Origin of the sequence: Sulfurimonas sp. (assembly GCF_028694605.1) — a bacterium.
Lineage (GTDB): Bacteria > Campylobacterota > Campylobacteria > Campylobacterales > Sulfurimonadaceae > Sulfurimonas.
This window is the reverse complement of record NZ_JAQVKP010000004.1, coordinates 1-56,701: the sequence shown is the minus strand read 5'-3', so window position 1 is coordinate 56,701 and position 56,701 is coordinate 1. Positions and strand designations below refer to the sequence as shown.

General features: G+C 39.3%; 56 protein-coding genes and 6 tRNA genes (1 of these 62 cut by a window edge). 31 read left to right on the top strand and 31 right to left on the bottom strand.

Annotated features, from left to right (window positions below):
• Positions 1–966 carry the 5' portion of a TolC family protein gene (locus tag PHY84_RS03500; protein ID WP_299857784.1) on the bottom strand. 276 nt of this gene lie to the left of the window's left edge, so the window shows 966 of its 1,242 coding nt (coding positions 1–966); its start codon is at positions 964–966; the stop codon falls past the left edge of the window.
• A 279-nt stretch (positions 967–1,245) separates the two neighbouring features.
• Between PHY84_RS03500 and PHY84_RS03495 the strand changes: the two genes are divergently transcribed.
• The 3 genes from PHY84_RS03495 to PHY84_RS03485 are packed head-to-tail and all read left to right on the top strand — an operon-like array spanning position 1,246 to position 5,011.
• The gene (locus tag PHY84_RS03495; RefSeq protein ID WP_299857782.1) at positions 1,246–3,426 is read left to right on the top strand and encodes an EAL domain-containing protein; all 2,181 of its coding nucleotides are present in this window, start codon (positions 1,246–1,248) and stop codon (positions 3,424–3,426) included.
• On the top strand, positions 3,423–3,698 hold the full coding sequence (locus tag PHY84_RS03490) for a hypothetical protein (RefSeq protein WP_299857781.1): 276 nt from the start codon (positions 3,423–3,425) through the stop codon (positions 3,696–3,698). Before PHY84_RS03495 ends, PHY84_RS03490 begins: the two co-directional genes overlap by 4 nt.
• A complete protein-coding gene (locus PHY84_RS03485) occupies positions 3,689–5,011 on the top strand; it encodes an MATE family efflux transporter (RefSeq protein WP_363317883.1) in 1,323 nt (440 codons plus the stop codon). Before PHY84_RS03490 ends, PHY84_RS03485 begins: the two co-directional genes overlap by 10 nt.
• A 2-nt stretch (positions 5,012–5,013) precedes the next feature.
• Here the strand turns inward: PHY84_RS03485 and PHY84_RS03480 are convergent, their stop codons facing one another.
• Positions 5,014–5,457, bottom strand: coding sequence for a GatB/YqeY domain-containing protein (locus PHY84_RS03480; RefSeq protein ID WP_299857779.1), 444 nt, complete (start codon positions 5,455–5,457; stop codon positions 5,014–5,016).
• Between the two features lie 64 nt (positions 5,458–5,521).
• Here PHY84_RS03480 and flgH point away from each other — a divergent pair, with 64 nt between their 5' ends.
• Genes flgH through PHY84_RS03465 form a run of 3 tightly spaced genes read left to right on the top strand, consistent with a single transcriptional unit; the run spans position 5,522 to position 8,882 of the window.
• Positions 5,522–6,244, top strand: a complete 723-nt coding sequence (gene flgH, locus PHY84_RS03475) for a flagellar basal body L-ring protein FlgH (RefSeq protein WP_299857777.1) — start codon at positions 5,522–5,524, stop codon at positions 6,242–6,244.
• Positions 6,245–6,257: 13 nt separating this feature from the next.
• Positions 6,258–7,640 carry a hypothetical protein gene (locus PHY84_RS03470; protein ID WP_299857776.1) on the top strand — a complete coding sequence of 461 codons (1,383 nt, stop codon included), beginning with the start codon at positions 6,258–6,260 and terminating at the stop codon, positions 7,638–7,640.
• Positions 7,641–7,649: 9 nt separating this feature from the next.
• A complete protein-coding gene (locus tag PHY84_RS03465; RefSeq protein ID WP_299857775.1) occupies positions 7,650–8,882 on the top strand; it encodes a GGDEF domain-containing protein in 1,233 nt (410 codons plus the stop codon).
• On the opposite strand, the gene sulP is transcribed toward PHY84_RS03465, so the two are convergent.
• Entirely contained in the window at positions 8,834–10,492 is a 1,659-nt protein-coding gene (gene sulP / locus PHY84_RS03460) for a sulfate permease (RefSeq protein WP_299857774.1), read from the bottom strand. The two genes, PHY84_RS03465 and sulP, sit on opposite strands and share 49 nt — an antisense overlap.
• A gap of 1 nt (position 10,493) precedes the next feature.
• Entirely contained in the window at positions 10,494–13,121 is a 2,628-nt protein-coding gene (locus tag PHY84_RS03455; protein ID WP_299857772.1) for a valine--tRNA ligase, read from the bottom strand.
• A gap of 446 nt (positions 13,122–13,567) precedes the next feature.
• On the opposite strand from PHY84_RS03455, the gene PHY84_RS03450 reads away from it, so the two are divergent.
• The 4 genes from PHY84_RS03450 to PHY84_RS03435 are packed head-to-tail and all read left to right on the top strand — an operon-like array spanning position 13,568 to position 17,064.
• Positions 13,568–13,999 carry a host attachment protein gene (locus tag PHY84_RS03450; protein WP_299857770.1) on the top strand — a complete coding sequence of 144 codons (432 nt, stop codon included), beginning with the start codon at positions 13,568–13,570 and terminating at the stop codon, positions 13,997–13,999.
• 11 nt (positions 14,000–14,010) lie between these two features.
• Positions 14,011–14,508 (top strand): ferritin family protein, encoded by a 498-nt coding sequence (locus PHY84_RS03445; protein WP_299857768.1) that lies wholly within the window; start codon positions 14,011–14,013, stop codon positions 14,506–14,508.
• A gap of 45 nt (positions 14,509–14,553) precedes the next feature.
• Positions 14,554–16,635, top strand: coding sequence for an ATP-dependent helicase (locus PHY84_RS03440; RefSeq protein ID WP_299857766.1), 2,082 nt, complete (start codon positions 14,554–14,556; stop codon positions 16,633–16,635).
• Positions 16,636–16,644: 9 nt separating this feature from the next.
• The gene (locus PHY84_RS03435; protein ID WP_299857764.1) at positions 16,645–17,064 is read left to right on the top strand and encodes a hypothetical protein; all 420 of its coding nucleotides are present in this window, start codon (positions 16,645–16,647) and stop codon (positions 17,062–17,064) included.
• Between the two features lie 5 nt (positions 17,065–17,069).
• Here the strand turns inward: PHY84_RS03435 and PHY84_RS03430 are convergent, their stop codons facing one another.
• The 3 genes from PHY84_RS03430 to PHY84_RS03420 are packed head-to-tail and all read right to left on the bottom strand — an operon-like array spanning position 17,070 to position 19,347.
• Positions 17,070–17,846 carry an EI24 domain-containing protein gene (locus tag PHY84_RS03430; RefSeq protein ID WP_299857762.1) on the bottom strand — a complete coding sequence of 259 codons (777 nt, stop codon included), beginning with the start codon at positions 17,844–17,846 and terminating at the stop codon, positions 17,070–17,072.
• Positions 17,843–18,784 (bottom strand): DUF3137 domain-containing protein, encoded by a 942-nt coding sequence (locus PHY84_RS03425; RefSeq protein WP_299857760.1) that lies wholly within the window; start codon positions 18,782–18,784, stop codon positions 17,843–17,845. Before PHY84_RS03425 ends, PHY84_RS03430 begins: the two co-directional genes overlap by 4 nt.
• Positions 18,785–18,792: 8 nt before the next feature.
• On the bottom strand, positions 18,793–19,347 hold the full coding sequence (locus PHY84_RS03420) for a LemA family protein (RefSeq protein ID WP_299857758.1): 555 nt from the start codon (positions 19,345–19,347) through the stop codon (positions 18,793–18,795).
• Positions 19,348–19,464: 117 nt separating this feature from the next.
• Between PHY84_RS03420 and PHY84_RS03415 the strand changes: the two genes are divergently transcribed.
• Complete coding sequence (locus PHY84_RS03415) at positions 19,465–20,802, top strand: deoxyguanosinetriphosphate triphosphohydrolase (RefSeq protein WP_299857756.1); 1,338 nt, start codon at positions 19,465–19,467, stop codon at positions 20,800–20,802.
• Positions 20,803–20,865: 63 nt separating this feature from the next.
• Positions 20,866–21,213, top strand: coding sequence for an MmcQ/YjbR family DNA-binding protein (locus PHY84_RS03410; protein ID WP_299857753.1), 348 nt, complete (start codon positions 20,866–20,868; stop codon positions 21,211–21,213).
• Positions 21,214–21,380: 167 nt separating this feature from the next.
• On the opposite strand, the gene PHY84_RS03405 is transcribed toward PHY84_RS03410, so the two are convergent.
• The gene (locus PHY84_RS03405) at positions 21,381–22,583 is read right to left on the bottom strand and encodes an NAD(P)/FAD-dependent oxidoreductase (RefSeq protein WP_299857751.1); all 1,203 of its coding nucleotides are present in this window, start codon (positions 22,581–22,583) and stop codon (positions 21,381–21,383) included.
• 26 nt (positions 22,584–22,609) lie between these two features.
• Complete coding sequence (locus PHY84_RS03400) at positions 22,610–22,864, bottom strand: helix-turn-helix transcriptional regulator (RefSeq protein WP_299857749.1); 255 nt, start codon at positions 22,862–22,864, stop codon at positions 22,610–22,612.
• A 98-nt stretch (positions 22,865–22,962) separates the two neighbouring features.
• Here PHY84_RS03400 and PHY84_RS03395 point away from each other — a divergent pair, with 98 nt between their 5' ends.
• Positions 22,963–23,355: a hypothetical protein gene (locus PHY84_RS03395; RefSeq protein ID WP_299857747.1), complete on the top strand. Its 393-nt coding sequence runs from the start codon at positions 22,963–22,965 to the stop codon at positions 23,353–23,355.
• Entirely contained in the window at positions 23,336–23,491 is a 156-nt protein-coding gene (locus PHY84_RS03390) for a hypothetical protein (RefSeq protein ID WP_299857745.1), read from the top strand. The genes PHY84_RS03395 and PHY84_RS03390 overlap by 20 nt, the downstream gene beginning before the upstream one ends.
• A 39-nt stretch (positions 23,492–23,530) precedes the next feature.
• On the opposite strand, the gene PHY84_RS03385 is transcribed toward PHY84_RS03390, so the two are convergent.
• The 7 genes from PHY84_RS03385 to PHY84_RS03355 form a co-directional block, all read right to left on the bottom strand.
• Positions 23,531–25,753: an endonuclease MutS2 gene (locus PHY84_RS03385; RefSeq protein WP_299857743.1), complete on the bottom strand. Its 2,223-nt coding sequence runs from the start codon at positions 25,751–25,753 to the stop codon at positions 23,531–23,533.
• Positions 25,744–26,073: a hypothetical protein gene (locus tag PHY84_RS03380; RefSeq protein WP_299857740.1), complete on the bottom strand. Its 330-nt coding sequence runs from the start codon at positions 26,071–26,073 to the stop codon at positions 25,744–25,746. The genes PHY84_RS03385 and PHY84_RS03380 overlap by 10 nt, the downstream gene beginning before the upstream one ends.
• Positions 26,073–27,386, bottom strand: coding sequence for a UDP-N-acetylmuramate--L-alanine ligase (murC, locus tag PHY84_RS03375; RefSeq protein WP_299857738.1), 1,314 nt, complete (start codon positions 27,384–27,386; stop codon positions 26,073–26,075). Before murC ends, PHY84_RS03380 begins: the two co-directional genes overlap by 1 nt.
• 4 nt (positions 27,387–27,390) lie before the next feature.
• Complete coding sequence (locus PHY84_RS03370) at positions 27,391–27,897, bottom strand: hypothetical protein (RefSeq protein ID WP_299857736.1); 507 nt, start codon at positions 27,895–27,897, stop codon at positions 27,391–27,393.
• On the bottom strand, positions 27,890–29,029 hold the full coding sequence (locus PHY84_RS03365) for a succinyldiaminopimelate transaminase (protein ID WP_299857734.1): 1,140 nt from the start codon (positions 29,027–29,029) through the stop codon (positions 27,890–27,892). Before PHY84_RS03365 ends, PHY84_RS03370 begins: the two co-directional genes overlap by 8 nt.
• Positions 29,030–29,207: 178 nt before the next feature.
• Positions 29,208–30,386, bottom strand: a complete 1,179-nt coding sequence (locus PHY84_RS03360; RefSeq protein WP_299857732.1) for an AAA family ATPase — start codon at positions 30,384–30,386, stop codon at positions 29,208–29,210.
• Positions 30,387–30,468: 82 nt separating this feature from the next.
• Entirely contained in the window at positions 30,469–31,581 is a 1,113-nt protein-coding gene (locus tag PHY84_RS03355) for a methyl-accepting chemotaxis protein (protein ID WP_299857730.1), read from the bottom strand.
• Positions 31,582–31,754: 173 nt separating this feature from the next.
• On the opposite strand from PHY84_RS03355, the gene PHY84_RS03350 reads away from it, so the two are divergent.
• Positions 31,755–32,210: a hypothetical protein gene (locus tag PHY84_RS03350; protein ID WP_299857728.1), complete on the top strand. Its 456-nt coding sequence runs from the start codon at positions 31,755–31,757 to the stop codon at positions 32,208–32,210.
• Positions 32,211–32,308: 98 nt separating this feature from the next.
• Here the strand turns inward: PHY84_RS03350 and PHY84_RS03345 are convergent, their stop codons facing one another.
• The 9 genes from PHY84_RS03345 to guaB form a co-directional block, all read right to left on the bottom strand.
• Complete coding sequence (locus PHY84_RS03345) at positions 32,309–32,833, bottom strand: hypothetical protein (RefSeq protein WP_299857726.1); 525 nt, start codon at positions 32,831–32,833, stop codon at positions 32,309–32,311.
• Positions 32,834–32,844: 11 nt separating this feature from the next.
• Complete coding sequence (locus PHY84_RS03340; RefSeq protein WP_299857724.1) at positions 32,845–33,516, bottom strand: ThiF family adenylyltransferase; 672 nt, start codon at positions 33,514–33,516, stop codon at positions 32,845–32,847.
• A complete protein-coding gene (locus PHY84_RS03335) occupies positions 33,513–34,310 on the bottom strand; it encodes a carbon-nitrogen hydrolase family protein (protein ID WP_299857722.1) in 798 nt (265 codons plus the stop codon). The genes PHY84_RS03340 and PHY84_RS03335 overlap by 4 nt, the downstream gene beginning before the upstream one ends.
• The gene (xseB, locus tag PHY84_RS03330) at positions 34,307–34,501 is read right to left on the bottom strand and encodes an exodeoxyribonuclease VII small subunit (protein WP_299857720.1); all 195 of its coding nucleotides are present in this window, start codon (positions 34,499–34,501) and stop codon (positions 34,307–34,309) included. Before xseB ends, PHY84_RS03335 begins: the two co-directional genes overlap by 4 nt.
• The gene (locus PHY84_RS03325) at positions 34,494–35,600 is read right to left on the bottom strand and encodes a homoserine O-acetyltransferase (protein ID WP_299857717.1); all 1,107 of its coding nucleotides are present in this window, start codon (positions 35,598–35,600) and stop codon (positions 34,494–34,496) included. The genes xseB and PHY84_RS03325 overlap by 8 nt, the downstream gene beginning before the upstream one ends.
• Before the next feature lie 2 nt (positions 35,601–35,602).
• The gene (locus PHY84_RS03320; protein WP_299857715.1) at positions 35,603–36,868 is read right to left on the bottom strand and encodes an O-acetylhomoserine aminocarboxypropyltransferase/cysteine synthase family protein; all 1,266 of its coding nucleotides are present in this window, start codon (positions 36,866–36,868) and stop codon (positions 35,603–35,605) included.
• Between the two features lie 226 nt (positions 36,869–37,094).
• On the bottom strand, positions 37,095–37,481 hold the full coding sequence (locus PHY84_RS03315; protein WP_299857713.1) for a DUF6858 family protein: 387 nt from the start codon (positions 37,479–37,481) through the stop codon (positions 37,095–37,097).
• Positions 37,482–37,515: 34 nt separating this feature from the next.
• Positions 37,516–38,478: an SLAC1 anion channel family protein gene (locus tag PHY84_RS03310; protein ID WP_299857711.1), complete on the bottom strand. Its 963-nt coding sequence runs from the start codon at positions 38,476–38,478 to the stop codon at positions 37,516–37,518.
• A 160-nt stretch (positions 38,479–38,638) separates the two neighbouring features.
• Complete coding sequence (guaB, locus tag PHY84_RS03305) at positions 38,639–40,084, bottom strand: IMP dehydrogenase (RefSeq protein WP_299857709.1); 1,446 nt, start codon at positions 40,082–40,084, stop codon at positions 38,639–38,641.
• Positions 40,085–40,234: 150 nt separating this feature from the next.
• Here guaB and PHY84_RS03300 point away from each other — a divergent pair, with 150 nt between their 5' ends.
• A complete protein-coding gene (locus PHY84_RS03300) occupies positions 40,235–41,035 on the top strand; it encodes an RMD1 family protein (protein ID WP_299857707.1) in 801 nt (266 codons plus the stop codon).
• 3 nt (positions 41,036–41,038) lie between these two features.
• Here the strand turns inward: PHY84_RS03300 and PHY84_RS03295 are convergent, their stop codons facing one another.
• Both PHY84_RS03295 and gatA read right to left on the bottom strand, forming a co-directional pair.
• Positions 41,039–41,323, bottom strand: coding sequence for a heavy-metal-associated domain-containing protein (locus PHY84_RS03295; RefSeq protein WP_299857705.1), 285 nt, complete (start codon positions 41,321–41,323; stop codon positions 41,039–41,041).
• 26 nt (positions 41,324–41,349) lie between these two features.
• On the bottom strand, positions 41,350–42,693 hold the full coding sequence (gene gatA, locus PHY84_RS03290) for an Asp-tRNA(Asn)/Glu-tRNA(Gln) amidotransferase subunit GatA (protein WP_299857703.1): 1,344 nt from the start codon (positions 42,691–42,693) through the stop codon (positions 41,350–41,352).
• 246 nt (positions 42,694–42,939) lie between these two features.
• Between gatA and PHY84_RS03285 the strand changes: the two genes are divergently transcribed.
• On the top strand, positions 42,940–43,416 hold the full coding sequence (locus PHY84_RS03285) for a hypothetical protein (RefSeq protein WP_299857701.1): 477 nt from the start codon (positions 42,940–42,942) through the stop codon (positions 43,414–43,416).
• 332 nt (positions 43,417–43,748) lie between these two features.
• Here PHY84_RS03285 and PHY84_RS03280 read toward each other — a convergent pair whose 3' ends face one another.
• The 3 genes from PHY84_RS03280 to ileS all read right to left on the bottom strand — a co-directional run bounded on the left by PHY84_RS03280 (position 43,749) and on the right by ileS (position 47,074).
• Positions 43,749–43,982 carry an addiction module protein gene (locus PHY84_RS03280; RefSeq protein WP_299857699.1) on the bottom strand — a complete coding sequence of 78 codons (234 nt, stop codon included), beginning with the start codon at positions 43,980–43,982 and terminating at the stop codon, positions 43,749–43,751.
• A 217-nt stretch (positions 43,983–44,199) separates the two neighbouring features.
• Positions 44,200–44,322, bottom strand: coding sequence for a hypothetical protein (locus PHY84_RS03275; RefSeq protein WP_299857697.1), 123 nt, complete (start codon positions 44,320–44,322; stop codon positions 44,200–44,202).
• Positions 44,315–47,074, bottom strand: coding sequence for an isoleucine--tRNA ligase (gene ileS, locus PHY84_RS03270; protein ID WP_299857695.1), 2,760 nt, complete (start codon positions 47,072–47,074; stop codon positions 44,315–44,317). The genes PHY84_RS03275 and ileS overlap by 8 nt, the downstream gene beginning before the upstream one ends.
• A 107-nt stretch (positions 47,075–47,181) precedes the next feature.
• Between ileS and PHY84_RS03265 the strand changes: the two genes are divergently transcribed.
• The 7 genes from PHY84_RS03265 (at position 47,182) to PHY84_RS03235 (ending at position 48,964) form a co-directional block, all read left to right on the top strand.
• Positions 47,182–48,270 carry a CinA family protein gene (locus PHY84_RS03265; RefSeq protein ID WP_299857693.1) on the top strand — a complete coding sequence of 363 codons (1,089 nt, stop codon included), beginning with the start codon at positions 47,182–47,184 and terminating at the stop codon, positions 48,268–48,270.
• A gap of 74 nt (positions 48,271–48,344) precedes the next feature.
• Positions 48,345–48,420: transfer RNA gene (locus tag PHY84_RS03260), tRNA-Lys, on the top strand.
• A 12-nt stretch (positions 48,421–48,432) separates the two neighbouring features.
• Positions 48,433–48,509: transfer RNA gene (locus PHY84_RS03255), tRNA-Asp, on the top strand.
• A gap of 19 nt (positions 48,510–48,528) precedes the next feature.
• Positions 48,529–48,604: transfer RNA gene (locus PHY84_RS03250), tRNA-Val, on the top strand.
• Between the two features lie 26 nt (positions 48,605–48,630).
• A tRNA-Glu gene (locus PHY84_RS03245) sits at positions 48,631–48,706 on the top strand.
• Positions 48,707–48,735: 29 nt separating this feature from the next.
• A tRNA-Val gene (locus PHY84_RS03240) sits at positions 48,736–48,811 on the top strand.
• A 76-nt stretch (positions 48,812–48,887) separates the two neighbouring features.
• Positions 48,888–48,964, top strand: a tRNA-Asp gene (locus PHY84_RS03235).
• 33 nt (positions 48,965–48,997) lie between these two features.
• Here PHY84_RS03235 and PHY84_RS03230 read toward each other — a convergent pair.
• On the bottom strand, positions 48,998–50,110 hold the full coding sequence (locus PHY84_RS03230; protein ID WP_299857691.1) for an FtsW/RodA/SpoVE family cell cycle protein: 1,113 nt from the start codon (positions 50,108–50,110) through the stop codon (positions 48,998–49,000).
• Between the two features lie 47 nt (positions 50,111–50,157).
• On the opposite strand from PHY84_RS03230, the gene PHY84_RS03225 reads away from it, so the two are divergent.
• The 7 genes from PHY84_RS03225 to PHY84_RS03195 all read left to right on the top strand — a co-directional run bounded on the left by PHY84_RS03225 (position 50,158) and on the right by PHY84_RS03195 (position 56,614).
• Positions 50,158–51,129 (top strand): RluA family pseudouridine synthase, encoded by a 972-nt coding sequence (locus PHY84_RS03225; protein WP_299857689.1) that lies wholly within the window; start codon positions 50,158–50,160, stop codon positions 51,127–51,129.
• On the top strand, positions 51,077–52,462 hold the full coding sequence (locus PHY84_RS03220; RefSeq protein ID WP_299857686.1) for a hypothetical protein: 1,386 nt from the start codon (positions 51,077–51,079) through the stop codon (positions 52,460–52,462). The genes PHY84_RS03225 and PHY84_RS03220 overlap by 53 nt, the downstream gene beginning before the upstream one ends.
• Positions 52,463–52,472: 10 nt before the next feature.
• On the top strand, positions 52,473–53,645 hold the full coding sequence (trmB, locus tag PHY84_RS03215; protein ID WP_299857684.1) for a tRNA (guanosine(46)-N7)-methyltransferase TrmB: 1,173 nt from the start codon (positions 52,473–52,475) through the stop codon (positions 53,643–53,645).
• Entirely contained in the window at positions 53,638–54,309 is a 672-nt protein-coding gene (locus PHY84_RS03210) for an ABC transporter ATP-binding protein (RefSeq protein WP_299857682.1), read from the top strand. The genes trmB and PHY84_RS03210 overlap by 8 nt, the downstream gene beginning before the upstream one ends.
• On the top strand, positions 54,296–55,108 hold the full coding sequence (locus PHY84_RS03205) for a cell division protein FtsX (RefSeq protein WP_299857680.1): 813 nt from the start codon (positions 54,296–54,298) through the stop codon (positions 55,106–55,108). The genes PHY84_RS03210 and PHY84_RS03205 overlap by 14 nt, the downstream gene beginning before the upstream one ends.
• Entirely contained in the window at positions 55,105–56,328 is a 1,224-nt protein-coding gene (locus tag PHY84_RS03200; protein ID WP_299857678.1) for a peptidoglycan DD-metalloendopeptidase family protein, read from the top strand. Before PHY84_RS03205 ends, PHY84_RS03200 begins: the two co-directional genes overlap by 4 nt.
• Positions 56,329–56,431: 103 nt before the next feature.
• Positions 56,432–56,614: a hypothetical protein gene (locus tag PHY84_RS03195; protein ID WP_299857676.1), complete on the top strand. Its 183-nt coding sequence runs from the start codon at positions 56,432–56,434 to the stop codon at positions 56,612–56,614.
• Positions 56,615–56,701: the final 87 nt, after the last annotated feature.

Here is a 56,701-nt window from a genome sequence, read left to right as displayed (position 1 = left end):
TTTGTAGGACTCTTTTGTCTTCTCTTTTTCTATGCGTGTGTACTCATTTTGCGCACTTAGCCTGCCGCCGCTGTAGAGCGGGATGTTTATGCCTATGCCGAGCATGGAAGTGTCATACTTGCTAAGTGAATCTTGATAAGTGTAAGAAGCCACCGCATCGACAGAGCCATAGTTTGCGGCTTTTGAAGCGTTGTAGAGAAGCGTGTCTCTTGTGATTTGTTCGCTTAAACCCAAAAGTGAGGGATTTTTTGCAAAAATGGTATCGAGTGCGTTTGCGCTTTGAAGCGTTGTGGGTGCGTTCTCCTCTAGTGTCACGCTCAAATCCGCCTCTTCTCCCATATACAAAAAGAGCGTTGCAACCGCCTTGTCAAGTTCGGCTTTTGTGGTAGCGTAAGCATCTTTTGCGTTGTAGAGCGCACTTAGCATGCTTGAAGCATCCGCCTTTGTTTTTAGTCCCTCACGCACAAGAGCTTCTGCTTGTTTGTAAAGTTCCTCTTTTGTTTCTATGTCTTTTTGTCTTGTCTTGAGTGCTTTTGTCTGGAAAAGCGCTTTGTTGTAGAGATTTTTTACGCTAAAGGCAAGAAGCGATTTTGCCTCTTCAAGCGAGAGCGCAGTGACGTTTTTGTTTTTTTCGTACGCTTCTATGGTTGAGGCGGTTTTTGAAAAGTCATATATCTTTTGCGTCACTTTTGCCTCTGCTATAAAGTTGTCATCCTCTATGGTGTTAAATGTACCGTTTTGCTGTAGCGTAAATGTGTTGTGCGGGTTGTACTGGGCATTTAGGTTGAGCTGAGGCAGATAGTCGGCTTTGGCGATATCGACCAAAGAGCCGCTTTGCAAGCTGCTTAGAGAGAGCCTTTTGATATCCGGATGATTTTGCAGTGCCGCTTCAATACACGAATCGACTGTGAGCGTTTTTGCGTAAAGTGTAAAACAAGAGAGAAAAAGAAGAAGAGTTTTTTTCATAAAGCGTCCACGAAATTAGGGTTTTAAAAAACTTATTATTCCCTATTTTTGTGAAATTTTTGTGGAAATACCAAAACCTAGACCCTGAATCAAGTTCAGGGTGACGGCTAGTTCTTCATTGGTAAACCAAAGACCACGAATGACCAAAGGAAATACCCTTGCGGTACAAGTTTAGGGTGAGTGAAGCAAATAAAACGGTTTGTTTAAAGCTTAAAAAACTTTAAGATAAAGAGGGATACAATTTCATTAACAAAAAAAAATCTATCACAAAAGAGCGTAATGAATCTTCCAAGTAAAATCAAACGCAATACTCTTATTTTGACGCTATCTCTCTTTTTGCTCTCGCTTGTGGGTATCTACATACTCTTGGAGCGTCAGCTTGAAAAATCGGTTGAACAGGAGTTTCAAAGAATAGCTTGGGGTACAAAGAATCTATTTTTAGAAAATATCCAAAAAAGTGAAGCCGATTTGAGTTTTAAACTCTCAAATATCGTTGCGGCGGAGGGGTTGGCAGAGGCGATGGCTCGCAGGGATTATGAGGCACTGAAGCGAATCGTTGAGCCTTACTATAAAAAGCTTAGAGATGTGCAAAAAGATGCAGATATTCTTACTTTTCGTTCCACAGAAAACATCACTCTTTTGCGTGCGCATCAGCCGGACTATTTTGGGGATGAACTAAACAAAAAGCGTACTTTAATAGTTGACACAAATATGTTAAGACGTCCATTTAGCGGCTTTGAAGTGGGCAACCTTGATATAACCTACCGTCTTACAAAACCCATCTTTTACAAAGATGTTTATGTTGGCAATGTAGAGCTTGGTATCAATCCGAGGGCTTTTTTGGAGGAGCTTGGTGCGGTTTTCAAAATTGATGTAGGTGTTGCGCTTGAGAGAGCGCAGCTTGAGATTTTGCTTGACCAAAAAGCAGTAGTGAAAATAGACGATAAGCTTCAACTTGTTCGTGGCAACACAAGTCTAAAAAACTACTTTTTGCAAAAACAGACAGACAAAAAGATGAGTTATAAGGTTGATATGTCCATAGCTTTGCAAAATCATCTTTTACAGACGATGGGTTACCTTGTTGTCGGATTTGATATAAGCGATATCCTTAAAAAAGATACTGAATTTTTACAGCGTTTCTTTTTTCTTATTGCCTCTGCTATGCTTATTTTGGTTATTTTAATGCATCAGAGTTTTACAAAAATCTTAAATTATTACTCAAAACAGATTTATATAGACCATCTGACAGGACTGTTTAACAGATACGCACTAAATGACGCACTTTTTACCCAACACGGCAAAGTGCTTATAGTTAGCAATATCAAAGAGTTTAGCCTTATCAACGAACTTTACAGTGTGGATGTCGGCAATGAAGTTCTTATCCGAGTTGCGGCACTTTTTAGTGATTTTGCAAAAGAGAAGGGCTTTAGTGCTTATAGAATCTCATCGGATGAGTTTGTGCTTTTAAAAGAGGAGGATTTTTTTGATGAGGAGACCTGCTATAAAACTCTCAAAGAGCTGCATCAAAGGGTAAATGCACTTAAAATCGCACTCAAAGAGGCTGAAGAGATTATTAGTGTAGAGATGTACTCAGGAGTGGCATTTGACAATGAACATTCGCTTGAGTATGCGCAAATGGCACTTAAAAAGGCAAGAAAAGAGTCCCTTTCTTTTATGATTTACTCGCAAAAAGTAGATACAAAAGAGCATTCTCAAACTGTTGTCAAAGTAAAAAGAAGCATTAAACATGCCCTTGAACACAAAAACGTAATCCCGTTTTTTCAACCCATCACAGATCATAACGGAAAAGCGGTTAAGTATGAAGCATTGATGCGTATCGTTGCGTATGACGGCGGTAAAAAGAGGATTATGTATCCAAACGAATTTTTGAGTATCGCCATGAACAGCGAGCTTTATATCAAGATGACAAAAGAGATTTTGCGTCTCTCTTTGAAGTTTTTTCAAAACAGAGAGGAACGTATCTCTTTAAATTTTCTGCCAAATGATTTTTTCAACCCATCTGTTATAAAAACATTGATGGATGGGATAGAAAAGCTTGATTCGCCATCAAGAGTAGTTGTGGAGATAACAGAACAAGAGGGTGTCGAAAACTTTGAGAGGCTGCTTCAAGTAGTGAAAAAACTAAGAGCGATGGGTGTTTTGATTGCCATAGATGATTTTGGAAGCGGCTATGCAAACTATGCGCATATCTTGGAGATAAAACCTGACTATCTTAAGATTGACGGCTCTCTTATTTGCAATATCTTAAGTGATGAAGATTCGAAAATTTTGGTTAAGAGTATCATCAGTTTTGCCCGTGAGCTGCACATCACTACTGTTGCGGAGTATGTAGAAAATGAAGAGATTTTTGAACTCCTTAAAGAGTATGGCGTAGATGAGTTTCAAGGGTACTATTTTGGGAAGCCGACCGACCTCATAGGTGAACAAGAGCAAGCATGAAAGAGATGTTTTATCACTCAAAAATCGGCGTGCTTGACTTATCAAAAGTGACACGTCTCTACCCCGCGGCTGTTGTGGACGCACATGGAGAAGTTGCCGAGATGAGCCTTGAATGGGCAGATATGAACACCGACAAAGTCAAGATAGTTTCCTACGTTTTGGTTTTTGACTTTACCCCATCAGGTGAGAAGGTGCGAGAAAAAAAAGAGCTTCTTTTTGAGACAAAAGAGGCGCTTTTTGAAGCTATGCAAGAGGTGGCGCAATTTTTTTAGTCTCTCAAGATACCCGTAAAGTATTTTCCATCGCCATTCCTGCCGCACTCAAACATCTAGTCGATATCTTGCAAATCCTCATTGATATGCTTATGGTAGGGATGGTAAGCGTCTCGGCTCTTGCGGCAGTTGGGATGAGCATGCAGTTTATGATGATTGTCAATGTGCTTATGACGCTCTATGTTGTGGGCGGCAATGCACTTATCTCTCGTTTTATCGGGCAGAGGAGAAAAAGGAGAGCCTCCGCACTTCTCTACGCTCTTGCCATTGTTGCAGCGGTTTTTTCTCTCTTTGTAAGTTTTGGCGGTTACTTTGGAAGTGAGTATATTTACGCCATGATGGGAGCAGAAGCAGAAGTGGTGGAGCAGGGTGCGCTCTACTTTAAGATTATCTCTCTTGGGATGGTTTTTATGTTTATCGATGCGCTTTTTTATAACGCCCTCTCAGCGGCTGGCGATACAAAAAACTCGCTCTATATCAAACTTCTCTCCTCCGCACTCAACGCTTTTTTGAACTATGTTTTTATCTTTGGGCATTTTGGTTTTGAGGCGATGGGGGTAGAGGGGGCGGCGTATGCGACTGTTTTTGCTTATGGTTTCAATGTCGCTGCTTACTTTTTGCTACTAAAAAAACCACACGCACATCTTGGCATACTTCCACTTTTTCGCATCAAAGATATTATCAGGGTGTGGCATGTGGGATGGAGTGCGGCGCTGGAGCGGGGTATATCGAGTATCTCGTTTTTGTTTTTTGTAGCCATTATCGCCGCTTACGGAACGGCGGAGTTGGCGGGCTATCAGGTAGGGCTTCGCATAGAGGGAATCGCTTTTATGCCGGGGTTTGGTTTTGCTATCGCCGCAACTGCGCTTGTGGGGCAGAGTTTGGGTGCGAGAGAGAAAGAGAGAGCCTATGCCATGGGCATTATCAGCGGACGCATAGCGTACATGTTTATGGGAAGTGTTGGGGTGGTGCTCATCCTTTTTCCGGAGTTTTTGGTAGGCTTTTTCACGCAAGACACTCAGACCATAGCCGTGGCATCATACTATCTTATCTTTGTAGGTTTGGCGCAAATACCTCTTGCTATCATGTTTGTTTACTCAGGTGCTCTAAGAGGTGCGGGAGCAACCAAAACAACACTTAAAATCAGCGTTTTTTCGCTCTGGATTTTTCGCGTCATACCCTCTTTTATCGCCTACAAACTAGGCTATCCTATCGAGGCGATTTTTATTATTATGAATGTTGAGACGCTTATCAAGGGAGTCGTCTATATGGCTATCTATAAAAAGAGAGTTTGGCTGGATACTAAAATATAATATTAGCTAAGCAAACTCTTAGCACATTCGTTGATTCTTTTGCCGTCTGCTTTGCCTGATAGCTCTTTGCTTGCAGTTCCCATAACTCTTCCGATATCTTTTATAGTTGTTGCTCCGACTTTTGCTATTATCTCTTTGAGTGCCGAAGTCAGTTCATCGTCACTTAGTTGCGCAGGTAGATACTCTTTGTAGTATGCAATCTCATCAAGTTCATTTTGCATCAACTCTTCTCTGTTTGCATTTTTGTACTGCTGCGCCGAATCGTCTCTTCTTTTGATTTGCTGTTGTATGATTTTGATGACATCATCGTCATTCAACTCTTTGCGTTCATCAACTTCTATCTGTTTAAAAGCACTCATAAGCAGCCTTAGCGCATCTCTTTTTTTTGCGTCTTTAGCTTTCATAGCCTCTTTTACATCTTCATTAATTTTGTTTCTTAAACTCATATTTTGCCTTTTTGTTTGGAACTATTATTGCTATGATTATAGCAGAATAAGAAAGAGAGATGCGATGAGAGAGAAGTTTTTGCCGTTTTTGCTGCCTATTTATGTTATAATGTTTTTTTCTGGTTGTACTGCAAATTTGACAGAGCCTAAGATAGATTTTGAACCGCCTGCGTACGTGGAACAGATGCCCTCGCGTGAGGATAGGAAAGATTTTACATCGACGGGCAGTATCTTTGGGCAGGGGGAAAATCCCCTCTTTTCCGACCATAAAGCGATGCATGTAAATGATATTGTGACGGTGGTTATCTCTGAGACGGCAAAGAGTTCAAACAGCGGTTCAAAGCAGTTGAGTGAGAGTGATTCGCTTGGTCTTGGCGGCGGTGCTTTTACTTCAACGGGTTCAAATTCGGCAGTTAACTCTGCGGTAAACAAACTCAACGGTATAGCAAATCTTGGATTTAACGCCGGTTCTGAGAGTGCATATAAGGGGCAGGGAAGTGCAACCAAGGATGCCTCTTTTACAACGACCGTTTCGGCGAGGATTGTTAAAGTTTTGGAAAATGGGAACTACTTTATCTCCGGCAGCAGAGAGATTCTTATAGACAACCAAAAACAGATTATTCAGATAGGCGGAGTTATACGTCCGTATGACATTGACCAGAGTAACACCATCAACTCTTCACAAATGAGTGATGCAAAGATTCTTTATAAAACACAAGGGGATGTGGAGCGTGCGACAGAGCAGGGGTGGGGATCAAAAATTGTTCAATCTGTGTGGCCGTTTTAGTCTCTGGCTGCTGTTGGCGTTTACACCGCTTTATGCGCAGCAGAGTTTTAAGGATTTTAAAAAAGCTCAAGCCGAATCTTTTAAAAGCTACAAAGATGAAAGGGATAATGCCTTTGAAAAATATCTTAAACAAGAATGGAAGGCGTTTAACGAGCAAAAGCCAACTCCTCTTTATGAAGAGCCAAAACCTTTAAACATTACTCCTATAGCGCCGCAAGTCCAAAATCCAGTCGGTCCAAAAATATATCTTCAAGTTAAAGAGGATGCAAATGAGTCTGTAATCGTTGAGATAAAACCTCAGATTATCAAGCAAAAAGCACTCTCTTTTGATTTTTTTGGAACAAAGATGTCGTTTGAACTCTCTGAAAGCCTTAAAAAAAGCAACTTTTATCCCCAAAATCAGAGTGGGATAACCAACTTTTTTTCAGCTGCGGCTTCCAGTGATTATGAGACGTTGGTAGCGGACATACAAGCAGCGGCTAAGGAGATGGGGCTTAATGACTGGGGGGTTTATCTTTTAGTTACAAAAATCTCGCAAACGGCAGCATCAAATTCAGATAATACAAACCTTTTAAGCTGGTTTTTGCTCAACAAGCTCGGATATGCAGTAAAAATCGGTTTAGCAAACGGACATACGGTTTTGATGCACTATGCACAAAAGAGTATCTATGCTACGCCAAGATACAGCTTTGGCAATAAAAACTATTACGTTGTCGCTAACTATGCAAAAGGTGGGGTAGGAAGAATTTTTTCCTATGATCAGGAGTACCCAAATGCAACAAAAGAGCTTGACCTCTCTTTAGAAATGCTTCCAAGATTTGCACAAAATATTCAGAAAAAATCGCTTAAATTCTCTTTACAAGGAGAGAATTATAATGTTTTATTTAGTTATAATAAAAATCTTATAGATTTTATGGCAACATACCCACAGGCAGATTATGAGACTTTTTTTAATGCACCGCTTGAAAGAGCTACTTTGAGTGATTTAAGTATCGCTTTTAAAGAGTATATCAGCGGAAAAAAAGCGAGTAACGCTATCAATTTTGTACTTCACTTTGTGCAGAGTGCTTTTGTCTATCAGCAAGACAATGAGCAGTTTTCACGAGAAAAAGTGATGTTTGCGCAAGAGACGCTTTACTATGACAAATCGGATTGCGAAGATAGGGCGATTCTCTTTTCTTCTCTTGTTAAAGAGTTTTTTGGCATCAATGTTGTAGGAGTGAAATATAAAGACCACATGGCAACAGCGCTTTATATACCTCTTGAGGGAGATAGCGTGAGTATAAAATCCAAAAGGTTTGTTGTCGCTGATCCAACTTATGTGAATGCAACTCTGGGGATGAGTATGCCAAAATATAAAGACAAAAAACCGGTAGAATATATTATTGTAAAATAGGACTAAAAGATGCAAAATCTACAGTGTGACTCTTTGACCAATGTTTCAAACAGATTTGCTTTGATTGATTATTTGCGACATGTTAAACATGCAAATCTCTTTTTGGTGGATATTGATAATTTTAATAATATCAACAATAGATACGGATTTGAGATAGGAGATAAGGCACTTGTGCGTATAGCAGAGCTTCTTTCTCTGGCAAAACCATACACTTCTATGCTTTTTCGCATCAATTCGGATGAGTTTGCCATTGTTTGCTTAGAGATGATGAGCCTGCAAAGACTTAGTGATGCGGCAAGCTCTATGATCTCTTTTTTTGACCAGAGTGAGATAGAAGTAGCTGAAGATATTAGCGTAAAAGTCTCTATAAGCGTGGGTATAGCAATAGGCGGCGGAAGTGAGATACTCAACCAAGCAAGAACGGCAATCGAAGAGCTTAGGGAGCATAAGCGGGCATCATTTAAGATTTATGATGCAAGCTCTGCTTTTATCAAAAAACAGCAGGAAAATGTCTATTGGGTAAACAAGATAAAAGAGGCATTTGAAGGTGAGCATCTTCTTACCTACTATCAGCCAATCATCAACAATGCGACGGGCAAAGTAGAGAAGTATGAGTGTCTTGTCAGGATTTGTGATAATGGAATTCTTACTCCGCCTATACGATTTATGGAGGCTTCAAAGCTTACAGGAACACTTTCTCTTGTAACAAAGACGGTGATTACGCAGAGTTTTAAGATGTTTAGTGCTAATGAATTTGAGTTTTCTATTAATATCACGAACACGGATTTATATCTTAACTTTTTGGAAGAGTTTCTACTTAAAAATGCAAAAAAATATGGTATCACGCCATCAAGAGTAGTGCTTGAGATATTGGAAGATATAGATACGCTTGATACTCCTGAGATACTGGATCAACTCAATTCGCTAAGACGCCACGGGTTTAAAATAGCTATCGATGATTTTGGAAGTCAGAGTTCAAACTTTTCCAGACTTTTGGAGTTTTCGCCCGATTATGTAAAGATTGACGGCTCTTTTATAAAAAATATTTTAAATGATAAAAACAGTGAGATAATAGTAGAAGCGATAGTTTTGCTCTGTAAAAAAAGCAGTATAAAAATTATTGCGGAGTTTGTTCACAGTGCAGAAGTGCAAGCTAAAGTCAAAGAGCTTGATATCGACTACTCGCAAGGATATTACCTTGGAGAACCTTCTGAAGAACTTGCTAAAACCCCTTTGGCATAGTCCAGAGCTTTTGTAAAAGAGCTGAGAATATTTGCTTCCCCCACCAACGAGACAACCCCGCTTTTGTTAAGGTCTCTAAAAACACTCTCCTGAACGCCTGAGAGGACTATCTTTACTCCTGCATGTTGCAAGATTTTTATCATCTCTGCAAAGTTATGAAGAGCCGTGGCATCGACAAAAGGGACATGGCGCATGCGGATGATGAGGATTTGGCTCTGAAAGCCTATATTTTTAATAATCTCGGAGTACTGTTTTGCAGAGGCAAAAAAGAGCGGACCGCTTATCTCGTAGATGCTGATGCCATCCGGAACATTTGAGTAATCCTCTAAAACATCGCTATCCACCCGCGCTGATGGAGCTGCACCCAAATCTGCCATTCGTTTCATAAAAAGAAGCGAGGAGAGTACAACACCGATTTGGATAGCTACCGTCAAATCGACAAACACGGTCAGTAAAAAGGTACTAAGCAGAACTATGATGTCAAAGGGAGAGGCCCTAAGTATAGAGACAAAAGAACGCCATTCGCTCATATTGTAGGAGACGACGATAAGTATGCCCGCAAGAGCAGCCATCGGGATAAGTTTTGCGTAGCTTGCGAACAAAAGCATAATCAAAAGAAGCGTAAGTGCATGAACTATTCCTGCTATGGGTGTTCGTGCACCGTTTTTGACATTGGTCGCAGTTCTGGCGATTGCTCCTGTTGCGGTGATGCCTCCAAAAAACGGAGTAACGACATTTGCGATGCCTTGTGCTATAAGCTCTGTGTTGGAACGGTGTTTTGCGCTTATCATACCATCTGCTACAACTGCCGAGAGCAGAGACTCAACGCCACCAAGAAGAGCGATGGTTAGAGCAGGGGCGATGTATATATGGAGTGTGCTAAGCTCTACAGATGGCATGGCAAAACTAAAATTGCTAGGGATTTCTCCAAAAAAGGATTCGATTGTTGTCACGGGAATAGCAAATATTTGAACGATAAGTGTTATAAAAATAATAGCTACAAAAGAACCCGGTACTTTTGTTGTGATATGTTTGGAATAGAGTGTTATAAGAATAGTTGCAACGGTGATAGCTATAGCATAGAGGTTTGCCTCTCCAAGATGTGAGAAATAGACTACCCATTTTTCATAAAATTCAGATGGCAGTTTGTCGATGGGAAGACCAAGTGCATCTTTTACCTGTGTAGAGAAGATAACCACCGCAATACCGCTTGTAAAGCCAACTATAAGCGGATGCGGAAAGTATTTGAGAAGATTGCCAAGGCGCAGAAGCCCAAAGGCAATCAAAATAACTCCTGCCATAATGGTAGAAATCATCAGTCCGTCCACACCATACTGTTCAACTATGGCATATAGGATAACGATAAACGCTCCTGTCGGTCCGCCGATTTGGACTCTGCTGCCGCCCAAAAACGAGATAAGAAAGCCTGCAACGATAGCCGTAATTAGTCCTTTTTCAGGCGATACCCCAGAAGCCACCGCAAAAGCGATAGATAGCGGAAGAGCAACGATACCAACCACGATACCTGCAAAGATATCAGTCGTTATCTGCTCCTTGCTTATACCTGATTTGAGCAGAGTAAAAAGTTTAGGTTCAAAAAGTTTGCTCATTTTAGTTTTGCAGTGAGTGTAACTGCTCCCTTACTTTTGTCTGCTTATCCTGCGCATCCGCCAATAGCTCACGGTTTTTTGCCAAGACATCCTCTGGCGCATTTGCAACAAAGCGTTCGTTGTTTAGCATGCCGCCGATTTTGTCTATCTCTTTTTGGAGTTTTTCATCCTGTTTTGTAAGACGACTGATGATAGGCGTGAGGTCGATGCTTTGTGTCGGGATAAAAGTTTCGCACTTTTGGGAGATGTCGCTTATGGCATTTTCTATTTTTACATCTGTGAACTCTACAACTTCTACCTTTGCCAGTCTTGAGATAAACGGTATCATCGACTCTTGCTCTTTGCTTGAGATGCCCTCCATCTTGACATAAGCTTTTTCTATCTTTTGGTTTGCCAAATCGACTAAAACTTTTGCACGGCGGATAGAGACGATAGCGTCCATGATAAGCTCAAATTTTGCCTCATCTTTTTCTCGCTTTTTTGTTTTAAATGGATACTTCATAAGCATGATTGATTCGCCGTCTTCCAAGCTCGTGCCTGAGAGTTCATGGTAGAGATACTCGGTGATGAAAGGCATAAACGGATGAAGAAGCTTCATAGCCTCTTTAAAAATTGCTCCAAGCTCTACAATCGCGCCTTTGTCCGCTTTGCTAAGCTCGATTCCCCAGTCACAGAACTCGTTCCATAAAAAGCGATAAAGCACGGTTGCCGCATCGTTAAATCTGTACTCATCCATACATGAACGAACTTCAAGTGTAGCCATGTTGAGGCGAGAGAGCATATAGCGCCCAAGGTCGCTCTCAACACAAAAACCTCTCAAATCAGGAAATGTTGCAACATTCATCTGCAAAAATTTTGCCGCATTGTAGAGCTTGTTTGTAAAGTTGCGGTTTTGCTCCAATTTGTCCGTACTCATACGGATGTCACGCCCCTGTGCCGCGGAGATGGCAAGAGTGAAGCGGAGTATGTCGGCACTGTATTTCTCAACCATATCAAGAGGGTCGATAACATTGCCTCTTGATTTGGACATCTTTTGCCCATGCTCATCACGAACGAGTGCGTGAAGGTAGATGTGGTTAAACGGCAACTCACCTATAAAACTCTCTCCCATCATCATCATTCTGGCAACCCAGAAAAAGAGGATGTCAAAGCCTGTGATAAGAAGCGAATTTGGATAAAAATCTTTCATATCCTGCGAGGTGAAGAGTTTGTCCATGTCAACATCGCCATTTCCCCACCCAAGCGTAGAAAAAGGCCAGAGGGCGGAGCTAAACCAAGTGTCAAGAACATCAGGGTCTTGCGCTATGTTTTTTGAAGCACACTTTGGACACTCATGCTCACTATCTTTTAGACTTGCCCACTCATGGTCACAATCGCCGCAGTAAAATACAGGTATCTGATGTCCCCACCAAAGTTGGCGAGAGATACACCAGTCACGCAAATCGCCCATCCAAGAGTTGTATGAGTTTATCCAGTGAGGAGGGAAAAATTTTGCTTCGCCGTTGTTTGTTTTTTCTATCGATTTTTTAGCCACTTCGCTTCTTACAAACCACTGCTTTGAGATGTAAGGTTCGACTACATTTTTACATCTGTAGCAGTGTCCGACTTGATGTTTATGGTCTTCTACCTTTACGATAAAGCCTTCATCAGATAATTTTTTTACGATTATCTCTCTTGCTTCAAGTCTCTCCAGTCCTTTAAATTCGCCTGCATAGTCGTTTAAAATACCTTTTTCGTCAAATACCGTGATGAACTCCAAATCATGTCTTTTGCCCACTTCGTAGTCGTTTTGGTCGTGTGCGGGAGTGACTTTTACCACACCCGTTCCAAAGGTCATATCAACATGTTCATCGGCGATGATGGCGACTTCTCTGTCTGTTAGCGGAAGTCTTACTTTTTTACCCAAGAGGTGCTTGTAGCGTGCATCTTCTGGATGAACCATAACGGCAGTATCGCCAAAGTATGTCTCAGGTCTTGTCGTTGCAACTTCTACAAAGCCGCTTCCATCTGCAAACGGGTAGCGGATGTGATAAAACTTGCCGTCGTGGTCTTCATGCTCAACTTCTATGTCGCTAAGCGCACCGTCATGCGTACACCAGTTTACCATGTAGTTTCCACGAACGATTAGCCCTTGGTTGTAGAGATGCACAAATGCCTCTTTAACTGACTTTTGAAGTCCGTCGTCCATCGTAAAACGCTCACGCTTCCAAGCAGGACTTACTCCCATTTTGCGAAGCTGTGAAGTCATGATTCCTGCCGACTCCTCTTTCCACGCCCACGCTCTCTTTAAAAACGCCTCTCTGCCGATTGCCTCTTTGGTCGTTCCCTCTGCAAGAAGCTGTTTTTCAACGACATTTTGTGTCGCAATCCCTGCATGGTCAGTCCCGGGCTGCCATAGAGTTTTGTAACCGTCCATTCTTTTGTAGCGGGTAATGATATCTTGAAGCGTAAATGTGAGTGCGTGACCTATGTGAAGACGTCCCGTAACGTTTGGCGGAGGCATCATGATGGAGAAGTTTTTTCCCTCTTCTTGAATAGAACTGTTTGCGTCCACTTCAAAGTAGCCTCGCTCTTCCCAAATTTTATAAAATTTATCTTCCGTAAGTTGCGGTTCGTAGCTGTTTGACATATTTAAGTTACCTTAATTTTCTGGTTTAAAAGTTCGCGATTATAGCGTAAATGTTGTGAGGATGTACTTATACTGCACGCTTGATTTTTTGTCGATTTTTAAAGAATATTTTTATAATTTCTTGATAGAATGAAGTTGTTATATTTCTTAATGGCACCTCTAAAAATTCTAACCACCTTCAGAGGGATTTAAAAAAGATGAGATGATGCAAAATCTTTTTTGAGCCTTAGCCAACGCTAAGGCGATAAAAAGTTTTGCGGCATATCGCTTTTTTAAACCCTCCCGCAGGGCGATAGAGCCAAGCCCACACTCTGCGTTGCCTCTTTTTGCCTTAGCCTTAGCTAGGGCTGCAAAGAGCCGCCTTGATTGTGAACTTGGCTTTATCGCTGAAGGTGGTTAGAATTTTTAGAGGTGCCCTTAAATTCAATGAATAGATTGGAGTTCTCATGTTAAAAAAGCTTATTGTAATTGCTGATTTGCAGCATTTTAAATTGTTTGAAGTAAAAAAAGATTCGCTCGGCAGAGAGTCGTTGGAGCTTCTTGAGGATATAGACAGCCTTGAGACGCATAAAAGATTAAGCGAGAAGGTCTCTGATCAGCAGGGTCACTTTATGAGTGCCGGCGGCAGCGGTGCGGGTGAGGATCATAACCTTGTCCTTGAATGGGAACGCAGAAGAATCAAAGAGATAGGAGAGCAACTTGCCGAGGCTCTGCAAAAAAATAGTTATGACGTATGGTACTTTGCCGCACCAAAGGCTATTAACAATCAAATCGTAGAGTTAATTGCTGAGAATATTAAGAAAGATATGAAGATAAATCTTCATGCCGATTTGACAAAAATTCCAACCAACAAGCTCTTAGAGCATTTTGAAAAATAGTAGGAGTAAGCATGCCAAATACAAAAGAGAACTTAGAGGTAGCATTTAGCGGAGAGAGCGGAGCGTACCAAAAGTATAGTGCGTTTGCAAAGCAGGCGGAAAAAGACGGGTTTGCAAACATCGCAAAGCTTTTCCGCACAACGGCAGAAGCTGAGAAGATTCACGCTGAGGGACATTTAAAAGCAATGGATAAGATAGGCTCAACGCTAGAAAACCTTGAAGCGGCGATTGGCGGAGAGACTTACGAGTATGAAGATATGTACCCGCCGATGTATGAACAAGCTGTTGCCGAGGGACATAAAGCAAAGAAGATGTTTGGATGGGCGATGGAAGCTGAAAAGGTTCACGCCGAGCTTTATAAAAAAGCGCTTGAAGCCGTAAGAGAAGGAAAAGATATAGATGAAGTAGGTATCTATCTCTGTCCTCTGTGCGGTTACATAGAGATAGGAGAACCGACACAAAACTGCCCCGTGTGTGGTGTAAAACCGTCTGGATTTGTTCAAATCTAAAGTTTTAAAGCGGTATAATTGCCCTCTTTTTTTAGAGGAGTTTTTTTGCCGCTTTCCCGCTTAAATCAGGAGCAGTATCTTGCTGCTACATCCAAATCCGCTCAAAATCTCATCATTGCTTCGGCAGGAACAGGCAAAACTTCGACTATTGTAGGGCGCATAGCCTACCTGCTTGGCAGCGGTGTCAAACCTAGTGAGATTTTGCTTCTTACCTTTACCAACAAAGCCGCAGCTGAGATGGTGCAGAGGGTAGCGGAGTACTTTGGAAAAGAGATAGCTTCAAAAATAGATGCGGGAACCTTTCATGCGGTGAGCTACAGATGGCTTAAAAAAGATGATAAAAAAGTTGTCTTAAAGCAGCAAAGAGAGTTGAAAACCCTTTTTAGAAGTGTCTATGAAAAGCGTTCTTTTGGGCATTTGGGAGCGGAGATTTCTCCTTATGGCGGAAACTATCTTTACGATATGTACTCTTTATATCAAAATACGGAGTTAAATGCCTATTTTGAAGAGTGGGTCAAGTCAAAGTTTCCCGAACATGAGCTTTTTGCCATGATTTACGCCGATATCGTAGATGAGTTTGAGGAGCTTAAAAAAGAGTACGGTTTTGTCAATTTCAACGATTTGCTGCTCAACTTTCGCAGACTATGCGCCACAAAAGAGCTTGGATACAAAGAGGTGCTTGTGGATGAGTATCAAGACACCAATGCGCTTCAAGGCACGCTCATAGATGCTATGAACCCTCCATCGCTCTTTTGTGTTGGGGATTATGACCAGAGTATTTACGCATTTAACGGCGCTGATATCTCTATCATCGGCTCCTTTTCAAAAAAATATCCAAATGCCACTGTTCACACCTTGACAAAAAACTACCGCTCCACTGTTCCCATACTCTCACTTGCTTCTAAAGTCATAGAGTACAATGAGAGGATTTACCCTAAAAAACTTGAAGTTACACGAGTGCAGCACGCAGAGCCTCCAAAACTTCTGGCGTATGATGAACTTTTTGACCAGTACCACGACATCGCCCACAAGATAAGTAAAACACTCACCGTGCGTGATGAGATAGCCGTTATCTTTCGTAACAACTCCTCTGCCGATGGTATAGAAGTAGCATTGCGTGAACTTGGCATCAACTGTCGAAGAAAGGGCGGAACAAGTTTTTTTGATGCGCGTGAAGTAAAAGCAGTGCTTGATTTTTACACGCTGCTTGTTAACGAATCGGACATGATGGCGTTTATCCATCTCTTTGAGTTTGCAAAAGGGGTAGGTAGTGCAATGGCAAAAGAGATTTATATCGCACTTAAACGCCTTGGGCATGGAAGTATCTTTTATGGGCTTTACGCTCCGGATGTCTCCATAACCAATCCTTTTGAGAAGAGAAAACTAAACCATCAGCTAGGGCTTTTTGATGATTTTTTGGAGCTTGGAAGTGTGGCAAAGTTTGCAAAATGCAACTTTGAAGAGAAGTTTATGAAAAATCCGATTTTAAAACACCCAAAACTTACCAAAGAGAGTGCGACATTTTTGCACGATTTTTATCTTCTCTTTCGTGACTTAAAAGGCGTAAAACAGCCTCGTACCATCGTCAAAAAAATCGCAGATTCCGCCATCTACACATACATAGCAGAACAGCTCTCAAGCAAAAGAGCGTTGCTTAAAGACGGAACGGTTGACGAGAGGCAAAAAGCCGAGTCGCTGGTGCGGATAAAGCGAAAGATGATTTTGCTCGAAGAACTCTCCGTGCCTTACAATGAGCATGAACGCTTTTTAAACGCTATGATTTTAGGCTCATCAGACTTGACGCAAGGCGAGGGAGTAAACCTGCTAAGTGTCCACGCTTCAAAAGGTTTGGAGTACAAAGAGGTTTACATCGTTGATTTGATGGACGGACGCTTTCCAAACCGAAAACTGATGCAGCGCGGCGGCTCACTGGATGAGGAGAGAAGACTTTTTTATGTAGCCGTTACCCGTGCCAAAGATATACTCTATCTAAGCTATGCCAAATTTGACAAAATCAAAAAGATGAACTTTTTGCCCTCACAGTTTCTCTATGAGGCAGGGCTTGTCCCAAAAGATGAGAGCTACAGAGCGATGGTTTTGAAAGATGGAGCGGATGAGGATGAGTGAGATTTTTATATGAAAAAAGGTTTTTTGCTCGCTTTTGTGCTTTTTTTTATCGGGTGTGATGGTAAAATCTACACAAACATCCATAACAAAAACAAAATCGGCGCAAACTTCTCTTCCATAGAGATTGTTGCCAATGATACATTTTCAAAAGAGAGTGTGCAAACTATCATGCAAAAAATGGGTTTTTTGGTTGCAAAATCTCCTTATCGCCTAAGAGCCGAACACAGAAACTACAAAAAAGCCTGTACAAATCCACTCTCAAAAACATCGTCGGACTACAGTTTTGACGGGCTTGTCTCAATCGAACTTTTTTATGAACAAGAAAAAATCTATACCGCTTACATGGACTACAAAGGAGAGCAAAAAGAGGCACTTTTCGCAAAACTTATCAATGTAATGATGGATGATTTGGAGATATCAAAGCCCTAAAATTCTTATGCCCTTATTTTTTTTACCTCTGAAAAATAGGTATGCCCCAAGTAAATCACAAAAAAGATAGCTGTAAAGAAGATAACAAAAGGAACAAGCGAGAGCAGGTAAAGCGCTGCTGTTTTTACCATTATTTTGTTGCCGCTAAAGTAGCCGATTTGTCTGCTCTCCTCTTTGGTGCAGATGTTTGAGGCGATATCAAAAGTGAGCATTTTATGAAAAAAATAGTAGAGCGGTATGTTGATGGCTACGATGTTAAGAAGCGGGATGAAGTAGAGGGGGATAAAGAGCAAAAAGAGCAAAAGCATCACCGCTATCCATTTAAGTGCTAAAAAAAGAGCCATTATAGGGTTGGAATGTCCTGTCATTGTGACATCTTTATAGTGTCTTGCCTGCAACTCTTTCAAGACAAAAGGGGTTAAAAATCCGATTACGATAACTGCGATAAAAACAGAGAGGTAGATGGTCAAAAACCCACCCACGGTGTAGATAAGAAAGGTTGCCAACCATGAGGTGAGGGTGTAGCTCATAAGAAACTTGATGATGGAAGAATCCTCAAGCTGCGCACTCAGGCTCTCGGTGTGCGGTACACCATTTTGGATGGTTGTCTGCGAACTCTCTATTTGCATAGTTCCCAGCTGCTCCACGCCCATCCCCGCTAAAGTAAAAAATAGTACATACATCACCACAAGCGTGATGAGAAATGGCATGACAGAGAACCTAAGCATTTTGGGAGTGAGAAAATCTTTGATGCTCTGTAAAAACATCTCTTTTTCGTTCATCTTTTGCTCCAAAGTTTTTGGTTTAGTTTGAGTTCTTCAACGACACCTATGGCTAAATGAAGTGTTTTTACATACTCCATCGCCACTTTATACTCTAAGAGTGAGCGAAAAACAGACGGTTCAAAGAGGTCTTTGTCATAGCTAATCGCCATATAGATATGCGTTCCTATAAAAGAGATATATACTGGATGAGCCGATTTGTGCTTAAAATCGAGCAGTTTTTTCATTAGTGCGTGCGAGAGGATGTATCTGGCTTCTATCTGGTTGTCGGAGTAAACGACAAACTCCTTCTCAAACGACGGGTCATCCATCTTGACAAGCTCATCCCTTGCGGCATTGTTTGACTGAAGCCATTGCCCTATAAGCTCTCCAAAAGTGCTTTGTGCGGTGTCGGGCAGAACGATTGTCTCTCCGTTAAAGTGTTTGTTAAAATCCGCAACGATAAAAAGCCCTTGAAAGATGGTAGTCCAGGTATCTTTGCCTTTAGAGTTTTGATGCTTCTTTTGGGCATGAAGGTCTGAAAACTGGATGTTGATACCGTCAATTTGACCTTTGACATAGTCATTTCCGCTTAGTTTGTCCGGTGAGGAAAATAGGTGAGAGTATTCAAAAAGATACTCTGAGACATGCGTTGTGGAAGAGTAGAGCAAACTTGAATCTATAGAGTGAATAAGCGGTTTGATAACGCTCATCTTAAACTCATGAGTATAATCATGCACTAAAAATTTATAAGCTATACCACCCAGCGCAATATAAGCAAAAAGAACAAATTCATAAAAACCTTTGAGTGAGTATGCTGCAACGCCCGCAATAAGCGTGAGAAAAATCCCAACCATAACGATGCGATGGCTGAGGTTTTTTCTGTCTTTTTCCAGTTTTTCAAGTGTGGGATAGAGGTTTTTGTAGTAAAAGTCTGTCAGTTCGCTTACACTTTTCATCGCTATGCCTAGCTAAAAAGCTCTTTTACGTTAACATTTTGTCTCTCGCTCACATCAATTTCAAACACCTGCTTTCTTCCATAGCGCATAAGTGACGCCATAAAACTTGTCGGTATCATCTCAATAGCGTTGTTGTAGTCTGTAACCGATTGGTTGTAAGCACGTCGAGCCGCCGATATCTGCTCTTCTACCTCATGCAGCGTGTGTTGCAGGTGCATCACATTTTCATTTGCTTTAAGTTCAGGGTAGGCTTCAACCGCCACCATGATGGAGCCAAGGGCAGAACTGATTTTTGCATCGAGAGCTATTTTCTCTCCATCGCTGATATTTGGCTTTGTAGCTTCAGAGCGAAGTTTTGTAACCTCTTGCAAAAGCGACTTCTCATGCTCCATATATTTGCTTACACTCGCAACAAGATTTGGGATGAGGTCGTAGCGTTTTTTAAGAACCGTATCAACACTTGCAAAGATATTTTCAACCTGATTTTTCTTTGAAACAAGCGAGTTGTACATCAAGACGAGTATAAGAGCCAAAACGACTAAGATAATGAGCGAAGTTGACATAAAAATCTCCTTTTTGCGGGTCAATGTAGTAGTTTATCCAAAAAGTGTTGAGATTTTTATTTTTGAAGTTTTGTTTCTGTATGATAACAGCATGGAATCCCTATAAATGGAGATAAAATGTGGCAAATGTTACTTTCAAAAAAAAGATACTACTCCGATAATGAGATAAAAGAGGATGAGAATCAACAATATTACAGAAGCAGTTTTCATAAAGATTATGACAGGATAATTTTCTCCAACTCATTTAGAAGGCTCTCAAAAAAGACACAGGTACATCCGCTCTCAAAAAACGACCATGTTCACAACAGACTCACGCATAGCCTTGAAGTTGCGAGTGTGGGCAGAAGTCTGGGGCTTAGAGTCGGGGAGTTTTTGAGTAAAAAATACCCGTATTTAGAGATAAATCCTTACGATGTCGCATACATCATCCAGACCGCTTGTTTGGCACATGATATCGGAAATCCGCCTTTTGGACATGCAGGAGAAGAGGTTATAAAAGAGTGGTTTGAGACAAATAGAAATGAAGATTTTTTAAAAGAGTTGTCGCAAGACGAGATAGAGGATTTTATCCATCTTGACGGAAATGCACAAAGTTTTAGAGTCGTCACTCAAATAGAAAACAACCTCTTTGGCGGCGGAATGAATCTTACTTTTGCAACACTTGGTGCTTTGGTAAAGTATCCGCACTCATCAAGCAACTGCAAAAATATCGGCAAATCAAAATTTAACTATTTTCAGAGTGAGGCGGATTTTTTTAAACTTTTGTTTGATGAGCTTGGGTTGTTAAAAACGGATGGTACTTTTAAAAGACATCCTCTCTCATACCTTATGGAAGCCTCAGACGACATCTGCTACGGACTGTTGGATTTGCAAGATGCACTAGAGCTAAAAATCATAACTTTAGAGGATGTAAAAAATATCTTTACCCTTATCTGCGGCAAAGAGGAAGTTGCAAAAATATACGATAACGAGTGCATCGAGGATACGAAAAAAGTCTCAAAACTAGTCGCCATCTCTATACATCTCTTAGCCGTTCATACGATGGAAGTTTTTGAAGAAAATTTTGATGCCGTAGTAAGCGATGAACAGCCAAAAGATTTGATTGAACTTTTTACAAAAAGGGAGTTTCAAACCGCCATCAAAGAAGCAAAAAAGCTTGGAAGCGCAAAAATATTTAACGAAAAAAGAAAGATAGAGCTAGAACTCGGTGCTTACAACATCATAGAAACTCTGCTAGAAAACCTAATGCACGCCACCTACGAGCTATATAAAAAAGGCGATGAGACAAAACTCTCTTTTAGAAACAAAAGAGCACTAGAGCTGATGGGCGAGAACAGACCTCAAAAAACGCAAAGCTTATACAATATGTACCAAAGAGTGGTTGACTACATAGTCGGCATGACGGACAATCATGCGAAGTATGTTGCCAATCAGCTAAACGGGATGGGGATTTGAGGGTTTGGTGTTTTTGTAAAAGTGTTTTTAGCTAGTTAAAATTTGGTTTGAAAGGAAAAAGAGATGAACTTTAAAGAATTAGACGCTTATCTGCTCTCAAAAAAAGGTGCGACTTTTGATTATCCGTTTGATAAAACTGTGCGGGTTTATCGCATAGCTGAGAAAATGTTTGCCCTTACGGCAGACGAAAAACCGCTATCCATCAACCTAAAATGTGACCCCGTTTACGCCATAGAACTTCGCTCTTTGTATGAGTCGGTAAAAGGTGGATACCACATGAACAAGAAACACTGGAACACCGTAACACTCGGCGGCGATGCGGATGATGCACTTTTAAAAGAACTTATAGACCACTCTTATGAGCTCATTTACAATAAACTTACCAAAAAACAAAAAGAGTTGCTCAGATAATGAAAGGATTTTCTATGGATAAAATCAAAAAATCAATAAAAGGAGTAAACTAAACCCTAGTTGCTTAAGGCTACTTTTCGTAATTGTTTACGAAAAAACTCCCTATTTTAACTCCGTTGTTGACAACTCTTTAGTCTCCATCTAAAAAGTGTCATATGTTTCTGAGTTTATGAAGATTTTGCTATATCCCTAGCCGCCAAATATCCGCTTGCCCAAGCAAAAGCAAAGTTGTAGCCGCCGCGGCGACCTACGACATCTAAAACTTCACCGCAAAAATAGAGGTTTTTTTGCTTTAAAGATTCCATTGTTTTTGGGTTTATCTCAGTTGTATCTACTCCGCCGCCTGCAACTTCTGCGTGACGAAAACCGTGCGTGTCGTTTACTTCAAAACGCCAGTTTAAAAGAGTATTTGCTATATTTTTGGCTATTTTTACGGTTATCTCGTCTGATGTTATGCTTAATGGTATTTTTAATTCATCCAAAAGAGTCTGTGCTACTTTTGAGGGTACAATGGAGTTTAAAATATCAAGAATTGTAAAATTTTTTATGTTTGAAGCTATCTTTTGTATATGTGATGAGAGCTTTTGCATATCAAAACCGCTAAGTAAATTTAGGGATATTTCCACTTTTCTTTTCTCTAAAAGAGCCAAACTTGCACTTTGAGAAATATCCAGTACTGCAAAGCCCGATACTCCATAGTCGCTAAACAAAACATCTCCGCTTATGCTTTGCTCTTTTTTGCCGTCTATGTAGAGTGTTACTACGGCATCTACTCTTACACCGCTCATTTTCTTTGGTGCTAGAGAAGCGAGATGAAGTTGTACTAACGATGGGTATATAGGTATGATGTTATGCCCAAACTCTTTTGCAAATCTAAGCCCATCATCACTGCCGCCTAAATGAGAAGCGGCACAAGAACCTGTTGCTACGACTACACTGTCATATTTTTTAAAAAGAGCTTTTATATCTGTTATTTTTGTATCCGTGTAAAAATTTACCCCAAGGCTCTTTGCATAATTTATAAGAGTAGATGCAACACTTTTTGCCTCATTGCTAAGCGGATATACTCGTCCATCCTCTTTTTCATCAAGCAAAAGCCCTATACTTTGAGAAAACTTTTTAAACTCTTCATACCCAAACTCTCTGAGTGCAAACTCCACAAAAGAGGGATTTTGCGAGAAGTAGTCGCTTGAAGATACATTTTTGTTTGTGATGTTGCAACGCCCGTTTCCTGATGCTAGTATCTTTTTTGCGCATTTTGAGTTTTGCTCAAAAACATCTACCTCTACACCGCCTTTAGCGCAAAAGATAGCACATAAAAGCCCTGACGCACCACCGCCGATAATTGCTACTGTTTTTGTTTTATTCATCAAGGGATTTTAACATAATGAAGTAGTTATTTTGTATGAATCTCTTTAAAAAACTCAACTATTTCAACATCCAGTACACAAGCGATTTTATAAAGATGTTCGATATTGAAGTGTTTTTTGTTGTGGTAAATTTCTGCTACAGATATAAGTCCGACCGATTTTAAACCTATAGAAAGCGCAAGTTCAAGCTGTGTGATGCCTTTTTCTTTTCTGATACGCATAACATTTGCACCGATTTTACGATGTAGTGTGTCAATATCACTTTCTGTTATGTCTTGCAAAAAAACTACCTATAGTTAATATTGATGTAAGTTTATTAATAATAAAATTTCTTATCAACTAACCATAGTTAGTTTGAAAATTAAAAAAAGAGGTTAAAATGAAAAAAATTGCTTTAGCTGCATTGTTGGCTAGCGGATTGATGGCGGCGGATAGCGGTATTTATGTTGGAGTAGATGTCGGAAATACGAAATTCGATATGAAAGCTTCAGCTAGCGGTGTTAGCGCAGAAGAGAGTGATGATGGCGGTTCTCAAACTTTGAAAGTCGGATATTATTTTGATAAAAACAACCGTGCGTCAATATGCTATCAAAATGTAAATGTTGATGGAGGAGATTCTTACCATATTGGAATCGGGTATGATTATCTAATCGGAAATGATGATTTTAAGCCATTTGTCGGCGCTTTTGTCGGATACGGCTCAGCAGATGATGATGAGTTGCCGGAATTAGATATCTCAGGAGCTGTTTTTGGTGTGCAGCGCAATCAATGACAATTTTTCAGTTGAAGCAGGATATCGCTATATGAAGTCAAACATGCAAGATACGATAACAGTGAGCGGTGTTGATGTGAAGCTGGAAATTGACCCGATTTCTAACTGGTTTGTCGGCGTAAACTACAAATTTTAATTTCTCTTTCTCTCCTGTAACTCCCCATTGCGGGAGTTTTTACAATGACACTATTTTTGCGCCAAATCCGCCCATATTTATAGGTGCATCGCTAAAGCTTTTTACTTTTGGATGAGCTTTTAGAAACTCTTTAACGGCGTAAGAGAGTTTTCCTGTTCCTATGCCGTGATAGACTATGACTTCATCCCAGCCGTTGATGAGTGCGTCTGAGATAAATTTATCCAAAACCTCTGTTGCCTCTTCGGCTCTCATGCCGTGTAGGTCGCATTTGAGTCCCGCTCTTTTTTGGACATTGAGATTTACATCGGTTTTTGGTTTTTGATGTGGTATGTGTGTGTGTTTGAGTTGTGAAGTTTTTACTCTAACGCGCATACCGTCAACTTCGACAATTGCCTCTTTTTTATCTTTCATGGCGACAATTACGCCTTTTTTGCTGTGGTACTTCACGCTATCGCCTACGTTAAACTCGGTGATTTGTGCGATTTGCGGTTCTTTTTTGGCTTGCGGTAGTTTTTTGTTTGCTTCATTCATTGCTCTATGGATAGCTTGCATATCGCCTGCACGAGCGGCCTGTTTTGCCTCGTTGATGGCGCTTTCATAGCTCTGCTTAAGAGCTTTCTTCTCACGCTCCAGCTCTTCGTAAACCATCTGTTTTTGCTCTTTTAACTCTAACTCTTTGGCTTTTATGCTCTCAAGTTTTTCATCGACAAGTTTGTGTTTTTGCTTCAACTCTCTCTCTAGCTGTGAGCCTCTCTCAATGAGAATATTTAACTTTTCGCTGTTATCACCGTAAAGTTTTTTTGCTTCATTTACGATGTTGTTTGCGATGCCGTACCTGCTTGCAGTCTCAAAAGCATAGCTTTTCCCGATGATGCCGTGCATAAATTCATAAGTCGGAACTCTGTTTTGCTCGTCGTAAATCGCCGCCATAAGTTCGACATCATCACGGTCTGCCATAAGTGCGGCAAGTCGTTTGTGGTGCGTTGTGACGACTATCTTTTGTCCACGCACGATAAGCGCATCAAGCATCACTTTAAAAAGTGCGGCAGCTTCGTCGCTGTCTGTTCCAAGCTCTATCTCATCAACTCCGACAAGCGCATCTCTATACTCAAAAATCCTTGAAAACTCTTGCATACGCCCTGCAAAAGTAGAGATATCATTTTTAACATTTTGGGGGTCGTCGATGATGGCTAGTATGTTTTTAAAACTCCCTATATGAGATTTGTGTTCGTTTAGCTTCATGGGGATGATGTATTTTGCCATAAAAGCCGCACTTAAAATCGACTTTAAAAGCATAGTTTTTCCGCCGGCATTTACACCTGTTATCATCAAAATATTTTTGGAAAAATCGACATTGATAGGCTTTGCGTGATGAAGAGCAGGGTGGATAAAGCCCTCTAGAATGATTTTTGAGTCTTTTTTTGATTTGATGAGTTGCAGATTTTTACTTTTAGCAAACAGAACTCTTGCTTGATAGTTGTCAAATTTAGTAAACTCTTTGTCTATAAAGTTAAGAAATGGCAAAAGGGCAGCAAGCTTGGAGGAAAACTCTTTTGCATAAGTATAAAAAATCGCTTCACGTTCTTGAGTTATGTAGCGAATCTGCTCTTTTGTTTTGAGGATAACATCCGGTGAGACATAAAATCCGCCGCTGCTGCTTCTGCCCACAATAGCACCTTTTAGGACATGGTTAAACCCGCCACGCACCAAAAGAGACTCTTCATCGTTTATGAGATGGACTTGCGTGTCGATGAGATATGGTGAGATTTTTGGACTTGAAGTAAGTCTTTTGAGCGAACTGCTGATGTTAGCTTTATGCTCTTTTATCCTCTCGCCCAAACCAAACAGCATCTCATCAAGATTCTCTTCAAATTTGCCGTCATGTGTAAAATACTTCTCAACTTCAAAAAACTTTGGTTCAATGATGAACTTTTCCATCCACTCGCCGATAATGCCGCTAAGGTTTTTGTTCTTAAAATAACGAAAATAGCGCACAACTTTGATAAACTCAAAAATCTGCTCAAACTGTAGTACGCCTTGTTTTTGGAGATGAAGCTTTGCGTTTGTAAAGTCTGCTACTTTTGGAGGAGCGTTAAACTCTATGGCATCAAGTGCTTGAATGTAGCGAAAATGAAGCTCTTGGTCACCCTCAATGTAAAGGGAGTGTTCACGGGAGAAAAATTGCTTAAATGCGTTTATATGCTCGTTTAAATCGAGTTGATTGATAAGCGTATCAATCTTGGAAGTTGCCTCTACTCGCATTTGGAGACACTAATCATTTGACCGTAAAACGGTGTTTTTTCTTTACCTATAAAGGTATATGTACCGATACTAAGTGTGAAATTTGTGTTGTTTACATCAAGTGCACCACATTTTACCGTGCTGTTTTGGTTAAATCTTGCAACAACCTCTAGCATCTTGTCTCTTTGTGTATCAGCATAGGTGTTAAACGCTAAAGCAAAAAGCACAAAAAAGAGTGCTACGCCGGTCACAACGGCTTTTTGTTTGCGAGTAAGTTCCGTAAAGTAGTGCAAAACTAGGAAAAAAAGTCCGACGATAACAATTCCGGCGAGGTATGCCACTACGCTATCCCTCTGATTTGGTAAGTTAAATCCCCCGCACCAAAACCGATGATAAGCCCTTTATCAAGCGTTTTTAGCTCCTCTTTGTCTTTTATGACGCTAATGGTGTTGTCTGCTCTTTTGATGTTGTCTGCCATAGTGAGGTTATAGCGTTTAAATTTTTGGGCAAAGTCAATTTCTCTCTTTGCTTCACCTGCCGACCAAACAGGAAGGATAATAAGCTCCTGCGCACCCTCAAAGCAGTTGATAAACTCCTCAAGATTGTCTATGGTGCGAGAGTATTTGTGTGGTTGCCAGATAGCTGTAATTTTGTCAAAACCTTTAAGCTGTGCATACTCTTTGACTGATTCAAAGGTTGCTTTTATTTCTGTTGGATGATGACCGTAATCATCAATGATAACGCTGTCATCTTCAACTCCGACGATATCAAATCGTTTTTTGATACCTTTAAATGTAAGTATCTTTTCTCTGATAGTCTCTATATCCATAGACTCTCTTGCCGCTAAAATAGCAAGTGAAGCATCAAGTGCGATATGCTTGCCAAAGCCCCAAACATCAAAACTCCCAAAATCTTTGAGCGTAAAACGTGTATGCGGCTCATCGTTGATAAGAATATACTCTATATTTGCAATGTCACGGCTTGGGTAGAGCCAATGGGCTTCTATCTCGTTTACAAGTTTGCTCAAAAATGGGTCTTCGGCATTTAAGACACGGCATGGAGCAGATTTTATAAAAGTTTTGTAAGATTCGTAAAAGAGTTCAAAGTTGTAATCATAGTACTCCATATGCTCCGGCTCTGCATTGACCACGATAGCGCAGTGCGGGTTGGAGTTGAGAAAACTTCCGTCACTCTCATCTGCTTCAAATATCATCACATCGTTTGTATCGTCATAGCGTACATTGGAACCAAACGCTTTTGATTCTGCACCGATGATGGCAGAGCCATCCATTATGGCTGTAAGTATCGCAGTTGTCGTGCTTTTTCCATGCGCTCCGGCAACGGCGTAAACTTTCAAATCGCCGAGTATTTGAGGCAGTGCTTCACGGCGTGCAAGAACTTCAATGCCCTTTGCTTTTGCTGCCATAACTTCGGGATTGTCAGGACGGATGATGGCGGAGTGTACTACCAAATCTTGCTCGTTTATGGCGGAAGCATCATGAGGGATGGTAATGGAGATGCCAAGCTTACGTAATTTTTGCGTGATAAGTGTATCGGCGATATCTGAACCGCTGATTTCATGTCCTTTGTAACGCATGTACTGTGCCAAACCTGAAATGCCGATGCCGCCAATCCCGATAAAATGAATTTTCATACGCTTACTCTCCACTGCTTTGGGCATTTTCAAGCAATTTTCGTGCCTCTTTTTCATTAAAAGAACTTATATAAAAAGTTCCTGCTTCTTGTGTTGCCTCAACATCGGCGATGTTGTCTAAAAAGTCATCAAGTGAAATCTTTTTTGCAGCGGCAAGCCAGTGAATTTTAAGTGCTTTTGAGAATTCTTTGTCGTTGCTAAGACCGCCAAGAACCTCAAAAAGTGCGCTGGCATCCTCTACTTTTGCGGCGCTGTAGTTTTCCATGGCATACTCATACAAGGCTCTTAGTGTTGCAAAATCCTGTACCTCGTTTATGTCCATAACTCTATGTGCCTCAAGCGTATCGGTAAGTCTCTCCAGTGCCATGTCGAGTATATTTGCGTAAAAATCTTGAAGCATATCTTCTTCAAATGTGCTGTATGCCCGCTCCTCAAGCATATAAAGCGATGCCAAATCGCCCTCTTGCACAGCCTTAAAAACATCCTCTTTAAGTTTTTCTACATTAGACATATAAACACTCCTTGATTCTTTTCAATGCACTCTCTACTTTTTGCGTATCTTCTACAAGGGCGATACGAACGTACTCTTCTCCCGGATTGGTGCCATTTGCATCCTCTCTTGCCAAAAACTCGCCCGGTAAAACTTTGACATTGTACTCACGGTAGAGTTTCTTTGTAAACTCCAGAGCCGATGGGACTTTTAGCCAGATGTAAAATGTGGCTTCAGGGATTTCTATACCTAAAATCTCACGTGCTATCTCAAAGTTTTTCACATAAATCTCACGTGCCGTTTCTACATGCTCTTCATCACGCCAAGCCACAGCCGCCGCACTTTGCAGAGGTAGCGGAGAAGCACATCCGACATAAGTTCTGTAGTTCATGTACCCTTCTAAAATCTCCGCATCTCCTGCGATAAAGCCGGAACGAAGCCCCGGAGCCGATGAACGTTTTGAGATGGAGTTGATAACAAGTACATTTTTAAATGAAGCGTTGCCGACATGTACCGAGGCTTCAAGAAGTGAGGGGATAGGTTTGTCGGTATAAATTTCGCTGTAGCACTCGTCATTTAAGAGAAGAAAGTCATGTTTGAGAGCTAGTTTTACCCACTCTCCAAGCTCCTCAAGTGTTAGCGTTGATGCAGTAGGATTGTTTGGAAAGTTTAAAATTACAAGATGGCATTTTGATAGCATGGCTTCATCTATCTCTGGTTTAAAACCGTTTTGCGGCGTAAGGTTGAGATAGTGAGTTTTTGCTCTTGAGGCGATGGCTGCACCTTCATAAATCTGGTAAAAAGGATTTGTAAAAGCTATGGTCGGCTCTTTTTTGTTAAAAAGAAAATATTGCGGAAAGTTAAAAAGAACCTCTCTTGTTCCAAAAGTAGGAATGATTTGGTTTTCATGCAGCGATACGCCAAATCTTTTTGCGACAAACTCTCTTTGTGCAGTTCTTAGCTCATCTTCACCAACTGTTTTAGGGTAGCGTCTGAGTTGCGAAGCGCTGTTGCAAAGAGCTTTTTGTATAAAGTGAGGTGTCTCAAACTGCGGCTCGCCGATAGTCAAAGCAGACGGCTCATACGCGCTATTTGGAGTAATATCTTGAAGTAAAGCAGTAAGTTTTTCAAATGGATATGGTTCAAAATTCATAGTGTTCGTGCCTTTTAAAATAGGCGAAATTATATCTAAAATCTAATTTATTTCCCGCAAAACAGCAATAGACTTCTTTGCAAAACTAGACCCTGAATCAAGTTCAGGGTGACGAAAACTCACAATTCTCGTCATTCAAACTTGATTTGGAATCTAATTTTTAGGTTATGAAGTCTAATTAGTAAACAAATCCAAAAAGCCAGAGTGGTATTTTGTTTCCAAATCCTATCTCAATATCATCTGCAACGACAAAAGAGTCCGATACATCTTTGATTTGTTTAAAATCTTTATTTTTTCCGCCTACTTCAAAAATATATCTGTTATCTACCTTGAAATCTCCAAGATGAGCACATTTGACACTGTACTTTTGTTTAAGTTGAGATACAAAAAAACTCTCTCTTAGGCTTCCTGAATTTTGGTTATCGCATAAAATATTGTAAAGATTAATGTTTTCAAGATAGATTTTATCCGGTTTGTTGAGTAGCTTTTTGTTTTTAAAATCTCCACCGATAATCTCTATGAGATTCGCTTTTTGAAGGTAGTAGAGATATGAATAGAGTGTGTTTCTGCTGATACCGCTCTCTTTTGCAAGATTTTGTATGTTTAATTCCATTGGGACGCAAGCACAAAGCAGATGTAGAAGTTTTCGTATGGTATTTATTTTGTCGCTATCGACATTGTAAATAGTTGCAACCTCGCTATCTAGGATGATATTTATAATCTCATTGAGTCTGAGGTTGTAACTCTTTTCTCCCTCTGTAAAAAAAGGATACGCCCCAAAGAGTTTATAGTTGTTAAAATATTCGAGTGGTTTGAACTCTTTTTTTATCATTTGAGCTATCTCTTGATGATTGTTCAAGATGTTTTCTAAAGAGATGGCTTCTAATTCCAGCTCATATTTTATGGCTATAAACTCGCGAAAAGATAGACTTCCAAGCTCATAAAAAAGTGCTCTTCTGCTTAAATCAACTTTGGAATTTTCTATCTCAAGAGCCGAAGAGCCTGAAAAAATCACTTTGATATTTACAAAATCATAGATAGTTTTAAGTTCAAGTGCAAAATTTTCTGCCTTGTGGATTTCATCTATGATAAGCAACTCGCCGCCAAAAGAGCTAAATTTGATGGCTATCTCACTTAGAGTATTTACGATGTTATCGGCGCTGATATAGAGCATTTTTGAGATAGGTAAATCATAACTATCGGCTAGTTGTTTGATAAGCGTAGTTTTACCGACACCCCTCTGACCGAGAATGCCAATGAGTTTTGATTGAAAATCAATCTCCTTAAATAAATATCTTTTAAACTTAGGAGTCGGCAGAGAGAAGTAGAGATTTGATAATTCAAGAAGTTTTTGCATGATTACTCTTTTCAATTAATTGAAAAAAGTATAGCATAATTTTTATAATTGTTTGAAAAGATAAAAGTTGTGTTTGACATCTTTATGACCTAGTACTTCTCTCTTCTTGTAACATTTTGTTAAGGGTATCTACTACTTTGTGGCTGGCATTTTGTGCATTGATAAAATAGTTTATAATATCTTGGGCATTAGCTACACAAGTTTGGTTCGTAACACACTCTACGGCTTTTTTGATATTATCATGCACTTCTTTATGAGGAGACTCTAAGCGGGAGTAGCTTTGCGTTTTACTAAATTTCTCCTTGCCGATGCCGCTTTCATACCATTTTCCTAAACGACATTCAGAATGAGAAGCAAAGCTTCCTGAAACTTCTTGCATTATAACGCTTTTATAGCCGTTTGATTTAAATAGCAGATGATCTAATTTTACGAGAATCATAAAGATGGCATTTGTTACATTTTGGTTCTCAAATGCAATGATATTTGTAGAATTGAGCAAGTTGTTCATTTTGTTTTGTAATTCGTCAATCTGTTCATTTGAGTTTGAGGATAAATCTTCCATAGATCTTGAATGTTCATGTATCTCTTGTGTATTTTGCTTGAGGCTCTGAACGGTAATTTCTACTTCGCTTGTAGCTCTTTGGGTTCTTTCTGCAAGTTTTCTGACTTCATCCGCAACAACTGCAAATCCTCTTCCATGTTCGCCTGCACGGGCAGCTTCTATGGCAGCATTTAGAGCTAAAAGATTTGTTTGATCCGAAATATCTTTTATAAGATTTATAACCTGTGAAATATTTTCGACATTGGTGTTTAGCGTACTTACCTGTTCGTAAGTATTGTTGATATGTTCTAAAAGCGAACCCATCGTCCCCATAAGATACTGCATGCCGCCAAGAGCCTTATGTACATCGGAACTGTTTACTTCGCTCTTTTGGCTTACATCGTCAAGTGATGATAAATTGGCATTTAGTTCATTTTGCAAATTTACTAAATCTACATAACAAGTATCTGTTAGGTGTGAGGCAAGGTTGACAATAAGTTCATTTAGCTTTTTCTCTTTTTTTAAGCTTGATAATTCGCTCTCAAGTGAAGTAATTCTTTTTTTTGCCTCATCCAAATAACAGTTTACCTCCCTAATCTCGCTCTCTTTTTTTTCTATAATCTCTAACGATTTATTATCTTTACCAAAGAACATTGCTTCCCCTTATTGTTTTTTTGTGATAACATTATCACAAAAATAATTAATTATATATTAATATATTTCATATAATACAAAAAAATACTTATAGTAATATAAATATATTTATTTTTGTATCCTTTGTATTTTTTATTTTTATAACATCTGTAAAAAAGCAGGATTTTTATAAAATGGAAGTTTATGAAAAAATAAATTTTTTCTTAAAAGATAAAAAAATATCAAAAAAAGAGTTTGCGCAAAGATTGATAGCATTAGAACCAAAATTGAAAAATACAAATGAAATACCGTCTCGAAATAGCATATATGCCTATCTGAATGGCAGAATAGGGATGAAAATAGAACTTATTCCATATGTGGCAGAGGTGTTAGATATACCTGAACAATTGCTTTTTGATGACACTCAAAGAGCTAGAAAAAAATTCTTGAAATATATTTTAGAAACTTTATCAAGCGAAGAAAAAGATATATTAAAAACAAAAATATGCAATGAAAAATCCAATAAACAGATACCTATAGATAGATTCTATAAAATTCAAGATCTTTTGATTTATGCTCCTGAAATATTTTTAGATAAACTTGAAACATTACTAAAAGAGTATAAAGAGTTGTCATATAAATTTGGTTAAAAAGATAGTTTATTGCACTCTTTAGTGCATTTTAACTATTTGGAACCCAAGTTAAAAAATAGGTAACATAGCTAGTCTTTTTGCGCTGAGGTTAATGACTACTCAAACTCTTCAAGACAAGATGCCGACCCTTCCGATACTCTGCAATATTTTGATTCTTTATCAAAGGAAATCATGTATGGGCGTTGTGTCATGTCAAGCGTTGCACCGACTTTGGCTATCTCTTTGAGTGCTTTGAGTGTACTTGGTTTTGCTTTGACGCTATCTGTGTCTATTATCTCTTCATCAATCATTACTTCTATAAGCGCTTCTTTTGGGTTTGATGACTCTAAAATATAGTGCATTGTCTTTTCGGATTCAATGCGGGGCAGTCTATATAAAAAGATATAGTAAGTGTTTGAAAGTTGAAGCATCTTATTTTCATAAATTTTTTTCATAAGAGCACGGGAGTATCTGCACAGCGGATCTACAAAAACATAAACTTTTGTCGCATCTCCGGTACCAAATACAATTGCATGACGCTCAATCGCTTCAAGTTCGGCTTTTGTCTTTAATTTCGTATCTACAATTTCTGCACCCAAAAGATTAAAAACAATTAAATAAAGAAGTAGTAAAAATTTCATATTCTAGCTCCTTAGGTTTTTGGGAGTCCGAATTTTTGCATAATCAGTTCACCCTCTTCATTGAAAAAAAGATAGTAAAGCCGGTCTTTTTTTACACTCAGACCTGCCAAGTATCTAAGTGCCAAATTTGCCTGTAGCGAGGCGATATGCATAACGATTGGTGCTGCGATTCCTGCTGGTGTTTGCAATGAAATTTTAAAGGCATCCCTAAAAGAGGACTCCTCAAAAAAACAGACCTGTCCGTGAAATGCTTCGACACTTCCGTAAATCCAAGGCAGATTTTTGCTTTTGCAGTAGTCGTCTATTTGACCTCGTGTTGGGAGATTGTCTGTTGCGTCGATAATCAAATCAACGGTTATGTTTTTTTGAGAGAATGTTTCAAAATCGCACTGATGGGAGATAGCATTTACAAATGGGCATCTCTGCTCTATAAGTTCTGCATTTAACGCGGCTTTGCTTTTGCCCTCATCGCCGATTTTAAAAGCGATTTGGCGGTGGATGTTGTGGATGGAGACCGTATCAAAATCGACTAGATGTATCTCACCGATACCGCTAGAACCGAGCGCAAAAGCAAGGGAGCTTCCAAGCCCTCCTGCTCCGATGACGGCTATCTTTTTGTTTTGCAGCGCATCTTGTCTCTCTTTGCCCCAAAGCTGTATCTGCCTGTGAAAATACTCTATCATAGGGAGCTTCTTTTGTGCAGTGCATCTCTAAAACCCCACGCTTTTCTTGCACGCACTACCTCTGTATGGCTCATATCGACAATCATAAGCTCCTCTTTATTGCCAAGATGCTCCAAAAGTTCACCGTTTGGAGAAGCAAGAAGTGAATCGCCGTAAAAATTCCAAACATGCTCTTTGTCGGCATATTCACCGATTCTGTTTGCTCTTAAAATGTAGCAGTTATGGGTAAATGCACGTGAGAGTATAAGCGTTTTCCATCTCTCATAAGAGTCAAACGTGGAGACACTCGGAAGCAAGATACAATCCACCCCTTTTGCTGCAATCTCGCTAAACATCGTATCAAAGTGGAGTTCAAATCCGCTCAATAGCGCAAACTTGAAGCCATCTACTTTAAATATCATAGGAGAATAGAGCGGTTTTGGCGTGTTGGCAAAAAACTTCTCCTCGCTCCAATGCGGGTAGTTGATAAGAATTTGCTGCTCATAGTAAGAGGTGGAAGAGGGGGAAAACTTTGCTATGGTTTTGTAAACTTTACCTTTTTTGACAACTGCCAAAGGCGCTACTATGGTTATGTCATAGGTATGTGCCATCTCTTTTAAAACTTTTGCCTGATGCTTCGCCTGCTCATCAATCATGCTGGAGGAGAGTTCTTGAAGTTCTTTGAAAAAAGGGTTTAGGATATATTCGCCCAAAAGCAGCAGTTTGATATTTTGTTTTGAGGCGATGCGGATATAGTTATATAGTTTTGTCGAACTCATCCCTTGCGCACTGAGTTGAAGTACGGCGGCTCTCATTGTTTGCTCTTTATCTCGTTGATTTTTATCTCTGCTTCTTCAAGCATCTTTTGGGCAGTGGCTAGTTCACTCATCCCTTGCTCATACGCTTTGAGGCTCTCTTGAAGTGTAATCTCGGGATTCATAAGAGTTTCTAAAACTTTCTTCGCACTCTCCAGTTTTGATTCAAAGCCTTCTGTTTCTTTAGCCATTTAAAATATCCTTTACATACTCTTCAAATTTCTCGACTTCTACCAAAAATGCGTCATGCCCGTAGTCGCTCTCTATATCGACATAGGTGTAGTTAGTGTTGCCGATTTTTGCAAGTGCATCGCCAATCTCTTTCATCTCAAAGTTTTTAAAAAGCTGGTCGTTGCTAAAACTCATAAGATGGAGTTCGCATGTTATCTTTTTAAGCGCCTCTCCAAGCGAATCAAATCCACGTGAGATGTCGTAGATATTGATAGCTTTTGTGATGTAGAGATACGAGAGCGGGTCAAACCATTTAGTAAAGTTGTAACCGTTATACTCCAAAAAAAGCTCCACTTGAAACTTGCCAAAAAGCTCGTAAAGTCCATCTGTGTTTTTGTACTCTCTGCCAAACTTGCTCTGCATCGACTCATACGATAAAAAGCTGATAAATCCTGCCATTCTGCCCACTGCCATACCTGAGAGACCGTTTTCTTTTATGGTTTGACTGTCATAATAGCCGCCTTTAAAATCAGGGTCTTTAAGGATAGCTTCTTGCGCTACTTTGTTAAATGCTATTGCCCAAGGCTGGGTTGCGTGTGTCGTTGCCATAGAGATGATTTTGGATGCAAAGTTTGGATAGTGAATCGCAAAAAGAAGTGCCTGCATGCCGCCCATCGAACCGCCGATTATAGCATGAACATTGTGTATGCCGAGTTTGTCAAAAAGGATTCTTTGAGCTTTTACCATATCTTTGATGGTAATAACCGGAAATTTGTAGCGGTATGGGTTGTGGTGCGGATGTTGCGGGCTCATAGGACCGGTGGAACCAAAACAGCTTCCTATAACGTTTGTGCAGATAACAAAGTATTTGTCGGTATCGACTGCTTTGCCTGAACCGATGAGATTATCCCACCATCCCGCTTTTTTATCGCCCTCATAAGTCCCCGCACAGTGGTGTGAACCTGTGAGTGCGTGGCAGATAACTATAACATTGCTCTTGTCATCATTTAGCTCTCCATAAGTCTCATACGCTATGTCATAAGGCTCTAAAATACGCCCGCTCTCAAGGTAGAGCGGGTTTGTAAAGTGTTCGGTATATGTTTTGAGGTTGAGTGACAACGCTACGCCTCTAAAGCTTGTTTCATGTCTGCTATAAGATCACTTGCACTCTCTAGTCCGCATGAGATGCGGATAAGTCCGGCAGGAACGCCGCATGCCGCCAACTCTTCGTCACTTAACTGCTGATGCGTTGTTGAAGCAGGATGAGTGATAATGGATTTAGAATCGCCGATGTTGACCACTAAAGAGTAGAGTTTTGTTGCATTTACTATTTTTGTTGCTTCCTCAAGAGATGCTACTTCAAAACTGAGCAGCCCGCTGCATAAACCGCCTTCAAAATATTTTTGTGTATTTTTGTAGTTTGCATTGCTCTTTAGCCCCGGATAGTTTACTTTTTTTACTTTTGGATGTGACTCTAAAAACTCTGCAAGTGCGAGGGCATTTTTAGAGTGCTCTTGCATGCGCAGAAAGAGTGTTTCCATCCCTTGAATAAAGAGCCATGAGTTAAAAGGAGACAAAACAGCCCCCAAATCACGTGCAAGTGAAAGTCTTGCTCTAAGCGTATATGGCGGAAGATTTGTATCTACATACACAAGTCCGTGGTATGATGCGTCCGGTTTGTTGAAATGCTCATAGCGAGGGTTTGTGCGAAGTTTTGAAACCAAATCTTCTCTTTCTACTAAAATCCCTCCGATAGCAAGACCCTGTCCTGTTGTGTATTTGCTTGCACTATGAACCGTGATATCGGCTCCATGCTTAAACGGACGGCATAAAATCGGCGTTGCAACCGTGTTGTCAACTACCGTGAGGATACCGTGTCTGTTTGCAATAGCAGTAATGGCTTCAATGTCTGCTACGTCTATACTCGGATTTGTCAGTGACTCAAAAAATATAACTTTTGTTTTTTCATCTATGAGAGCTTCAAGAGATGCCATGTCGTGTACATCAAAGTATCTTGCCTCAATGCCAAAACGTTTTAGTGTGTGCGTGTTTAGCGTCAAACTTCCGCCATAAAGCTGTTTTGCACAAACGATATTGTCTCCGGACTCGGCAGCATTTGCGATAGCAAAAAAGATAGCACTCATGCCGCTTGAGGTGGCAAGTGCAGCCGCACCGCCCTCTAAGGCTGCAAATCTTTTTTCAAAAACATCTGTAGTCGGATTGTTTAGGCGTGTGTAGATGTTGCCTAACTCTTTGAGTGAAAAGAGATTTGCAGCGTGCTGTACGTCACGAAACTCATACGCTGTTGTCTGGTAGATGGGAACAACCATCGTTCCTTGTGAATCTTTTGTGTAACCCTCGTGCAGTGCTATCGTTTGCAAATCCATATTGCTCACCCTTGACTTAAATATTATCTGATGTTACGCGCTAAAACGAACAAGTCCGTTTTAGCGGGAGGGACTAAAGTCCCTTCCAACCCCCTAAAGCTACGAAAAACATAGTTTTTCGAGAATCATATGGTGTCTTACGCCCCTTTTCATAAAAGTGCGTAACATCAAATACTAAAAGGTATTTTAGCGAAAATGGTTTAATCTTCGTTTTAATGATATATTTTTAGTGTTTTAAACCTTTTGCCCACTCTTCCATTACCTTGTTTAACTCTTCTCTTGGTGGCTCCATAAAGTCTATAACGATTTTATCTTCAAACTCACAAACACCGATGCTTCTAGGACGTGCCGCTAAAATTTTTGTATTAGGGATGGTTTGTCCAAAACAGAAGATGATATTTTGCGCATCCTCTAAGCCATCCATCATCGAACCGCCGAGATTTTTTGTATGTGTGTAATGGTCAAAAACAGCGATAAACTGCGCAATCGGGTGATTTTGAATCTTCTCTTTAAAATACTCAACAACATCTTTTGCAGTTGCAACTCTCATTTCGCTCTTCGCAAACTCAATACTGTAAACCGGGTACTTATCCATAAATATACTTTTTTTCACTCTGCTTCCTTTGAAATTTTATTGGTAAACGTAACTACTCTTGAATACAAATTTCGCCCTTTCTTATATGCAAAATCGTCTGATAAGCAACAATAATAACTATAACCGTTGCTGCACCAAGCATCACATAAGAGAGGAGTTGTAAAAACAGTGAACCTCTCTCATGAAATATCAACATGGAGCTTATCGCCATGGCAGCGATTGGGAAGACAAACGCCCACCATGAGATAAAAAACTTGATACGAATAAAATTTTTGTACATAAATAGAACCAAAAGTGTAAAAAATAGTGCCAGATTAAAGAGAAAAAGCGCAAAAGTATCGATGACGCCAAACATTTTAAAGTAAGCGATAAAGCCTACGGCAGGGGGCGCAATAAGGATAAAGAGTGTCGGCATAAATTTGACGGCGAGTTGGTGGTGAAAGATGATGCGATTGAGAAGTACGGCAAAAAGTATAATCCAAAAGAACATACCAACGCTAAAAAAGTAGAGCAATAAGCCAATATCAACAAAGCCGACACCTGCTACAGGAATCAAAACATTACCGACTATAGGGATAAACCAAGCAGGATTGGAGTGGTCAAGCTGTTGATTTTTGTTTATCCAAAAGGCTATAGTGTGCATAGTGAGATAGAAGTGTAAAAGTGTCCCCGGATACCAAAAAATGGCACTTATGGTAGGAAAACTTTCTTTGTAAATAATGGATAACATAAGCATAGAGATGGAGACGGCAGCAAAAAAATTAACACGCACAGGATGAGAAAATTCATTGGCAACTGCCATCTTGTATTTGAAGAATTTTTTGAGATATACAAGTGAAACAACTGCAAAAACAGCAGTTGTCAAAACCATGAAAACCTCACCAAAAAGAGCAGAGAAATCAAGCCAAAGAGCTGCTTTTTGGTAAGTTATGGTTAACCCGCTCAAACCCATAACAATAGCATACATCATGATAGGAAAAAATTTCAACCTATTTTTTTCTTGACTATTTTCCATCATACAACCTTTTATTATCTAAAATTATAATATTAATAAATTTTACTATCTTTTCTTAAGAAAGTCAATAAAACATGGGTAATGTTGTGTATTTTTGGTTTTAAAAAAAAGAAATAGGAGAGTTTTTGGGCATAAAAAATTTTATGCCCGTAATGAAAGGTTATATGTGGTAGTTTGGAGCTTCTTGCGTGATGATAACATCGTGAACATGGCTCTCTTTGAGACCTGCACTTGTTATTTCTACAAACTCTGCTTTTTCCCAAAAAGTCTGGATATCTTTGCTTCCGCAGTAACCCATAGAAGAGCGAAGCCCACCCATCATCTGATGTACTATACCGGCGATGCTTCCACGAAACGGTACACGCCCCTCGATGCCTTCAGGTACAAGTTTGTCCGCTGCCGTTCCCTCTTGGAAATATCTGTCGTTTGACCCTTTTTGCATAGCCCCGATGCTTCCCATGCCACGGTAAGATTTGTACTGGCGACCTTGAAACATGATAGTCTCACCAGGAGACTCTTCCGTTCCTGCTAAAAGTGAACCTGCCATGATGCAGCTTGCTCCAACTGCAAGAGCTTTTGCGATGTCGCCTGAGTATTTTATACCGCCGTCTGCAATGACGGGAACGCCATGTTTGCGTGCTGCCTCTGCACACTCTGCAATAGCCGAGATTTGCGGTACGCCCACACCTGCAACGATGCGGGTTGTGCAGATAGACCCTGGTCCGATACCGACTTTTACGCCATCGGCTCCGGCTTGAATAAGAGCTTCAACAGCTTCCGCAGTAGCGATATTTCCGGCAATAACATCCACTTCCATTGTCTCTTTTATCTTTTTGACAGTATCTAAGATACCTTTTGAGTGTCCATGTGCAGAGTCAAGAACCAAAACATCCACTCCTGCATCTACAAGTGCCTTTGCGCGGTCAAGTTGTCCAACGCCGATGGCTGCACCAACCACAAGTCTGCCAAAAGCATCTTTGTTTGAGTGCGGATACTCAATGCGTTTTTTGATATCTTTGATAGTTACAAGTCCTTTTAAAAACCCGTCATCATCAATAATCGGGAGTTTTTCAATCTTGTTTTGGTGCATGATGTCTGCAGCTTCATCAAGTGAAATCCCTTTTTTTGCAGTGATAAGAGGCATTTTAGTCATCACTTCATCCGCACGTTTGCTCATGTCTTTTTGAAAGCGCATATCACGGTTTGTAAGGATACCAAGAAGTTTGTTGTGTGCGTCTATAACGGGAACTCCGGAGATTTTGAACTCTTCCATAAGCGCATTTGCCTCTGCAAGCGTAGCATCAGGATGTACATAGATAGGATCAATGATGACACCGCTTTCAGATTTTTTCACTTTTTTGACTTGTTTACACTGTGTCTCAATGTCCATATTTTTATGGATGATACCTATGCCGCCAAGTCTTGCCATAGCAATCGCCGCACGGTATTCGGTAACGGTATCCATAGCAGCGGAGACCATAGGGATTTTAAGAGAGATATTGCGGGAGAGTTTTGTCTCTAAAGAGACCTCTTTTGGTAAAACTTCGGAATATTTTGGTACAAGGAGTACATCTTCAAATGTGAGGGCGCGTTTGCGAATTTTCATGGTTATCCTTTTAGAGTTTAAAAGTTTTTATGTTGCTATAAAAATTCTGTGGATTATACTTTTTTTGTGGTTAAAAAGAGGTAAAGCCGTGGTAATAAAATGGAGATAGAAAGTTGGTATAATGGGAAAAAATAAAATGAGAGCCGTGCAATGGAGTCAAGAATATTATTTGTATCTGTAGAGATACCAAAAATCATCACAAAAAATGACCTTGAAAAAGAGTTTCCGGGCTTAATCCTTACAACCATAGAGAAATCGCTTGTCGGTGAAACAACAAACGGTAAATTTATTTTTGCTTCCTCTTTTGGTGTAATTACATTTTGCAACTTTAACCATGAAGAGATAAAGTCGTTTCTACATAGGCTTAAAATCAAAGAAGCGCCTCACTACCAAACGGCACTTATAAATCAAGACTACCCTATGGTTGTAGATACTCTTTGCGACAAACCGCTTATCGATACACACACCATCAAATACAACAAATTTAACAAATCGGTTGCTTCCATCATATCGCTTGCGCTCTCTCAAAGCGTGGGTTTGGAGATAAGAGAAAAGTCGCTTGAAGCCAAGATGCTTGAGAGTAAAAAACTTTACGATAAGATAGAAAATATAAAAGCAAAAGATAGAAAAAACCTTATGGGTTTTGCGGGTGCAATAGCAAAAGAGAGGTTTGAAATACTGAGTCAGCTCTATCTTTTGGACAAACCCGATATTATCTGGGATGATTTGGAGCTTGAATCACTTTACAATCAGCTTGCCATGCAGTTGGAGTTAAAACCAAGATTTGATGTTATCGAGTACAAAATCTCGTTTTTGAAAGATTCGGTTGAGTTTATAACAGACAGAGTCAACCAAAAATCGAGCGAATTTTTAGAGTGGATTATCATCTGGCTTATCGGAGTGGAGATACTTTTTTCAACTTATGAGTATATAATCAAACCTAATTTTTAAAAGTCAGTTTTCGTTTATCTTTCCGATAGCGCATGAGATGAAACTTTTGGCTTTAAGTCCGCCTTTTGTAAATGCTCCCAACTCTTCATCTTCCATAGGATAGCCAAGAGATTTCATTTTTTTGCGAAAACTCTTTTCTGGCTCCTCATCTTTTATTTCAAGCGTAACAACTCTAGGTTCTTGCATCAAGTCAACATCAACAGCTCCAAATTCCTCTTTTAATGCCTCTTTTATAGTGTTGGCACATCCGACACATTTGATATTTTGAACTCTGAAGCTCTTTTGCATGACTAAGCCTTTTTTATAGAATTTGTCTATTTTTGGTAGTTTATAGCTTTCTCCAAACTAAGTGCCCCATCAAATAGCGTCTGCTCTTCATAAGCGTTTGCGATTAGCTGAAGTCCTATCGGCATCCCCTCAGAGCTTTTTGAAACAGGCACAGAGATAGCAGGAAGTCCTGCTAGATTTACACTTATGGTGTACAAGTCGCTTAGGTACATCTCCATCGGAGTTGACAGCTCACCAAACTTGTTTGCAGTTGTCGGTGCGACCGGTGAGAGAATAAGATCTACATTTTCAAAGATTTTTGAGTATTGGTCTTTGATGAGGTGTCTTGTTTTTTGTGCTTTTACATAGTAGGCTTCATAGTATCCGCTTGAGAGTACAAAGTTTCCAAGCAAAATACGGCGTTTTACTTCGTCACCAAAACCTTGACTTCTTGTTTGAACAAATGTGTCGTTTAGGTCTTTTCCGCTAACTCTGCTTCCATAGCGGATACCGTCATATCTGGCTAGGTTTGTAGTAGCTTCCGCAGTTGCAGTTATGTAGTAGGCAGAAATATCATATTTTGCGTCCATAAGTTCTCGTTCAACTATCTCATGTCCTGCTTTTTTTAGAGCTTCTATCGCCAAAGTGTAGGCTTGTTTCACATCCCCGCTTGCATTTTCTATATGTTTTGGTAAAACGGCTATTTTTAGTTTGCGATTAGGGTTTAGGTTGTCACATACTTTGTCATTTTTGTTTGCACTCGTAGAGTCTTTCTCGTCATGTCCGCTGATGATGTCGTATAAAATCGCTGCATCTTCTACGGTTTGTGTCATCGGTCCTATCTGGTCAAGTGACGAAGCATAAGCTCCCAAACCATAACGGCTCACTCTGCCGTAAGTCGGTTTCATACCAACTATACCGCAAAAAGAGGCAGGTTGACGGATGCTCCCGCCAGTATCGCTCCCAAGAGCCGCAATAGCAAGACCCGCCGCAACCGCAGCCGCACTTCCGCCTGAGCTTCCACCAGGAACGCAATCTCTGTTGTGAGGATTTAGGGTTTTGCCATAAAAGCTAGACTCCGTTGTACTTCCCATAGCAAATTCGTCCATATTTGTTCTGCCAAAAGGGCTTAGTCCGCTAGCGAGCATCTTCTTGATTACAGTAGCGTTATACGGAGCTACATATCCTTGAAGTATGTTTGAGCCAGAGGTAACAGACCAATCTTTTACTTGAATATTGTCTTTTATAGCGATAGGAACTCCGCTACCTACATTGTTTACATCTATATAAGCGTTTAAATCACTATTTACCTTAATTTTTGCTTTTAACTCATCTTTTAATTTTGCTAACTCATCTTTGTTTAGTTTTAATGCTTCTTTTAACGTAATCACTACTCTTCCTATCTTTAGAGGTGTTTTTTATAAATTATTTTGTGCATTATAGCAAAATGTGTCTGTTTTTTCTTTTCTGGCTCCCAAGTTCCACTTTGGAATGTGTATGTGAACAGAAAATAATCAACCAAGATATAGACTCCAAGGCGCAGTATGGGAGAGGAATTATATTTTTTGTTACTGATGGTTAATGATGATTTAATTTAAAACAAGTTGGCATTTTGGATATTTAGATGGAGCGATGTTATGAAGTTACTAAAAATAGTTGCATTAAGCGGGTTGTTGTGTTTACAATCAAATGGTGAAAGTATGAAAGAGGCAAGATTGATTTATGATGGTTATAGTGCGCAAGAGATTGCCAAGGCTACATCTGAAGAACTGGCAAAAACAGCGCCAATGCGAGTAGATGTGGCCTCTTATATTATCTCTTCAACGCATATCGATTCAACTGTAGTTGTAAACACTATAATTGAGGAAAAGGCTTTAATTGACATAACTCGCATAGATATTCAAAAAATGACGAAAAAAGAGAAGGGTAAATTTGCCAACGAGTTGATAGAAAGTATGAAGAAATTACAGCTAAATTCTATCTGTACCACTCCTATGACAAGAGTCGCTCTGGAAAAAGGGGTAAATTATAAATATTTGTATAGATGGGATAATTTTACCTATCTCGGTGAGATTGATATAGATAACAAAGATTGTGTAAATAGCAAATTATAGATGTAAAACAAATCAATATAGAAATGTTTTGTTATATATTTGTTTAGCTTCTGTCTTTCCAGTAGTTTGGTTTTCTATGAAGTTGCATAACAGCTAAAATAATAATTTCATTATCTCTTTGAAAATAGATTATTCAAATGGAAACCTGTTTGTTAAACATCTTCTTATGTCTCCATCTAGTTTTTGCCAGGCAGTTGGATATTCTAAAATTCTTTGGATTGTTTTTTGAACTTCATATGCAAATTCTGCACCAAGTCCATCTTGACACTCTTGATAATAATCAACTGAAGTATTAATTCAAGTTCAGCGTCTGGGTGGAAAGAGTAGGTCATTTATGAGCGGAGTCTTTGAGATATTTTTTTAAAAACTTCATTTCCATCAACTAGTGTAACGGAATTTGATTCAATCTCTTGTTTTCTTTTGTTGGCTTCTTTTATCCATAGCCTATCTATTTGACTGTTTAAAGGAGTAATACTAGCTAATATTTTATCAACCATCTTAGCTTTCAAATCTATTGGTAAAATATCTATCTCATAAAAAAGTTGTTCTTGCTTTAAGGCTAACATATCAAACTTCGATTTTAAATATATACAATTATATCAAAATCAAATGACTTTTATGGAATTTTCTCGTTTAAAAAGTTCCACCTAGGAATGCATATATCTAAAACAAATCAATAAACAACATTTGGTAAAGTATGTTTTCCATTCCATTTTCCCTTTGTCCACTCAATTTTTTGAGCTTTTCCTGTGAGTGAATCTATACTTTTTAAAGTAGTCAGCCCTATTGATTTCTCGACTTTTTCCCTAGCTTGACAAATGCTACGCCGATACCTACTATGGCAAATATGACAGCTATGGTAGATGCTATAAATGTAAAAGATACGGGCTGGGTAAAATCAGCCATTTAGTACCTTTGAACATCTTTCGCATGTGTGCTCTTCGTCTATTGATTGGTACTTCCAGCATCTAGGGCATTTTGAAGCGGATGCTTTTTGTATAACAAAGATATCTCCATCAACATCAAATTTTCCAAGTTCTTCTACTATTTCTGTGTGAGATATACCTGAAACTACAAACCAATCCTCTGCTGCGGTTTTGTCCATTGCGGCAATTTTTGCGGATTCTGTTACTAAAATAAGCTCTAAAGTATTTTTGATAACCTTCTCTTTTTTAAGCCCATCAACTATCTCATAAAACTTCTCTCTTGCACCATTCATATATGCAGCGTCAAAAGTAAAATCAACGCTCTTAATGCTCTCGTGAGCAAAGTCGAAAATATCCTCTTTGCCTCCTTTTAAAAACGCAGGAAGATGCTCTGTTATCTCATCTGCCGTGTATGTCAAAATCGGAGCGATGAGTGTGAGAAGAGAGCGAACAATAAGAGCCATGGCGCTTTGGCTTGAGGTTCTTCTTGGGTCATTTTTAGCATCACAGTATAGAGAGTCTTTTGTTATGTCGATGTAGATACCGCTTAACTCGTTTACTATAAAGTTATTGAGCATGCTCATACCGTGAACAAAGTTGTAGCCGTTAAAAGATTTATAAACAGCGTCAAGCACAGTTTTTGCTTCGCCGAGTATCCATTTGTCAAGCTCACCCATCTCATTGTATGGGGTGAGGCTCTCTAGGTCGCTGATATTTGCAAGCATAATTCTAAAAGTATTTCTAAGTTTGCGGTAGTTCTCAGCACTCTGTTTTAGGATGTTTTGAGAGATTTTAAGATCCCCTTGATAATCGCTTGACGCAACCCAAAGACGAAGGATCTCACTGCCGTACTCTTTTAAAACTGCATCCGGTGCGACAACATTGCCCTTTGACTTGGACATTTTCTCACCTTTCTCATCAACGGTGAAACCATGAGTTAAAACCATCTTATATGGAGCTTTATGTTCAACTGCCGTACTTAAAAACATAGATGACTGGAACCATCCTCTATGCTGGTCGCTTCCCTCTAAGTAAAGGTCTGCTTGATACTCTCCTGCATCATAATTGCGGGATTTTAAAACACTATACCATGTAGAGCCGCTGTCAAACCATACGTCAAGTATATCTGTTACTTTTTCAAGCTCATCTGCCTTAAAGCCTGCACCCGGATAGAGTAGCTCTTCTATGGACATTGAGTACCATGCATCACTTCCATGCATATCAAAAATCATAGCAACAAAATTTAAGACTTTTTCATCAAGCAGGACTTCACCGGTAGCCTTTACTCTAAAAAATGCTATCGGTACTCCCCAGTCTCTCTGACGGGAGATACACCAGTCAGGGCGGTTTTCAACCATGCTTCTTAGTCTATTTTTACCGCTCTCAGGGAAAAATAGAGTTTTTTCAACCTCATTAAGGGCTATCTCTCTTAGTGTTTTATCTTCACCCTTTGGAGTTCCGTCAACTGAGATAAACCACTGCTTTGTCGCTCTAAATATAAGAGGTGTGTGGCTTCTCCAGCAGTGTGGGTAAGAGTGGGTAAATTTGCTTACTTTTAGTACGCTCTCACCCATCATCTCGATTAGTTCATCGTTTGATTTGAAGATGTGGCGACCGACAAAGTTTTCTCCATTTGGAATAAGCCCTAAACCTACCACACTCTCGTCAAAACATCCTGTTTCATCTACGGGCATGATAACTTCCAAGTCATAAGCAAGTCCGATACGGTAGTCATCCTCCCCATGACCCGGAGCCGTATGTACACATCCAGTTCCGCTGTCCATAAGAACATGCTCACCCAGAACAATGCGGGAAGTTCTGCCATTTAGAGGGTTTAGGGCTAAAAGATTTTCAAACTCTTTGGCTTTAAAGGTTTTTGCTATATCCCCACTTAAGATATCTTGCTCCCTTAAAGACCCCAAAAGCTCTTTTGCAACGATATAGCCTGTTGTTGTAAGCACATACTCTTCGTTTGGATTTATAGATATTCCCGTATTTGCAGGAATTGTCCAAGGCGTTGTCGTCCAAATAACAAGTGCAGCCTTAGTATTTATGCCAAGTTTGCTTTTCGCATCATTATTTAGTTCAAAAGCCACAAAAATAGAGTGCGACTCTTTGTTTTCATACTCTACTTCTGCTTCGGCAAGTGCGGTTCTCTCAGCCCATGACCAAAATACGGGTTTGCTTCTCTCTATAAGAAGCCCCTTTTTAGCGACATTGCAAAGTGTACGGTAGATATTTGCCTCAAACTTAAAATCCATGGTAACATAGGGATTTTCCCAGTCTGCTATGACACCGAGTTTTTTAAACTCTTCTCTCTGGATGTTTATAAACTCCGATGCATGAGCACGGCAAAGCTCTCTGATTTTGGCAGTCTCAAGCAGCTCTTTTTTCTGTTTTCCGCCGAGTTTTTTCTCAACCTGCTGCTCAATCGGCAGACCGTGACAATCCCAACCCGGAGTAAAACGTACAGACTTACCGCTAAAATAGTTATGTTTTATGATGATATCTTTTAAGATTTTATTGAGAGCATGTCCGATGTGCGTGTGACCGTTTGCGTATGGAGGACCGTCATGAAGAGTGAAACTTTGCGCATCTTTGCGGTTTTTCTTCATTTTTTCATAGACTTTTTTCTCATCCCATGAAGCATATCTTTTTGGTTCGTTGTTTATGAGATTGCCTCGCATCTCAAATTTTGTAGTAGGTAAAAGGAGTGTATCTTTGTAATCCATATCTGTTCCAAATCATAGAAAATTTCTGGATTATATCTCTTAAGCGTTTAAAAGCCACTTTAATGTAATATAATTGCCAAAATCAACTTTTCAAAGGCACTCTCATCATGAAACTTCATCTTGTTTTCATCGGCAATAAGTTTGTACATAATGCACCGCTTCGGGAGTATGTCATGAGAAAAATAGAGCAAAAAACAGACTTTATCCACTCCATCACTTTTTTTAAGGAGAGCGATAATTCACTCTTTTTATATCTTGACAAAGAGTTAAATAGTCATAAAAGACAGATTATAGTAACAACAAAACAGCACTTCTCAACCATCGGCAAGCTTCTTTGTACGGTCACCGGAGACAATCAAATCTTAAAAGAGGATATGCTGATTCCCTCAAACTCCTCTGTTTTTGAGGATGGAAGCTATCTTTTGGAGTATAAGGATTCTATAACAAATGTAGTTCACATGGATGAGATGCAGAAATTTCCGGAAATTTTGCTTGATATTGAGGACTCTAAAGCAACAATGCATCTTTTTGAAGAAGACAAAGAGAGTGCCATGGCAATGCTCCTGCCCATAGCACAGATGTATGATCTCAAGATTGATATTGTAAGTTTGATTGATGAGTGGCTACAGGTTAATGTAAGGAGTAAAAAGTATGGAAATATATCTAAGTTTATTGCCTCTGCAAAACAGCTTCTTCCAAATAAACTTATAGCGGCGTCAAATATGCCAAGCTATATCATAGAAAAAATATCATCTTGCGGTAAAAAAATTGCTTTTGCGGAGAGTTGTACAGGTGGATTGCTAACCTGCTATTTTACAAAACATAACGGAGTGTCAAAGATTTTTGAAGGTGCTCTTATAACATATTCAAACAACATGAAAGAGAATTGGCTTGGGGTGAATGGCAAAACACTTGAAGAGTATGGTGCGGTTAGCAATGAAGTTGTTGCTGAGATGAGCGAGGGTGCCATGAATGTGAGCAATGCTGATTATACTATCTCAATAAGCGGCATTGCAGGTGAAGGAGGCGGGACTCTCTATAAGCCGGTAGGTACGGTTTTTATAAGCGTAAGAAGTAAAGGGCTGCATAAAGAGAGCCGCCTTCATCTAAAAGGAGATAGAAACTATATACAGCAGCAAAGTGTGCTTTTTGCTGTAAAAATGCTGCTTTTGCTTGATAAAGAGACTTTTTTTTAAAATTTGTTCCTTTTTTTCTTGACAATTAAAACCTATTTGCCTATAATTTCGTCCTCTAAACAAATAGAGGGTATGTCTTGTTAGCTCAGCCGGTAGAGCATCTCACTTTTAATGAGGTGGCCGATGGTTCGAATCCATCACAGGACACCATTTTTTAAATGCGCAGCGGTAGTTCAGTTGGTTAGAATACCTGCCTGTCACGCAGGGGGTCGCGGGTTCGAGCCCCGTCCGCTGCGCCATTTAGTCTAATTTTAAAATGGGCGTTTAGCTCAGTTGGTAGAGCGCTACCCTTACAAGGTAGATGTCACAAGTTCGAGTCTTGTAATGCCCACCATTTTAAACCTTTTGTTGAATGAAAGTGACCCTTTCGTCTAGTGGCCAAGGACACTATCACTTCATGGTAGGGACAGAGGTTCAAATCCTTTAGGGGTCGCCATCTTAGTTGGTGTTTACAGTTATAAAAATGGGCGTTTAGCTCAGTTGGTAGAGCGCTACCCTTACAAGGTAGATGTCACAAGTTCGAGTCTTGTAATGCCCACCATTTTTTGATTGTAGTGTGTTAAATTTCAGATTTATTAAAATTTATCTTACTAGTACAAAAAATCCTTTTTAAATGCGCAGCGGTAGTTCAGTTGGTTAGAATACCTGCCTGTCACGCAGGGGGTCGCGGGTTCGAGCCCCGTCCGCTGCGCCATTTTATCCCACGCCCATTGACAAATCAGAATTTTTAGAGAAAACTCTTTGTTCCACGCCCGTCATACATGTCTTTATATCTAAACGTAATGAGATTTTGCATAATCGCAAATAGAATCATAAAGTTGATAAAGCTGCTTCCCCCATAACTAAACATAGGCAAAGGAACTCCAACAACAGGGGCAAATCCTATGGTCATAGAGATATTTACCCCCATATAGATAAAAATCATAAATGCAATGGCTATGGTTACAACTTTTATAAAATAATCACTATTGAAGATGCTTAGGCTCATGAGATGCAGGATAAGCAAAGCATATAGCAAGATAACACCCATTGCGCCTAAAAATCCGGTTCTCTCAACCAAAAAAGCAAAGATAAAATCGCTTGTTGCAATAGGTAAAAAACGCATCTGTGTCTGTGTCGCATCTTCTTTGGATTTACCGTTCCATCCGCCTGAACCAATGGCGATAATAGACTGCTGCACATGGTAGGACGGTTTTTCGCTTACAAAATCATGGATTCTTGTCCTTTGGTAGTCGTGAAGTAAAAATTGGTAGGCAATCGGCGAAAAAAGCAGAATCCCACCAACTAAAAATGCCCATATTTTCCAGTAAACACCGATATAAAATAGCACCCCAAAACCTATAAGAAGAAGCACAAGGGCAGTGCCTAAATCAGGCTCTTTTGCTATAAGAATAAAAGGCAGCAAAATATAGAAACTGATTTTTAGAAATTCTTTGAGTTTGTATCCGTTCATTGGCGGAGGCGATTTGTTGATGAGATAGGCAAGCATTAAAATTAAGGCGGGTTTTACAAATTCTGATGGCTGAATAGTGGCGTTAATAAAAGGTATATCTATCCATCTTTGTGCGCCCAGCCTTGCATGCCCAAAAAACTCAACCATAAAAAGAAGAAAGATGCTAATCCAGTAGATAAAAGGAATAAGCCAGTTCATTCTACGAATGGGAAGTAAAAAAACGGCTAGAAATGTTAATGCCGCAACCCCTATATAAGCCAGCTGTTTTTGCGCAAGTGCCGGAACGGCTTCTCCTATAAGCCAGTTGGATGTAAGCACAAGAGGAATAATTAAGATAATGGAAAATATATCAAATTGTGCTAAAATGCGGTTATCAATTCTCCACAAATTTTAAACTCCATAAAAATTTAGAAATTGTATCATAAAGGTTTATAATGAATGGAACACAAACTTATATTTGCGATAATGTAGAGCGTCTTGATACGTTTCTTGCATCGCAGATAGGTCAAAGTCGTTCACAGATTGCACAGCTTATTTTAAAAGAGTCTGTTCTTGTGGACGGCAAGATTGTTTCACGTGCAGGGGTTAAACTTAAAGAGAATCAAATTGTTACGGTAAATTTGCCTGATGCCAAAATGCAACCTGCACTAGAGATAGATTTTAGCGTTGAGGTTCTTTATGAAGATGATGATGTGTTGGTTATTAATAAGCCAAGCGGATTGACCGTGCATCCTGCTCCAAGCGTTAAAGAAGCGACACTGGTTGACTGGCTTAAGCATAAAGGGATTCGCCTCTCAACGCTCAGCGGAGATGAGAGACACGGAATCGTGCATAGGCTTGACAAAGGTACCAGCGGTGCAATGGTTATAGCTAAAAATAATGCGTCACATGAGTTTTTATCCAACCAACTTCAAGATAAAAGCATGGGAAGGTATTACTTAGCCGTTGTTAATCCACCGCTTAAAGAAGATATGGTTGCAGTGGAATGCCCTATCGCCAGAAGTCCGCACAATAGACTTAAGATGGCATGTTTGGAGCATGGAAAATATGCAAAAACTCTTTTTAAAGCATTGGCGTTATCAAAAGATGAAAAAAATCAGCTTATTGCATGTAAGCTTTTTACGGGAAGAACACATCAAATCCGTGTTCATTTAGAGAAGATAAATCGCCATATCGTGGGAGATCATATTTATGCTCAAAGCCCAAAACTAGAGAAATCGGAACGTATTTTGCTTCATGCGTACAGCATATACTTTATACACCCGACGACAAAAAAACAGGTATCTTTTGTAGCGCCTTTGGATAAGGAGACAAAAGAGTACGTTAGCAAAAAATTTAATACGGAGCAGATAGATGAAGTTACAGACATTAGCAACATTGTACGCGGTTTCGCTACTTATTTTTAGTGGATGCAGTGGTACGGTTCCTGTACCTAAAAAAGAGACGATTATTGATACTACTTTACCGATGGTAGAGCTTACGCCAAATGGTACAATAATAGATACAAATTCGATAGCTCTTGAGTGGAAAGCGATTGATGACCAAAGAGTAGAGGGTGTTTATATCTATAGAACCATAGTCGGTCAAGACGATAGCAAGAAGGACGCATACTACGATACTGTTGCCAGCCGTTTTTCAACACACTATCTTGATACAAATATAGAGCCAAATAAACGCTATAGCTACTATTTTAAAACATATAGTACAAAAGCGGAATCACAAAAAAGTGCGGCAACGGTTATTGCTTCTCTTCCTGAGTTGGAATCTGTTATTTGGATTCACAGCAGACAGGGAATGCCAAGAAGCGCCAAAGTTATATGGCGTCCGCATGCAAATGAGAAAGTTAAATCCTATATTGTTCAAAGACGAACTCTTGAAAGCAGTAAGTGGACTGATATAGCAACGGTGGACGGACGTTTGAATGCAGAATATATCGATACCGAGTTAAAAGATAATTTTACCTATATATATCGTATTCGGGTAAAAACATTTGATGGAATTATTTCCAAGCCAAGTCAGGAAGTTACCGTTTTAACAAAAGAGCTTCCTGCCCAAATTATGCAGGTAGTAGCTTCTACTGATATACCGAAGAAGATAGAAGTTAACTGGAAAAAAAGTGAAACAGTTGACTTTTTGATGTACAGAGTTTACAGATCTGGAAGCATTAATGGAAGTTATGAACTGCTTGCTGAAACAAAGTCAAACTCTTATGTTGATATGGTAAAAGAGGATGGTCAAGAGTATTTTTATAGAGTGAGTGTTGTAGATAGAGATAAACTGGAGAGCATTAACTCAAATTACAGTGCACTTGGAAGAACATTGGTAAAGCCTGCTGCTCCTTCACTTGCAGAAGCGAAATATGTAAACGGACAGGTAAAACTCTCTTGGATTAGTACTGATTCTAGGGCAAAAAGCTACATAGTGCAGAAGAAATCAAGTAAAAGTTTTTTTGAGAGCTCAATTGAAGATTTTCAAAATATAAAAGGAAATCAATTTATAGACTCCAATGTGCAGAATGAGAAAACTTACTATTATAAGATATTTGCCGTAGATGCAAATGGGATTAAATCAGAGCCTAGTATAGAGATTAAGATGATAATCGAAGACAAAAATATGGTTCCAAAAAAGAGAGAACCTGCTGTCATTGAGAGAGAAGTTGAGCAAAAAAGCACTGTTAAGCAGCCGCCAGTAGCCGCACCTGTTGAAGAGGTGATTATCCCTATGAAAGATTTTAACTAAACGAGAATTAATGCCGCATTTACATATAAAAGAGTTTAAAGAGATAGAGTTTCCATCTTCTGCAGATGGAGTCTCTTTCTATTTTATGGCAAAAAACACATCATACCAGGAGGAAAAGCTCATCTCTGTCAAAGTAGATGAAGATGATTTTTTTTTGTTGGTAATTGATGAAGAGGGTAAGAAACTTCTAAAAAGCGATAAGCTTACAAGACCGACTTCTGTCTATAATGTACATAAAGCACTTCTATCTTACGCACATCTCTCCGGAATGGACGTTGTCGCATCCAATGTACCTCATCACCAAAAAAATATCCATCTTAGAGAAGTAACAGCTCTTAAAGATATAACTTATTTTGCAGAAAATTTTCCGGAAAATAAAAAAATCCGTATAGAGGTTGGTTTTGGTTCGGGTCGTCACTTGCTTCATCAAGCCTCTAAAAATCCAGATGTTTTATTTATTGGGATAGAGATTCACACCCCCTCTATTGAACAGGTTTTAAAGCAAATCACAATCCAAAATCTTAATAATATTTTGGTGCTCAACTATGATGCAAGACTTTTTATGGAGCTTGTTCCATCCAATATTGTAGAGAAAATTTATGTTCATTTTCCTGTTCCATGGGATAAGAAACCACACAGAAGAGTTATCTCAAGCGCATTTGTTGAAGAAGCAAGGCGTATTTTAAATGTAGGTGGAACGCTAGAGCTTAGAACGGACAGTGAAAACTACTATTCATACTCTTATGAGACATTTATAGCCCTAAACAGAACCACACTTCATATCAATAAAAACAAAGATATTGCAGTTACGAGCAAGTATGAAGATAGGTGGAAAAAGATGGAAAAAAACATCTATGACCTAACTATGATAAACGATGAGGAGTCTTTGGAGCTTTTGCTTGAGGGAGATTTTGATTTTTCTACAGTGCGACTAAAACCGCAAGAGATACTGGACTTTTACAAAACTGTCAAAAAATTTGATGGAGGTTTTCTTAATTTTGAGAGAAGCTACACCCTTGAAGATGGGGTTATGCTGCGTCTTTCTATGGGAAGTTTTGATAAGCCCGAACATGTATATGTAATCATCAGAGGCGAAAGCGCACATTACTATCCAAAAAAACCGCTCAAATCAAGAAGCAATCTTTTGGCACATAAATTTTTAAGCGAGGCGCTTCATGGATAAAGTTATTATCGCTCAAGACCTCTCTTTGGCATATTCTAACAATGAAACCATTATCAATAAAGCAAGTTTCTCCATAAACTCCGGCGATTTTGTCTTTATTACAGGAGCAAGCGGAAGCGGGAAGTCAACGCTTCTCAAGTCTCTTTATGGAGCGCTCAAGCCTAAGCAAGGTTCTCTTGTAGTCGGCGGTGTTGAGCTTAAAGCCATTTCACGTTCAAAACTTAATTTTTTAAGAAGGCATATGGGAATTGTTTTTCAAGATTATAAACTTGTCAAAGAGTGGACAATAGAAAAAAATATTATGCTTCCTCTGTTGATAAACGGCTATCTTAAAAATGTTGCTCAAGATCAGGTTGAGAAACTTTTAAAACATGTTCGCCTTAATCATCAAATAGGAAAGTATCCGCTAGAACTAAGCGGCGGAGAGCAGCAAAGAGTTGCCATGGCAAGAGCGCTTGCGCACAATCCTATTTTGATTATGGCGGATGAGCCTACAGGAAACCTTGATGAGTACTCTTCACAACTTATTTGGAATCTTTTAGAAGGTGCAAATAATCAACTCAAAACAACAGTTATTGTCGTTACGCATAATATTCCAAAAAATCTGAACGTTGATTATAAACATTTTCACATAGAATATGGAAACATACATGAAATCAGTTAGAAATCACCTCTCGCTTGTTGTTGCACTTTTAAGCATACTTTTTTCAATGCAGCTTTTTTTTATTGTTGAGCGTTCTATTGATGCCTATAAGGTGAAGCTTTCACAAAATTACTCTGTAATTGCAGTAAGCAAGGAGGAGTTAAGCAGTGATGCATTTTCCAAAATCAATAAAATTATATCTCAAGCCCAAGAGATTGCTCCTGATTCTGTTATAAAGAAATTGAGCAGTGATATGAAGAGTACAAATATAGAGCTTTTAAAATTGACATTGCCAAAATTTTATAAACTATCATTAAAGCACTATCCTTCGCCGGATGAGATAAAAAAGCTAAAAAGTGACTTGCTTGCTCACAATGCAATAACAAAGGTAGAGGATTTTGCTCATACCCACGATACCATTTATAAGCTTTTGCTTCTTTTTAAAAATGTAGTGACGCTTTTTTCGAGCGTTGTGCTTGTCGTAACACTTCTGCTTATCTTTAAAGAGTTGAGAATATGGCAGTATAAGCATAATGAACGCATGAGTATTATGGGGCTTTTTGGTGCTGCTCTTTGGCTGCGCTCTGCTGTGCTTTTTAGACTTGCAATTGTTGATGCGCTTATAGCAAGCTTTGTTTCATTTGGTGTTTTTGCTTATCTCTCTTCCTATCCTTGGGTACTTGAGCAATTTAGAAATATTGGCATTGAAGTTGTTGTGTTTAATCCTGTTGATGATTCTTTGATGATTTTGGGTGTTTCAGTAATGATTTCGATTATTTTGGCATCTTTGATTGTTTTAGGGCATAAAGAAGAGGCATGATTCGTTTACTTCCTTTTTTCCTGCTTATTCCATTTTCTTTAATGGCAAAGACAAGTGTAGATACAAAAATAGAAAAAACAAGCTCAGAGATAGGCGTTTACGCAAAGACACAAGAGCTTATCAGTCAAAAAATGGATGAGACCGCACAAGCAATTATCTCTCATGAAAAAGAGATTGCCCATCAGCAGCAAATTCTTAAAAAACTTCAGGATGAACTTGTAGAAAAAGAGGGAAGTTATGATACAAATGTTGAAGAGATTAAATCTCTAAAAGGTGTTCAAGAGAGCTTAAGAAAAAACAGCAATGAGCTAGAGGAGGAGTTGGTTTTTACTATCGCACAAAGCGTCTCTTTATCTGTTATTTTAGAAGAGGAGTATAGTGCAAGTGAAGAATCGCTTATTGAGTATGAAGTTTTGCAAAGTATGCTAAAGAGTGCAAAAGTAAAAATCAAAGAGCTTAATAAAGAGTTTCATGAAAATTCTAAAAACATAGATGTTTTAAATCAGCATGTTAGCGTAATAGAGAGTGCCATAGCCTCTATTGATGCAAAAAGAAAAGAGATTAAAAAGACACAAGAGGCAAATATTGAGTCGCTCAAAAATTTAAAAATTGCAAGAGAGTCTTATAAAAAAGAGTTAAAAGAGATTTTAAATAAGCAGGATTCTCTAAAAAAAACATTGGCAAATCTTAATATTATAAAGATAGATGAACTCTCAAAAGCTCAGGAAGAGGCTCAAAGAGCAGAAGCGTTTGATTCAAAGGAGAGTATCTCAAATGACAATTTGCCAAAAGTAAAAACACATGGAAGCAGTTACCAAGCCGTAAAAACAAAACTCTATGTCGGAGAAAAAACTATACCGCCTTTTGAACCATATAAAATCACAAAGCAGTATGGAAACTATACGGACCCTATCTATGGTATCAAAGTTTTCAATGAATCTATCTCTTTAAAGCCAAATCAGCCAAACGAGAAAGTTAAAACAGTGTTTAACGGTAAAGTTATCTATGCAGATAAAACACCTGTTTTAAATAATATTGTCATTGTTGAGCATGATAATGGACTTCATACTATCTATGCAAATCTCTCTCAGATAGCACCGGATATAGAAAAAGGAAAAAAAGTAAGAAAGGGTTCTGTGATAGGAAGGATAGGCGATGAGCTCATTTTTGAAGTAACGCAAAAATCATTTCATATAAATCCGGTTGCTCTGTTTCAGTAATATTTTTGATATATTCCATATAATTTTATTTAATTTTTTTTGTTTATTTTTTGATAAGCTATGATAAAATAGTGAAAAATATGGATAAGACGAGGATATAACGATGGATATGGAAAGAGATTTGGATAATCACAGAAATAATGTTATGTACTATAATCAGCTTTTGCGTGACAATAAGGCAAAAAGCAAGCTGAAGAGTGATTCTTATGGGGCAACATCCTTTTCCCAAAAAAAAGTGGATATTAGCGAGCCACTTGCAGATTCCCGCAAACAACCAATAATTTAAGCTAATTTAAATTTTAAAAAGCCTTTTGAAATCATGTAAATGTTATAATTTTTTACCACAAAAATAATACAAAACATCAATCAAATA

Bases quoted from the DNA above. Each gene is read 5' to 3' on its own strand.
- PHY84_RS03435 (WP_299857764.1), top strand. From the start codon at position 16,645: ATGAAAAAAGGTTTTTTGCTCGCTTTTGTGCTTTTTTTTATCGGGTGT.
- PHY84_RS03355 (WP_299857730.1), bottom strand. From the start codon at position 31,581: ATGTTCTTTGGTAAAGATAATAAATCGTTAGAGATTATAGAAAAAAAA.
- PHY84_RS03415 (WP_299857756.1), top strand. From the start codon at position 19,465: ATGTGGCAAATGTTACTTTCAAAAAAAAGATACTACTCCGATAATGAG.
- PHY84_RS03385 (WP_299857743.1), bottom strand. From the start codon at position 25,753: ATGCGAGTAGAGGCAACTTCCAAGATTGATACGCTTATCAATCAACTC.
- PHY84_RS03445 (WP_299857768.1), top strand. From the start codon at position 14,011: ATGCCAAATACAAAAGAGAACTTAGAGGTAGCATTTAGCGGAGAGAGC.
- PHY84_RS03350 (WP_299857728.1), top strand. From the start codon at position 31,755: ATGGAAGTTTATGAAAAAATAAATTTTTTCTTAAAAGATAAAAAAATA.
- PHY84_RS03265 (WP_299857693.1), top strand. From the start codon at position 47,182: ATGAAACTTCATCTTGTTTTCATCGGCAATAAGTTTGTACATAATGCA.
- PHY84_RS03480 (WP_299857779.1), bottom strand. From the start codon at position 5,457: ATGAGTTTAAGAAACAAAATTAATGAAGATGTAAAAGAGGCTATGAAA.
- PHY84_RS03275 (WP_299857697.1), bottom strand. From the start codon at position 44,322: ATGGCTGATTTTACCCAGCCCGTATCTTTTACATTTATAGCATCTACC.
- PHY84_RS03295 (WP_299857705.1), bottom strand. From the start codon at position 41,323: ATGCAAAAGAGCTTCAGAGTTCAAAATATCAAATGTGTCGGATGTGCC.
- PHY84_RS03345 (WP_299857726.1), bottom strand. From the start codon at position 32,833: ATGAAATTTTTACTACTTCTTTATTTAATTGTTTTTAATCTTTTGGGT.
- murC (WP_299857738.1), bottom strand. From the start codon at position 27,386: ATGAAAATTCATTTTATCGGGATTGGCGGCATCGGCATTTCAGGTTTG.
- PHY84_RS03285 (WP_299857701.1), top strand. From the start codon at position 42,940: ATGAAGTTACTAAAAATAGTTGCATTAAGCGGGTTGTTGTGTTTACAA.
- PHY84_RS03280 (WP_299857699.1), bottom strand. From the start codon at position 43,982: ATGTTAGCCTTAAAGCAAGAACAACTTTTTTATGAGATAGATATTTTA.
- PHY84_RS03495 (WP_299857782.1), top strand. From the start codon at position 1,246: ATGAATCTTCCAAGTAAAATCAAACGCAATACTCTTATTTTGACGCTA.
- PHY84_RS03205 (WP_299857680.1), top strand. From the start codon at position 54,296: ATGAAATCAGTTAGAAATCACCTCTCGCTTGTTGTTGCACTTTTAAGC.
- PHY84_RS03300 (WP_299857707.1), top strand. From the start codon at position 40,235: ATGGAGTCAAGAATATTATTTGTATCTGTAGAGATACCAAAAATCATC.
- PHY84_RS03220 (WP_299857686.1), top strand. From the start codon at position 51,077: ATGAAGTTACAGACATTAGCAACATTGTACGCGGTTTCGCTACTTATT.
- PHY84_RS03455 (WP_299857772.1), bottom strand. From the start codon at position 13,121: ATGTCAAACAGCTACGAACCGCAACTTACGGAAGATAAATTTTATAAA.
- PHY84_RS03490 (WP_299857781.1), top strand. From the start codon at position 3,423: ATGAAAGAGATGTTTTATCACTCAAAAATCGGCGTGCTTGACTTATCA.
- PHY84_RS03320 (WP_299857715.1), bottom strand. From the start codon at position 36,868: ATGGATTTGCAAACGATAGCACTGCACGAGGGTTACACAAAAGATTCA.
- PHY84_RS03405 (WP_299857751.1), bottom strand. From the start codon at position 22,583: ATGAATAAAACAAAAACAGTAGCAATTATCGGCGGTGGTGCGTCAGGG.
- PHY84_RS03310 (WP_299857711.1), bottom strand. From the start codon at position 38,478: ATGGAAAATAGTCAAGAAAAAAATAGGTTGAAATTTTTTCCTATCATG.
- PHY84_RS03410 (WP_299857753.1), top strand. From the start codon at position 20,866: ATGAACTTTAAAGAATTAGACGCTTATCTGCTCTCAAAAAAAGGTGCG.
- sulP (WP_299857774.1), bottom strand. From the start codon at position 10,492: ATGAGCAAACTTTTTGAACCTAAACTTTTTACTCTGCTCAAATCAGGT.
- trmB (WP_299857684.1), top strand. From the start codon at position 52,473: ATGCCGCATTTACATATAAAAGAGTTTAAAGAGATAGAGTTTCCATCT.
- PHY84_RS03225 (WP_299857689.1), top strand. From the start codon at position 50,158: ATGAATGGAACACAAACTTATATTTGCGATAATGTAGAGCGTCTTGAT.
- PHY84_RS03425 (WP_299857760.1), bottom strand. From the start codon at position 18,784: ATGAAAAGTGTAAGCGAACTGACAGACTTTTACTACAAAAACCTCTAT.
- PHY84_RS03360 (WP_299857732.1), bottom strand. From the start codon at position 30,386: ATGCAAAAACTTCTTGAATTATCAAATCTCTACTTCTCTCTGCCGACT.
- PHY84_RS03200 (WP_299857678.1), top strand. From the start codon at position 55,105: ATGATTCGTTTACTTCCTTTTTTCCTGCTTATTCCATTTTCTTTAATG.
- PHY84_RS03450 (WP_299857770.1), top strand. From the start codon at position 13,568: ATGTTAAAAAAGCTTATTGTAATTGCTGATTTGCAGCATTTTAAATTG.
- PHY84_RS03210 (WP_299857682.1), top strand. From the start codon at position 53,638: ATGGATAAAGTTATTATCGCTCAAGACCTCTCTTTGGCATATTCTAAC.
- PHY84_RS03420 (WP_299857758.1), bottom strand. From the start codon at position 19,347: ATGTCAACTTCGCTCATTATCTTAGTCGTTTTGGCTCTTATACTCGTC.
- flgH (WP_299857777.1), top strand. From the start codon at position 5,522: ATGAGAGAGAAGTTTTTGCCGTTTTTGCTGCCTATTTATGTTATAATG.
- ileS (WP_299857695.1), bottom strand. From the start codon at position 47,074: ATGGATTACAAAGATACACTCCTTTTACCTACTACAAAATTTGAGATG.
- xseB (WP_299857720.1), bottom strand. From the start codon at position 34,501: ATGGCTAAAGAAACAGAAGGCTTTGAATCAAAACTGGAGAGTGCGAAG.
- PHY84_RS03465 (WP_299857775.1), top strand. From the start codon at position 7,650: ATGCAAAATCTACAGTGTGACTCTTTGACCAATGTTTCAAACAGATTT.
- PHY84_RS03430 (WP_299857762.1), bottom strand. From the start codon at position 17,846: ATGAACGAAAAAGAGATGTTTTTACAGAGCATCAAAGATTTTCTCACT.
- PHY84_RS03195 (WP_299857676.1), top strand. From the start codon at position 56,432: ATGGATATGGAAAGAGATTTGGATAATCACAGAAATAATGTTATGTAC.
- PHY84_RS03395 (WP_299857747.1), top strand. From the start codon at position 22,963: ATGAAAAAAATTGCTTTAGCTGCATTGTTGGCTAGCGGATTGATGGCG.
- PHY84_RS03340 (WP_299857724.1), bottom strand. From the start codon at position 33,516: ATGATAGAGTATTTTCACAGGCAGATACAGCTTTGGGGCAAAGAGAGA.
- PHY84_RS03370 (WP_299857736.1), bottom strand. From the start codon at position 27,897: ATGTCTAATGTAGAAAAACTTAAAGAGGATGTTTTTAAGGCTGTGCAA.
- guaB (WP_299857709.1), bottom strand. From the start codon at position 40,084: ATGAAAATTCGCAAACGCGCCCTCACATTTGAAGATGTACTCCTTGTA.
- PHY84_RS03335 (WP_299857722.1), bottom strand. From the start codon at position 34,310: ATGAGAGCCGCCGTACTTCAACTCAGTGCGCAAGGGATGAGTTCGACA.
- PHY84_RS03365 (WP_299857734.1), bottom strand. From the start codon at position 29,029: ATGAATTTTGAACCATATCCATTTGAAAAACTTACTGCTTTACTTCAA.